Below are 56,816 nucleotides of genomic sequence, written 5' to 3'. Positions count from 1 at the left end.
CACAGGTCGGCTACCTGCCATTCGATTACAAAACACATGGCTGGGCTGGCAAATGGGACTGGAAATGGCAAGCTCTGCCGATCCGCCCAGCGCAGCTGCCCGCGCTGGTGCCGCCTGGCACCCGCATCGGCCACATCACCCAACAGGCTGCCGACGCGACCGGCATCCCTGCCGGCCTGCCACTGCTCGCCGCCGCTGCGGACAAGGCTTGCGAAGTGATCGGCGCAGGCTGCCTGACACCCGATGTCGGCTGCCTGTCATATGGCACCACCGCCACCATCAATATCACCAGCCACCGCTATTTCGAAGCCACACCGTTCATCCCCCCCTACCCTGCTGCCGTGCCACACCACTACAGCAGCGAGGTACAGATCTTCCGGGGTTTCTGGATGGTCAACTGGTTCAAGGAACAATTCGGCCACCTGGAAAAAATGGCCGCTGCGGAACAAGGCATCGCCCCCGAGCAACTGTTCGACGAGCTGGTAGCCACCGTGCCGCCCGGCTCGATGGGGCTGATGCTGCAACCCTACTGGAGCCCCGGCATCAAAGTGCCCGGCCCCGAGGCCAAAGGCGCCATCATCGGCTTTGGCGATGTCCACACTCGCGCCCATGTCTATCGCGCCATCCTGGAAGGCCTGGCCTATGCGCTGAAGGAAGGCAAGCAGCGCATCGAAAAAGCCTCGCGGGTGCCGATCACCCAGCTGCGCGTGTCTGGCGGCGGCTCGCAATCCGACGCCGCGCTGCAGCTGACCGCAGACATCTTCAACCTGCCCGTCGCCCGCCCGCACCTGTATGAGACATCCGGCCTGGGCGCAGCCATCAACGCCAGCGTGGGGCTGGGCCTGCACCGCGACTTCCACAGCGCCATCCAGCAGATGACCCGCCTGGGCACCACATTCCAGCCCAACCCACCTCATGCCGCCATCTATGGGGAGCTGTACGAAAAGGTCTACCGAAAAATGTATAAACGACTCAAGCCCTTATACGAGGAGATCGGGCGTATCACCGGCTACCCTGGCGGGGTCTGACAGCCCATGCCAAGGGCCGCGTAGCCAGGCGCCAGCACACAGAAAAATATATTTAAATTCAATTACCTAATCAAAACCCATCACAAAACCGCCAGCCTACTGAAATATGACCATCATCTCCTATCTGTTTCTGGCTCATACATAACAAACAGAAGATTTGCCCGTACCTCACGACTCAATGCACCCGGACAGGTGGCCTTGCCCGGCCTCTGGGGCACTGGCAAACACATCAGCCGGGTGATTGCGGACAGGATCGGGTATTACAACCATCAGCGGCCTCATCAGGTCTTGGGGACGCAGACGCCGATGAGGCGGTACCAATTAGCAGCCTGGCCTGCGCACAAAGGGCTGGGTCATGACACTGCCGCATAAGCAATGGAGACCCGTAACGCATGTTGGCTCACGTAGGCCGCGTTCGCACGGGTTGCCGCAGAATAATCTTTCGTTTTATAGGTGAGACGCGACTCCAATCATCAAGATAGATCTCGTGATATGGGCCTGAAGGCTCCAGGCCTTCTTGTGGCAGATATTCGCTGTAGAGCCTCTCAAGAATGACGGGCAAGTCATCTGTTTGACCAACATGAAGACTCTGGACGCACTTTCCTTCTGCCAACGCTTCCCAGCGCAGTGTTGGAGCAAGTCTTAGCTCCTGCCGCATCTCAGCAGCAGATTCCTCAAGGCGCTTTGCATTAACCCAAACTGGCAAAGTTATCTGTGCACGCCAACGCCAATTTTCACGATGACCGGTTGAAAATTCGCGCATGTCGTCTGCCCAGTAGAGCAATTCCACCGGGGGCTCGACAAAAGACTTACCCATACGCTCGCGGGCTTCACGCCGTATCGGGTAGATGGCTGTATAAAGGTTCCTGATCGCAGTGCTGATAGACGACTGCTCCGGGGGGCCTTCGCCATCCCAAACTGCAAATGGGAGCCGAGGCACATCAACTATGCTAAAAGCCCCGGCTGGCGGGGCATAGAGCGTATGGAGCATAGCTCTGTCACGTATCAAATCAATCATTCCTTCGTCGGCCATGGCTTGCTCCTCATGTAATCCAGGGTGGCGGTTATCCAAGTACGCTCTGCAGCTAGTTGGCTAGCTGAAAAGTCAAAAAGGACCTCAACGTGATCAGGCATCGGCTGCCGCTGCCGGCGTAGCGTTTCGAGTCTTTCTATTTCCGCTGTGATCGAAGATAAGCGACCATCTAGCGCAGCCAGCGCTGAGTCACGTGATAGCGCGGGCCAATGGATCATTCCTAACAAAAGAGACGAGTACGTGGGGCGATAGGTTTGAAGGGAAGAGATTGTTTGCTCAAGCAGAACCCGATTTCCTTCGGAAGTAATGGAAAATGTCTTGCGCGCCTTGGTGCCCGCAGGAACCTCCGCTAAAACCAATCCCGCTTTTTCCAATTTACCTAGCACGAAGTAAATGGACGAAAAGCCGATTTGCGTCCATTCACGCATACCCCGCGTTTCCAGTACGTGTTCAATTTCGTAGCCGTGTCGCGGCATCTCCGCGACGAGGCCCAATAGCAAAAGTTCGGAGTCTGTGAGGTTCATTGATTTTATATTCTAGTGCTAGAATATGAAAAAGGCAAGGTACCCCCGAACCCATCTAAGGTGGAAACTATCATGTCATTACAAAAAACAAAGGCGCAGTTGATCCAGTTGCTGGACGATCCAGATTACAAGGTGATTGCCCTGTCCGGCCTATGGGGCACTGGCAAAACCCATCTGTGGGAAGAGATCAAACAGCAATCAGCCAACGCCAGCGTAAGCAATGCGCTCTATGTATCGTTGTTCGGCGTATCCAGCATGGATCAGGTGCTGAACAAACTGATCCAATCTGCCGCACGTGACGGAAAAATAGATTCCCTCGTTTCGAAAACGGCGAAATCGACCTTCAAGGGACTGGAGAGCTTCCATAAAGGTTTCGCTACGATCAATGAACTGTGCCAGTTACTGGCAGTATCAATGCTGCTTCGCAAAAAAATCGTCGTCATTGACGACATTGAACGTATGCATGAGAAGCTAAGTATCGATGAAATATTGGGCTTCATCGATGATTACTCAAAAAATCGTGAAGTCCGATTTGTCCTGATACTCAATAGCAATAAGCTGACCAAGCGTGACCAATGGAGCACCTTGCACGAAAAGGTCATCGATCTTGAGCTGCAGTTGGTGACCACGCCAGCAGAAGCCTTCTCCATCGCCATACAGTCACTGCCATCCGCTTATGCAAGCTCGCTTAAGCGTGCGTGTGTCATCTGCAAGCTGACCAATATTCGTATCATCAAAAAAGTGATCAAGACCACAAATCGCATTTTTGGACAGAGTTATCGGGAAGATGAACTACCCCGTAAAATGATACCGTCGGTGGTCTTGTTAACCGCGATCCACCACCGAGGGCTCGAAAATGGCCCCACAAAAGAGCTGACACTGAGCTGGAAACCACAACACAGCGATTTTCTTAAACTATTCCCTGATACCAATCACTGGAAAGATCTCGTCAATCAACTTGGCATTTACATTACCGATGACTTCGAGCACCACGTTATAGCATTCCTGCAAACCGGCCATTTCGATCCAAATCTATTCGAATCAATCATCACCAAAAATGTTGCTGAGCATGCACGCCACTCTGCAATAGAGAGAGTGGAAGAGGTAAGGGAAGCGCTATACTGGGATCATCGCCTGGATAGCAATCAGGCTCGGACAAGGGTTGATGAGGTGCTTGCCAGCGATCAGTCAATACCGCCGGATATCTACAATGGGTTGGTAAAAATAGTACGTGATACGCCGTGTATTGAAAACATGGCACAACTGCTCATCGATAGATGGATTGACCTCTACAAGCAAAATCCCCAGCCATACTCATCTGGCAGTGGCTTGGAGCCTGCGATTATTGAAGCGATTGAGCATTTCAATGCTCAACGGCGGGAAAACACCGCAGCATCGTTTGCCGAGCAGCTCATTCAATTCGCCCAGGCGCCAGACCACCAACGATATAACTCTGTCGTCTACCTAAACTTATGCAATACGGGCGTTGAATACTATGAGTCAGCTATCCGAGATATGCCGATCAAGGGCCTGCAAGGCGTTCTACCATATATGCTTGACGCATACAACCAGAGTCAACGTGACAACAGCACGATCGAAGCAGTAGCACAACGTTTGATCGCAGCCTGCCGGAACCTCTACCGTACCCATGCCTCCGAAGGCCTGGGTCGTTTGCTCAAGCGTCAGTTTGCTTATGTAGGGTTGGACATTGAACACATGCCCCAACCCTCGGTCACGACCAACGCAACCGCTGGTGAACCTGAGCACTGAATGGTTCAAATGAGGCAAGCCAGGGCGCCCCGCTGGCCGTTCGCCCCTGCAACACCAAGCCCCTGTTGCTATACCGCAGCCACGTCAGCGGGTTGATCGGCTACCGATGCAGCGACGCGGTCTTCCTGCAAGCCAGGGTTTGTCCAGTGGTAATCGGACACGGACCAGGTTCGCATCAGCTTCTGGTAGGCCACCACCGAGCCGGGCCAGAGTGTGGTGTTGCGTCCGTGCTGATCCAGATACCAGCTCTGGCAGCCGCTGGCCCACACCGTGCCCGCAAGCTGTTGCTGAACCTGTTCGTTGAATGCCTGCTGGGCAGTCGGCTGCACTTCGCACAGCGCCGCGTGCTGGGTCTGCATGTGCTGGATGCATTGCAGGATATGTTCGATCTGGGCTTCGATCATGAGCACCAAGGAGTTATGGCCCAAGCCGGAGTTCGGCCCGACCAGGAAGAACAGATTGGGCATGCCGGTCGTGGCCACGCCTCGATAGGCTTGCATGCCTTGTTGCAGCCACTGTGCGCCCAAGTCCACACCGCCAGGCCCGACGATCCACCCAGGCGGCAGGCTTTCCGCCACCTCAAAGCCTGTGCCGAACACCACGACATCCACCTCGTGACGGCTGCCATCACCAGCCAGCAGCGTGCGCCCCTCGACTGCATTCAGCCCGGCGGGGACGATCTTGACATGGGCTTGGTTCATCGCTGGGTAATAGTCATTCGATAGCAGCACGCGTTTACAGCCCAGTGCATAGTTCGGGGTCAACAGGCGGCGCTTTTCCGGATCGGGCACCTGGCTGCGCAGGTGCTTCCCCGCCAGGTATTCGACCAAGCGGTGTGGCCAGCCTTTTGCATCGGCCATGCCCAGGTAGCGCAACTCATGCACCCAGAACAGCCATTGCCGATAGGCGCGCTGCAGACCGGGCCAGCGCCGGTAAAGGGCTTGCTCTCTGCGACCGATCACTCGGTCTGGGCGGGGCACCACCCAGGCAGGCGTGCGTTGGAAGACTGTCAGCTGGCTGGCCAGCCCCGCCAGGTGTGGGATGAATTGGATCGCGCTGGCACCGGTGCCGATCACGGCAATTCGCTTGCCTTGCAGATCATGTTGATGCTGCCAGCGGCTGGAGTGGAACACCGGCCCAGGGAATCGATCCAGCCCGGTGATCGCGGGCCATTTTGGAATGCTCAGCGGCCCGCGCCCCAGCACCACGACCCGTGCCTGGATAGTGCGGCCATCGGTCAAGTGGACCAGCCACTGTTGTTGTGCGTCATCGAACTGCAGGCGGGCGACCTGGTGGGACAGGCGCACATGGGGGGTCAGCTGGAAATGCTCAACACAGCTTTGCAGATATTGATGGATCTCGTCCTGGCCTGCGTATTTGCGTGACCAGTCTGTTTTTGAGAAAAACGAGAAGCCGTACAGGTGCCCCGGAATATCGCACGCACAACCTGGGTAGGTGTTGTCACGCCAACACCCGCCAACCACGGCGGCCTGCTCCAGCACCAGGAAATCCTGATACGCCGACTGCTTTAAGCGAATCGCCATGCCCAGGCCGGCGAAGCCCGCCCCGATGATGACGACACCCACCTGCTGCGCTGCCTGATCCATGATTTGGCCTTTCTGCGGAACAATATCTGATGAGCTATGCATATTCGATAATACGCGCCAATATTTCCTGGTCGCAAGCAAAAACCGATCACCGGTATAATTTAACACAGTGTTATTTTATGACGTCATGCCATGCCACTGCAGGTGAAAAAACCGAGATGGGCCGGTATGTCTGACTCAATTGGCCTGAGGACGGGTGGCCTTGGTGTGGCGCTAGTGATTCCTTGTACCTTGCTGCATCGGCGGCGGCTGCCAGCCACCGTGACCATGCGCGGATACGGCCTGTGATGCCGCGCACGCCATCCAGTCTTGCCCCCAACGGACACGATATCAACAGCAGCAGGCGTAAATCTCCTACAATGTTCGCTCACATGCATATCCCAGCCCGGCGGAGAGCCCTGGCCAGTGGATTGATGTTGATTCTCCCCGCTATATAACAAACAGCCAGACACCGATGGCCGCCGCCCGTTGCGTAATCGACCATTCATCCACGGTAGTGCTGGCACCAAGAGAGATTGAGCAACCTATGAGACTTGCTTTGAAGGCGCTGGCGATCAGCCTGGCCAGCATCAGCGTGGCCTATGCCACCCCCGCCTATATCCGCTTTCCAACCTTGCAAGGCCAACGCGCCGTGATCACGGCGGAGGGGGATCTGTGGTCGGTGCCGACCGAGGGCGGCCTGGCCACCCGCCTGACCAGCCATCCGTCACAGGAAACCCATGCCACGCTGTCGCGCGATGGCCAGTGGTTGGCGTTCACTGCATCCTATGAGGGCAAACAAGAGGCGTATGTGATGCCGGCAGCCGGCGGCACCCCCAAGCGCTTGACCTACAACGGTGAACGCACCTTGGTACTGGGTTTCACCGCACAAGGGCAGGTGCTGTTCACCACGCGAGACAGCAAGGGGCTTTATGGGCAGCGCGTTGTGGGCATGGTTGACCCACGGAGCGGCAAGCAGACCATCTTCCCGCTCAGCGGTGCGAACGATGCTGCATTGTCCGATGACGGCAAGACGCTGTTCTTTGTGCGGGGCGGGTTGGCGGCCACGCTGGGTGACAATGCCCGCTTCTATCAGGGTGGCAATATCGCTGAGCTGTGGCGATATCAGGTTGGCACCGAACAAGAAGCAAGCCGCATCGATCCACAGTCTTCATTCTCCGATCGTCGCCCGATGCTGTGGCAAGGCCGCCTGTATTTCATCAGCAACCGCAGTGGCCGGGACAATATCTGGTCGATGACGCAGGCAGGCCAGGATCTGCGCCAGCACACCCAGCATCAGGACTTCGACATCCGCTATGCCAGCCTCAGCGATGGCAAGATCGCCTATCAGCTGGGGGCGGATCTGCATATCCTGAACGTTGCCACTGGCGGTGATAGCACTGTGCCGGTCACGCTGCAGTCCGATTTCGACCAGCGGCGCGAGCGCCTGATCAAAACACCACTCACTTTCAACGCCAACGTCAACTTCTCACCCAAGGGCGACAAGGTCGTGCTGAATGCACGCGGGCGGGTGGTGGTCGCCAACAACAGCGATCTACGACGGGTCAATATCGCCACGCCCCCCGGCAGCCGCACCAGCGCCCCCGTACTCAGCCCAGATGGCAAGTGGCTGTATGCGGTCAACGACGCAACTGGTGAATCCGAAATCTGGCGCTTCCCCACCGACGGCAGCAGCGGCGGCACAGCCCTGACCCATGACAGCAAGGTGATGCGCCTGCGTCTGCAGCTCTCCGCTGATGGCAAATGGCTCGTCCATATCGACAAAGCCGGGCAGCTGTGGCTATTGAACACCGAGACCGGAAAAAATGCGCTGATCGACAAGAGCGAAAGCAGTGAATATGGGCAGATCGCCTTTTCGCCCGATCACCAATACCTGGTGGTGACTCGCCCACAAACTGATATCAATCGCTACCAGCTGGTGTTGATCCGGCTGGCTGACCGCCACAAGCAAATCTTGACTTCAGACCGCTATGAAAATCATGCCCCGGTCTTCTCGCCTGATGGCAAGTGGCTCTATTTCCTGTCGGATCGACACTTCCAGTCCACCGTGCTCTCTCCCTGGGGGGATCGCAACACAGGGCCTTTCTTCGACCAGCGCACCCAGATCTATGCCTTGGCCTTGCAGCCGGGGCTACGCTTCCCATTCGCCATTCCGACCGAGCTGGACAAGGCCGCACCGGACGCACCGAAATCGGACAAAGCATCAGATCAGGACAAGAAAGACAAACCGGCGCTGCCTGCCATCCAGCTTGCGGGGCTTGCGGATCGGTTGTTCGAAGTACCGATCGGGCCTGGTAATTATGGCAACCTGAGTTCCGATGGTAAGCGCCTGTATTTCACAGAGACAGAGGCTGGCAAAGACGGCAAGATTACGTTGAAATCACTGGCCATCAACGATCAGAAGCCCGAGCCAGAAGTATTCCTGGCAGATATCCGCCACTACATGCTGTCAGATGATGGCAAGAAAATACTGATCCACCGTGGCCCCAAGGAAAAGATCACCGATCTCTACATCGTCGAGGCCGGACCGAAGGCGCCAACCGACCTGAACAAATCACAGGTCAAGATTGCCGACTGGTCGATTCATGTCAAACCGACTGAGGAATGGCAACAGCAGTTTGTGGATGCCTGGCGCATGGAGCGCGACTTTCTGTATGACGGCAAACTCCGTGGTGTGGATTGGCCTGCCATGCGCCGGAAATATGAGCCACTGGTAGCCCGCATCAATGATCGCGTTGAATTGAACGATCTGCTGGCGCAGATGATGTCCGAGTTGGGTTCGTTGCATTCACAAGTCGGTGGCGGTGACGTGCGCCAAGTCGCCACCAACAATGAAGACGCCTATTTGGGTGCGGTGCTGACGCGAGAGGCACAGGGCTTCCGTATCCAGCATATCTACCAGACCGACCCAGAGCTGCCCAGCGAGCGTTCGCCACTGGCACAGCCCGGCGTCGATGCCAAGGCAGGGGATCTGATCGTGGCGGTCAATGGGCAACCGATCCCCGCTGAAGGTGGCATCAACGAGCTGCTGCGAAACCAGACAGACCAACAGGTTCTGCTTACCTTATTGCGTGACAAGACCGAGCACCGGGTGGTGGTGAAACCGGTGCCCTATGCGACGCATGCCGAGCTGCGTTATGAGGATTGGCGGGAAACCCGCCGGGCCATGGTAGATGCCAGCAGCCAAGGCAAAATCGGCTATCTGCACCTGCAGGCCATGAGCAATAACGATATCGCTGATTTCGTGCGACAGTTCTATGCCCAGATCGACCGTGACGGGTTGATCATCGATGCCCGTGGCAATCAGGGCGGCAGCATCGACAGCTGGGTGATCGAAAAACTGCTGCGTCGGGTCTGGGGATTCTGGCAGTCCCGCCATGGCCAGTTGCGGAGCAGCAATATGCAGCAGACCTTTCGTGGCCACTTGGTGGTGCTGATCAACGAGCTGACCTACTCCGATGGCGAAACCTTTGCCGCTGCGGTCAAAGCACTGAAGCTGGGGCCGCTCATCGGCAGGCGGACCAGTGGCGCAGGGGTCTGGCTGTCTGATGGCAATGTCTTGTCGGACGCGGGCATTGCGCGGGCATCGGAATCTGCCCAGTTCTTGGCAAGCAGCGGTGAGTGGCTGATCGAGGGGCGGGGCGTGCAGCCTGATATCGAGCTCGACAACCTGCCGCTGGCGACCTACCGAGGGCAGGACAAGCAGTTGGAGAAGGCAATCGAATGGCTGCAAAGCAAAGTGAAAGCCGAGCCGATCAAACCGTTGCAACCCCAAGCCATCCCACCACTGCCCACTCCCGCCAAGTAAGCGATGTGGGCCACACTGTCGTGTGATACCTGCCCACACTGAAACAGCCATGGCACCCAGGGGTGCCATGGCTGCTTGACCCGCCCCCTATCACTCGCCGTCCTGCAGCCAGGCTGGCAGCCCATCCTTGACGCAGAACGCCAGTGCATCCACGACATCAGGGTCAAACTGTTTGCCGCTGCGTTCACTGATGTACTGCATGACTTCCACCAATGGCCAAGGCTCCTTGTATGGTCGCCGGTGCAGCAATGCATCAAAGACATCCACCACGGCCACGATCCGCGCAGCAAGCGGAATTTCATCCCTTTTGAGCCCCCTGGGGTAGCCGCTGCCATCGACATGTTCATGGTGATAGCCTGCGATCTGGGCACCGAATGTCAGATAGCTGGTGCCATCCACCATTTCAGAGGCGCGAGCCAATACCACCTCACCGATCTCAGCATGCTCCTCCATGATCGCCCGCTCCTCCGGTGTATGCCGGGCCGGTTTGAGCAAAACACGATCTGGCGTCCCAACCTTGCCCACGTCGTGGAGAATACTGGCGATACCGACCATTTCCAGAAACTCGGGCGTCAGGTCGTTACTGAATTTACCTTGCTGATACAGTATCCGCGTAATGGCATCGGTCAATAGGCGCACCCGCTGCACATGCCCCCCCGTGTCCTTGTCGCGGAATTCAGCCAGATCAGCCAATGCGGAAACCGTGGCTTCCTGCGCTTTGCGCAATTGGTCGTAGAGATATAGGTTATCGAATGCGGCGGCGATCCGGTTGCAGAACACCTCCAGCAAGTCGCGCTGGATGTCCGCCAGCGGCCACGGTGGCGTGACCAGAATGGCGAACTCATGCCCTTGCATGGTCTTGGTGTACAGCACATCCAGCGGATGGTCGAATACACTACGCCCTTCCGCCAGCGCCCGCGCCACCGCTTTGGCTGCAGGCTGCTCATCCATGATCTGGTGGTCGTCCGACATGGCGGTGTAATTGCCGGTCGCGGCGATGACTTGCGGCATCATGCCCGCGCCCTGCCGGTTCTGAACCACACACAGCATGCCATCTGCCCCGACATCCAGAATGGCACTGATCTGATTGAGCACGCCGGAAGCCAACTCACGCAAGGAATGCACTTGATAGAGGTTGGTGGCCCCCTCCAGGATCTTGGACAGCCCAGCCCGACTGCGCTCGATCGTCACCAATCCCTCATAGGCCCGTAACGAGGCGATCACCGTGGTGAACAGCTTTTGCGTGGTCAGCTCGGTCTTGGCTTTGTAATCATTGATGTCGTAGTCAACGATCACCCGTTGCTCAGGCGCCTGACCTGGCTGGCCGGTACGCAACACAATGCGCACCAGCTGGTTGTTGATGTCACCACGGATCAGCTCGACCAGCTTCAGGCCCGCATCATCAGACTCCATCACCACATCCAACAGCACCAGCGCTATCTCACGATCGGCCCGCAAAACGGCGGCGGCTTCCCGTCCGGTGTAGGCAGACAACAGCTCCAGTGGCCTTCCCTTGAATGTCACATTCCGCAATGCCAGTTTGGTCACCGAGTGGACATCGGCTTCATCATCAACGATCAATACCCGCCACGGCTTGTTTTCAAGCGGGTTGGAGGGCTCAGCACCCGCATCGTCATCAATGATCCAGCTGTCATCTGCATTATCCCCACCACTCATGCGGGTGCTCCTCACATCTGGTTAAGAAGGCGCTGCCGACAGGGTTGCAATGAGCCTGCCATACGGCGGACCATGGCCCGTGACAGATTCAGCGTGTCATCGACATGCGTATTACCACAAACCAGCTGCCCATCAACTTAGGTTGACATGTAGGCAGGCCAAGGCGTCCAGCCCCGTCACACTCTGGGCAGGCCAATACTGTTGCTGTTGCCCTCTGGTGCTGTGAGCGGAAAGCGCAAAATGAATGCGGTACCTTTACCCACCTCGCTCCGGGCATGGATCGTGCCACCAAATTGTTTGGTGATGATGTTGTAGACGATGTTCAACCCTAGGCCCGTTCCGCCCTGGCCGCGCCGGGTGGTGAAGAACGGATCGAAAATCCTGGCCTGGAATTCCTGTGGAATCCCCACGCCATCATCTTCGAATCGCACCTCCACCCAATCTGTCATCAAGTCTGCATGGATATTGATGCGCCCCTCCCGCTCATCGGGAAAGGCATGGGTCAACGCATTGATGATCAGGTTGGTGATGACCTGCGCAAAGGCACCCGGATAGCCATCGATCTCGATCCGTTGCTCACAGAGGACATGCACCGTCACATGTGTGTGCTTGATCTTGGGATGAAGACTGGTGATGACTTCTTCAATGTACTGTTTCAGATCGAACTGGCGCCGGATCTCACTGGTCTGGTCTGCCGCAATCTGCTTGAAGCTCTGGATCAGATGTGCCGCCCGATCCGCATTGGTCATGATCAATCTGGCGCTTTCATCCGCCGTATCGATGTAGGCATTGATCTCCGACTTTTTGATCTGGCCGGAAGCCATCACCGCGCGAATCTGCTCCGACGCCTGCTTCAACACAGAGGCACTGGTCAAGGTCACCCCGACCGGCGTGTTGATCTCATGCGCCACGCCAGCCACCAAGCCACCCAACGATGCCAGCTTCTCGGATTGCAGCAGCGACTCCTGCGCCTCTTTCAGCTCCTCCAGCGCCGATTCTGCCTTGCGGGTGGCCTGACGGGCCTCCTCCTCTGCAGAACGAGCCTCTTCCTCGGCCTGCCGCCGCCGCTCGATGACGCTTTTCACCTTGCGCTGAATGCTGTTGAAGCCACGGATGACATCACCGAACTCGTCACGGCGTTCCTCCTGCAACTCCTCCACCTCATCACTATCATGCCGCGCCAGATCGAAAAGCGCATCCCGCAAGCGGGCCAAAGGATCGAACACCAGGCGCAGGCTGAGGATCAGGGCAAACAGCAGCACGCAGTCCACCACCACCACTTCGATCAGCTTGCGGATCAGCTCGGCGGTCAAGGTGGCATCGATCTTTTCACGCGAGAAATACACCACAGCCTTGCCCACCAAGGCACGCTGCGTTGCATCATCATTACCCCGCTCGACATTGCTGCGGAAGTAGAGATTGCTTTCGTAAGGCAAACCGTCGATCTTCAGCTGCGGCTTGACCGTGACAATCTTGCCTTGCTCATCACGCATCTTGCCGGCAAACAGGCTGACCGCACTGTCGAAAACCCGGATGCCCCGTACCTCGACGGGCAACATCTCCGCTTCGATGATGCTGTTGACCTTCGCCTCATCCAAGTCCCACAACGCCGAAGGCAAACTGATCTGCAGCCGGGTCACCACCCCGTGGCGCAGCTGATCAAACCGCTGCTCCAGCTCTTTGGAGAGCTGGTATTGCGAGTAAGCGCCGGAAATGGCCAAGATGAGCGTCACCACGACGATGTACAGGACGCTTAAACGAAACCGGATTGAGTGCATGCATCCCCCTTGCAAACACTATAGCTGCTGGGCCTGTCGTTGGTGAAATTTTTGGCTGTAAAGCGCGCCAGCGCTGGCTTCCTAAAAATGCAAACCATCGTGGCATACCATACAGGCCACCCCTTCAAACATCCACACATTCAAATATTGATGCCCTGTGGATCAGGGCCACACCCCAATGCACCGATCAAGACATGTCAGCCCAAGGGCGGATGGAGAGTGACCGGGCACGATCTTGGCCGCACCCGCTCAGCGATGCGCCAAGCCCAGATACTCCGCTGTCTGCATCTCCTGCAGACGGCTGGCTGTGCGGAAGAACTCACTGGCCTGCACCCCTTGTGTATACAGGTCGTCAGGCGCCACCTCAGCGGACAGGATCAACTTGACGCGGCTGTCGTAAAACACGTCCACCAGCCAGGTGAACCTGCGGGCAGCAGACGCATCCTTCTCGCACAGGCGCGGCACATCCGACACGATGACGGTCGAGTATTCACGTGCGATTTCCAGGTAATCGGTCTGGGAGCGCGGCCCGCCACATATTTCCATGAAATCGAACCAGATCACCCCTGGCGCGTGACGCACACATTTGATCTTACGTCCTTCCAACACGATTTCCGGCTTCAGATCCGCAGCGGTTGCCACCTCATTGAAGGCATGGTCGAGTTGGCCATGGGTGCTTGGCCCAACAGGGCTCAGATAGGTTTCGATCCGTTGCAGACTGCGCAGGCGGTAATCATTGCCCCCATCAACATTCACCACCTTCAAGTGTGCTTTCAGCAGATCGATGGTCGGCAGGAAATTGATACGCTGCAAGCCATTCGGGTAAAGGCCATCCGGCTCGTAATTGGACGTCATGACCAGCACCACCCCCAGCTCGAATAAGGCCGTCAGCAACCGCCCCAGAATCATGGCATCGGCAATATCCGATACATGGAATTCATCAAAACACAGCAGGCGATATTTTTTGGCAATCCGTTCAGCGACCGTCTGCAGCGGATCTGGCTCATTCTTCAGCGTGCGCATCTCGGCATGCACATCGTGCATGAAGTGGTGGAAATGCAACCGGCCCTTCCGTTTATATGGTACGCAGCTGAAAAACGAATCCATCAGAAAACTTTTACCCCGCCCCACGCCCCCCCAGAAATACAGCCCTTGCGGCAGATCCGGCGTGGGCAACCATTTGCCGAATGGTCGGTGGCGCTTGCGCTTGAATTCAAGCAACGCCTCATACAACGTCTGCAAGTGTTGAATCGCGCTGGCTTGGGCGGCGTCCGCAATGAACCCTTCACGGGTGGCTGCAGCGGCATACCATTGTGCGGGCGACAATTGCCCGTCGGTGTCTGGGGAAAATACGTGTTGCGACATAAAAATAAGCCACGCCAGACAGCGCCAGCATGGCATTGAGGTAGGCAGATAATGATGAAGTATAACCGGCCTTGCGCGAGAATCCGCTCAATATCTTCTCTCGCTCGCCCTGATCCGTCCCCGCCGAACCGGCAGGCTGCAATCAGCCTGAGGGGTTAACCACCCTCCGGCACGGCGCTTATCTGCCAGACCTGCACACCCCTGCTCCTGGCCGTTTCCGGGGCAGGCTGCGGGCGGTGTAACGAACTGCTATTCCACCAACTGTACCGAGCCAGACACCGTGACGGTGATGGCGCCTGTGCCCCCCTCCGCGACTGGCGCGGGGGCTGCTTCCATGGCCATCGCCATGGCACGCTTTGCATAGACCGGTGGCGGCGGCTCACCCCCGCCGCCATTCACGTTCAGGTTCACCACCTTGACGCTCTTGGCCTTCAGGCTTGCTCGCACGATCTCGGCCCGTTGATTGAATGCCTGTAGCGCATCACCGATCAACTCGTTCTCGACATCACGCCGACGTTCAGGCGAAATCGAGAACGTCCACTGCCCGATCTGCAACACCGATTGCATCTTGCCGATCAATTCCGCGCACTGTTTGAAATCACGGCACTCCAGCCTGGCCTCGGCACGGCCACGCCAACCGGTTGCACGGTTCTTGTTGTCGTACACTGGGTAGGTCTGGTTCTCGCCTGAGTAGAACTTGATCTTGGGATAGGCGTCCGCCATTACCTTCGCGGCGGTCAAGGCTTTGTTCAAATTGGCGGACAACCGACTGGCATCGCCGTCGTTCTGCTCGGTGAACATGGTCACCGCCATGAGGTCGTTTGGCACCTCTCGTCGAGCCTCGGCCTGTAGATTGACCACGTTGTAATTGAGTGGCTCGGCCTGAGCCAGGCCCGCCAACACCAAGCCACACAAAGCTGCAATCGTCAAATGGCGCATTGAAACTCCCAAGATGTTCATCCCGCATAAACCGTGCGGTACGGGCCAGGCTCGGCGTCAGATGGGGCTCCGCATTGTCCATGCAAGCACGCGGCGGAAGCCGTGAATATCACCCGCTACAGGCAACTTCCACCGAGTATCCCTCCCAGCGTGCTCATTGTAGGTGGCCTGGCTGCACGGCAGCTGAACAGCTGTCAGCAGCGCACGAGCCAATCAATGCACATCGTGTGGTGTCGGGGGAACATCTTCATCCAACGTATCGACAACCATGGTATGGATCTCGACATCAAACCATTCCCAGAACACCTTCAGATTGCGCTCCCGTGGCCACATGGCCTGATCCGTGCACCAGGAGCCGAGTTCCGCCTCGAAAATCTGCTCATACATATCATCAATATATGAGACCGCCTCCTCCGGCTCCTCGAACTCCGGAATCAGCAACACCGTGCAATCAGCGCGCAGATTGTCCAAAGCCAATTGCACATCGTTCTCGGGCAGCTTGTTGAGCCATTCCAGAAACAGCTGTTTCGGCTTGATCACCGCAACATTACGATCGATTACATACATATTCTCAATACTCCCTGCATCACCCGACAGATATCGATTGCAACATTGCAATCATCTGTAACGGGTAAGGGCTGAGCAATGGGTCGCAAGCACCCATCACATGGCCTGCAAATTGTCATGGATACCAACAACAGGATCGAGTACCGACAAGCAGCCGAGCAGGTCGCGCCAAAAAACCTCACCATCCAGCTCTGCCGCTGCCAACCATCGAATGACTGCCATGTACAGAATACCACGCCACCCCATAAAACACACCGCACAACAAGGCCTGAGGGCCATTTCAACGCACATCGCTGGTATCTTCCACCACCTGATTTGACATACAATCAACAAATGATCCGTTTCGCGCTCATTCTAACCAGCTTGCTGGGTCTGGGAATCACCTGTCAGGCTGCCGATAAGCAAGACCTCAGCTTGCTGACACGCACAGCTGAACAATTTGCACGACGCCAGCTCGCTGACAGCGACGCCAAGATCACCGCACGCAAATTAGACCCCAATCTATCCTTACCAGCCTGTGACAGCCTAGAGGCCTATTTACCACCGAATGGCCGACTGTCCGGGCGCAGCACCGTTGGCGTGCGCTGCGCCAGAGATGGCTGGAGCATCAATGTCACGCTGGATATCCAGCTGTTCAGCCAAGCCGTTGTCGCCAGCCGCGCCATCCGTGCCGGCGAGGTGATCCAAGCCACCGATGTCCAACTACAGCGGGTCGAGATCGGCCAACTGCCCTCCCCCCCCCTTGGCAGCATCGATCAGGCACTTGGCAAAACACCTGTCGTCGGCATTGGCCAAGGCATCCCGCTCCGGGCCGATATGCTCAGGGCACCAGCCGTCATTCAACCAGGCCAAAGCGTCAGGATCTTGGTCAATGGGGACGGTTTTCAGGTCTCGGGCGAGGGAAAAGCACTCGGACAAGCTGCGCTTGGGCAGTCAGTCTCCATCCGCACCAACAACGGCCAGGTGGTTACTGGCGTAGTGACAGGTGTCGGCCAGGTGACTGTGACACCCTGAGCGAGTTGCTAAATTCGTCCGCTTTGTGCAACACTCAAGATATCCGATGGGTCGATTCCAACCAGCTGTCACTCAAGTTTTCCCATATCGTGCCGATATGGTTTCCAGTAACAGCATATTGGTATCAGCCTGCTTGGCTGATACATTTAGTGGAGCACGATCTTGAAAGTCGATAACTCAGGCAAGCCGATCACACCTTCAGGGGTCAAGCCCGGCACTACCCGCTTGCCCGCCAAAGCCGACGCGACCGAGACCAGTGGCAAGCCCCGCACAGACAACGTCGAATTGACATCCACTTCATTACGGATGCAAGCGCTGGAAGGTGCCCTGAACAAACAGCCCACAGTCGACTCCGCACGCGTGGCGGAAATCCGCCAGGCCATTTCGGAGGGCCGTTTCAAAATCAACGCCGATGTGATTGCCGATAAATTGGTCGCAAGCGTGAAAGAATTACTGGCCAAGCGGGAAGATTGATCTCGTCATCATGGATGCTCAAGCAATGTTGGCGGCCCTTCGGGCCGAGCTGGCCGGGGTGGAGGCACTACTGGTCATCCTTGAGCGCGAGCAACAGATGTTGATGACAGGCAGCATTGCCACACTACCGGAATTGACCACCCAGAAAAGCACCCTTGTCGCAGACATCGACAAACAGTCACAAGCACGTTTGGTGTGGTTCCCCGTGGATGCAGCCGCACGACAAACGCTTTTTCTGCAACAGCCCACAATCGCCACCGCATGGGCCGCCTTATCTGAGCGAGCCAATCGAGCAGCCGCACTGAATCAATCCAATGGCCTATTGATCAATCAGCGACTACAACACAATCGCGAGGCGCTACACATCCTGCGCGGCCAGGAGACCGGCCAGCCCACCTACGGGCCAGATGGCCAGCAGCAAAGCCTCGGCTCTGGCCGAACACTAGGCTCCGCCTGATCCCATATTACCGAATCCACAGCCAAACCAAGGTGGATTCCAGCGGCACCATTTCCGCCAAGCCGCCTTGCAGCTACAATTCGACCCACCCCAGTGCTGACATGCAAAGCATAGCTGTACTTTCCAAAGCATCCATCCGGACGACACCATGCTGATTAATTGCGCCGCCTATCAAAATGGCAGCAAGTTGACTGAATTATCCATCGAAGACATCAGCGAACACATCAAGGAACCTGACCGTTTTGTCTGGGTTGCCCTGAAAAACCCGACCGACCAAGAGATCGACACCATGGGGGAGGAGTTCGGCTTGCACGAACTCGCCATCGAAGACGCCAAGCACGGCCATCAACGCCCAAAGATAGAAGAATATCGGGACACGCTGTTCTGTTGCATGCACATGCTGGAGGTTGACGAAGATGACCTACTTCGTGTCGGTGAAATCAGCATTTTCGTCGGCAAAAACTTCATCCTCTCGATGCGTAGCCGTAGTACCGCTGGGTTTCTGAATGTACGTCAACGCTGTGAAAGCGAGCCACATTTACTGAAACACGGTGCTGGCTTTGTCCTGTATGCCTTGATGGACGCAGTGGTCGATCGCTACTTCCCGATCATTGACTGGCTGAACCGGCAGCTTGAATCGATTGAAAACCGCATTTTCGAGCGATCATCCTCTGCCAGGACCAACATCGAAGAACTCTATGATCTCAAACGCAACCTGATGGTTGTTCAGCATGCAACACTCCCCCTCCTGGAGGCCGTCAGCAAACTCTATGGCGGTCGCGTGCCCAGCATCTGTGTCGGCATGGGTGAATACTATCGGGATATCTATGACCATCTCGATCGCATCGTCAAAAGCATCGAGAGCATTCGTGACATGTTGAATACCGCCATTCAGGTCAATTTATCGATGATCTCGCTGGATGACTCCGCCATCACCAAAAAGCTGGCCGCCTGGGGTGCATTGTTTGCAGTGCCGACTATGATCGCCGGTGTCTACGGTATGAATTTCGAAGGGATGCCAGAGCTGAAATGGGCGCTGGGTTACCCGATGTCGCTCGGGCTGATGGCCATTCTGGATATCATTTTATGGCGGCGCTTCAAGAAGGCTGGCTGGTTGTAGCCCCGCTCAATTTGCTGGGCCACAAGTGTGGGTATGCAATCAACAAGCACCGCAGCGATGATGCGGGAACTCATCACCAGCAAGACTTGGCCGAGCGCCTTGGAATACAGAATGCAGAAAACAAAAAAGCCGCGGGGAAAACCTCGCGGCTCGCGACACGGCTCTCAGCCGATTCGTTCAGCGTCTGAACAAATACAGGATCCAGCCCATGATTCGCTCCTTTCAATTTCGGCGTCACACCTTTCGGTGTTTAGCTGTACGCGGGCGGTTGCAACCCTTGCCATATTTCATTGGTCAACCACCGGCCACGAGCGACAACAGTCTGTACGCAAGCCCGTTCCGGCCCACCATGCCACCATGGCATAGCGCTTTTGTCACTTGAAACAACTAAGTAACTTTTTCATTATAAAGAGATATTGATCACGACGCAACAGAATTGGCATTTCCACCCCCGCCATTGAACGGCGCACGGCACCCAAGATCTGATGCCAGCCCTTGCTGCGCGAGGGCTGGCATCAGGTTGGTGCCGTTCAAATCGCTTGCTCGTTTGTCTCGCCGGTGCGGATTCTGACCACTTGCTCAACCGATGTGACAAAAATTTTGCCATCACCGATCTTACCCGTCCGCGCGGCCTTGATGATGGCATCGATTGCCGGCTCAACCTGCGCATCGGTCAAAATGACTTCGATTTTGACCTTGGGCAGGAAATCGACAACATACTCTGCGCCACGATAGAGTTCGGTATGCCCTTTCTGACGGCCAAAACCTTTGACTTCCGTCACGGTCAGCCCGGTGATGCCTATTTCGTGCAATGCCTCTCGTACTTCATCCAATTTGAATGGCTTGATGACGGCTTCGATCTTCTTCATCCAGTTTCTCCCATTTTTTATGTTTGCCGGGACAGGTCGTGATGACAGTTCATATACCCAGCCACTGCGGCCAGAACTTGTTCCGGTCATTTTTTACAAAGCAATACGGGCACCGGGCGTGGTCATGTTGCGGGGTCAGGGTGAGTGTAAAGTACTCGCCGCAGAATTCACAGTAACCACACCAGGTGCCATAGTAGCGCCAACTGTCGGGGCTGGCGGGCACCGGGCACTCCACACCTGTTTGCAGCTGTTCTGGCACAGGTTGGTCTGGCTCGGTGTCCTGCATGGCTACATTCCTGAAGAGTAACGGTTGGTGATCGGGTACCGCCAGTCTTTGCCGTAGCCGCGCGCCGTGATGCGCACGCCGACCGGGGCTTGGCGCCGTTTGTATTCGTTGACTTTGATCAATCTGATCACTCGTTTGACGTCAGCCTCGGTATACCCTTCCGCAATGATCTCCTGCGGGCTCTGATTGCGCTCCACATAAGCCTGCATGATGCCATCCAGTACATCATAGGGTGGCAGCGAGTCCTGGTCGGTCTGGTTTTCACGCAACTCCGCACTTGGCGGTCGGGTAATGATGCGCTCGGGAATCACTGTTGACAGGGTATTGCGGTAGTTGGACAGCCGATAGACCAGGGTCTTGGCAACGTCTTTCAACACAGCGAATCCACCAGCCATATCGCCATACAAAGTAGCATAGCCCACAGCCATCTCGGATTTGTTGCCCGTCGTCAACACCAAGCGCCCGGTCTTGTTGGACAGCGCCATCAGCAATGTGCCACGGACCCGAGCCTGGATGTTTTCCTCTGTGGTGTCTTCAGCCAGCCCTGCAAATTCGCCGGACAATGCCGACAAGAAGCTGTCAAACACCGGTTTGATAGGGATTTCGCTGTATTTCACTCCCAACAGACCTACCATTTCGCGTGAGTCATCCACGCTCATGCCTGCGGTGTATTGTGAGGGCATCATTACGGCATGGACACGTTCCGGGCCCAAGGCATCGACCGCGACCGCCAGCGTCAATGCGGAATCGATACCGCCGGACAGGCCCAGCAGCGCGCCGGGGAAGCCATTTTTCCCGATATAGTCACGCACGCCGATCGTCAGGGCCTTGTACACCTGTGCTTCGATGGAGGGCGCGGGCGGCACCTCTGCCGGCACCCAATCGCCATGTTCATAGGTAAACAGGCCGATGGCGTCATCGAACATCGGGAGCTGCGCGACGACTTCTCCCTTACGATTCATCAAGAATGACTGGCCATCGAACACCAACTCATCCTGCCCGCCAGTGAGATTGGCATAGGCAATCGGCAGGCCGGTCTGTGCCACTCTTGACTTGACCACATCAAAACGGACTTTTTGTTTATCGATATGGAATGGCGATGCATTGGGCACCACGATGACCTCGGCCCCTGCGGATTTGGCCAGCGCAGCGGCCTGGGCCTGCCAGATGTCTTCACAGATATTGATGCCGACTTTGACACCAGCGATTTCGACCACGCAGGGTGCGCCGCCCGCATCAAAATATCGCTTCTCATCAAATACTTCGTCATTAGGCAGGGAGATCTTACGGTAGGTGGCAATGATTTTACCGTTACGGATCACCGATGCAGCGTTATAACGCCTGCCTTTTTCCTGCAGCGGGTAGCTCACCACCAGCGCAATGTCTTGCACGGCCATCGCCACACGCGCCAATTGCGTGGCGCAGTCGGTATAGAAGGCGGGGCGGAGCAGCAGGTCTTCCGGGGGGTACCCACACAGCGCAAATTCCGGGGTCAATAGCAGATCAGCGCCCAGCTCGCGGGCCTGGTGGACATACTCGATGATCTTGCCTGCATTACCAACAAGATCACCAACGGTAGGATTGAATTGTGCGATGGCAAGTTTCATATAATTGTCGAAGACTCAATATATCGCGATTATATCGCCGTACAGCAAGTAGGCGAGCGGTTTTACATGCGACTGGCCACAAATTGGCGGCTGCCTGATCACCTGATGAAGACCATTGGCCAAGTGATGTTTTGGGTATGGCCCGCTCATCCGGCAGCCCATCAGCCATGGCTTGCAGCATGAACCATGCCAATTCGTCTTTGCGTACACCAACCGGTGAAAACTCCTCCTTTTCAGGATACTGTAGATGTTGTCTGACCCACCTGCCGCGACATGCCCCCCAACCACGCTTGAGATCCTGTCTTCGCTGGAGTCGATATCCAACGACGCTTGGCAGGCGCTGTCGCAAGGCCACCCAGCACTCGACCTGTCTTTTCTGAATCTGATGCACCAAACCGGTGCAGCCAATCTCCATTCCGGCTGGCAGCCGGTCTACCCCAGTCTGTGGCAAGGTGGGGCGCTGGTTGCCGCCATGCCGCTCTATATCAAGACGCACAGTTATGGGGAATATGTATTCGACTGGGCGTGGGCGGATGCATATCACCGACACGGGCTTCGCTATTACCCCAAACTGATCTCTGCGCTGCCGTTCACCCCCATCAGTGCGCCACGCCTGCTTGCCAGCCAACCAGCTGATCGCTCCCACCTCCTCGCCGCTGCGTTGGCGCTCTTGAAGGACGACACTACATTGTCGTCACTGCATATCCTGTTTCCCGTCGCAGAGGAACACCCCGTGCTGGCTGCGGCGGGTGGCTTGCGGCGTGATGGTGTGCAGTTTCATTGGCACAACCAGGGCTATGGCAATTTCGAAGACTTTCTAGGCCGGATGTCACACGACAAGCGTAAAAAGATCCATCAGGATCGCAAAAAGGTGCAAGTCCATATCGACGAGATCCGATGCCTGACCGGGCCTGAAATCACAGTGGATGATTGGACATTTTTCCACCGCTGCTATGCCCACACCTATCGGCTTCACCATGCCACGCCTTATCTGAGCCGGGACTTCTTCATTCAGCTCGGTGAACAGTCACCGGATCTGTCAGTCATGTTTGTGGCGTATCGACAAGGCCAACCCATCGCCACGTCCTGGTGCCTAAAGGGGCACGATGCCTTGTATGGCCGCTATTGGGGTGCGTTGGAGCACATTCCATGCCTGCACTTCGAGCTGTGTTATTACCAGCCGATCTGCTTTTGCATTGCACGATCACTGGCCCGATTTGAAGGCGGGGCGCAGGGCGAGCACAAATTGGCCCGTGGGCTGGCCCCCGCCGCAACGCACTCCTATCATTGGTTGAAACATGCACAATTCAACGAGGCGGTGAGTCAGTATCTTGCTCAGGAACGTAATGGCATGGCCGCCTACACAAGCGAGCTCAACGAACGTCAGCCATTCCACCGGTCACCCGCCAAATAAATTGGTTGAGCCACTTGCGACGACTGATTGGGTTGGCTATGATTCGATTCAATCAAACACTTGTTTGAATTATCCTGGGCACCCATGCTGCCCACATCACCGCACTTCGAAGGAGAGTCGTAATGTCATTGCCATCCAATATCCAGGAATTGTTCCAAGGCTTGCCCGCACGCTTGAAAGTGGCCGACGCAGCTGGAAAATCCAGTGTTTTCCACTTCGACCTGACTGGTGATGGCGGCGGCAAATATACAGTTTCATTGGCGGATGGCGTATGCAAGGTCGATGACGGCCTGGTGGGTGAGGCCAAGTGTGTCGTATCTGCAGCAGCCAGTGACTATCTGGATATCGAGCTGGGCAAGCTGCGCCCCGAAATGGCTTTCATGATGGGGAAAATCAAGATTTCGAATCTGCCTGAAATGATGGCATTCATGCAGCTGTTCACTCGTCTGGCTTGATCGCGCATTGGCCTGGTTACGCGGCTCGCGCTGGCGGAACCCGGCCTGGAGAGATACGCCAGCCCAAATGACAGAGCCCGCCAATCGGCGGGCTCTGTCGCTTCATGCTGTGCGGGCTGTCAGCACATATGCTGCCCACCATTCATCGCGATATTGGCACCCGTGATGAATGCCGCATCGTCGGAAGCCAAGAAGCTCACGACAGCTGCAACCTCTTCCGGCTTGCCCAGGCGCCCGACCGGGATGCCTGAGATGATCTGGTTGCGGATTTCTTCTTTCACCGCCATGACCATTTCAGTGGCGATGTAACCTGGGGAGATGGTATTGACGGTCACCCCTTTCTTTGCCACTTCCTGCGCCAAGGCCATGGTGAACCCATGCATGCCAGCCTTGGCTGCCGAATAATTGGACTGCCCGAACTGCCCTTTCTGCCCATTGATCGATGAGATGTTGATGATGCGGCCAAAACCCTGCTCGCACATGTCGTCCACCACCTGACGGGTCACATTGAACAAGCTATCCAGGTTGGTCGCCATGACGGTATCCCATGCAGATTTGTCCATTTTCTGGAAGCGGCCATCCTTGGTGATGCCGGCATTGTTCACCAATGCACTGATGGGGCCAAGCGCCTCCCGGACCTTGGCTACGGCAGCCTGGCAGGATTCGAAACTGGTGACATCACACTGAACAGCAAATACATCGAAACCTTCGTCCTTCATGCTTTGCAACCAACCCTCGTGCTTGCCCGGGGTGGAATAAGTGGTTGCCACTTGATAGCCTGCCTTTGCCAGTCGTTTGCAAATCGCCGTTCCGATACCACCCATGCCGCCGGTGACGAGTGCAATTTTCTGTGCCATGTTTTATCTCTCCTGAATGTCGTTTGGTGTCATTGAGAAAGCTACGGCTACCGCTTCTTTTACTGCCGGCTGGCCTTGATTGATTATCCAAGCCCGCCAGATCATGTTGAAATCCGGTCAAACCCTATCCGGTCTAACCCTCAATTTGAAGTTGATTTCATTCGAAAAATGCTAAGTACCAACACTGGCTGGCGAGCCGGGCTCTGCCAATAGGGTCTGTATTCGCAGCCCATGAAGTGCTATCTACGGCAGCACCCAAGCCCGGCACGTTGCCATGTGCGGATGACAACAATGTGTCAAACGACCATAGTCTGTGCCACTTTAGTTGTAGACAACAGAAATGGACAATGCAAATCGAGGCATCAGCCAGCAGGGCGATTTGCTCCAACGCCCCGCCAGCAAAGGCTTCCAGAACATTATTGCTGGCGCCGTGGCCTAGAAGCAGCTTACTATGTGCAATAGGCAGGATACGGCCAATCCCAATGCAGGCGGTTGAAGCGTGCCATGGGTTGGCGGGTGTGCCTGGGCGGTTGATCCGGTATGGTGAGCAGGCGGTGGCCGGGTGCAGCCATCCAGTGGTGTCGGATGCCCGCGCGTCCGCCATGCCCCATTCAACCATGAATTGTCGTCTTCGCTGTCTATAATGTGCTAAGAGCTGGCAGCAAGTACCATCCGGTGATCAGGCATCCATCTGATCACCTGTCAATCAGGACGGATTGAGAAAACCCATTGATCGGGCTTCCGGGGAGTGAGACTAAACATGAGTATGACGGTGCGGCGTGCCATTGTGTTGGCTGTCATCGTGGGGCTTCTGATTCCGTCTGCAATCATCAGCTTCATTACTTTACAAGGCCAGCGCACGGCGTTGATCGAGCAATTGAAGAAAGATCATGCGCGACTGACCGAGATTCTCGTGCTGGGCATGCAAGAGCCATTGTGGAATCTGAGTGCGGATGCGGGCATGCCGCTACTGAATTCCATCATGGACGACGAGCGCGTCGTCCGGGTATTGGTGACCGACCCGGCACTGGGCACCTTTCTGCAAGCAGAGCGGCCTGAGCGCCGACGCGGCCAGATCCTGATCCCTCCCCTTCGGAAGACGGTGGTCTACCAGGGCAGCGAGATCGGTGTCGTGACCATCGAGGTGGACAGCGGCCAGCTGGAAGCGGCGTTGCGCGATGATCGCAACAAATTCCTACTGACAGTTGCGGGGCAATTGCTGGTCAGCCTGGCGCTGATCTTGATCCTGATGCAATTGCGGGTGCTGGAGCCATTGCGCCGCCTGATGACCGACTCGCGCAAACTGGCGCAACGCGAGCTGGAACAGCCATTCCTGTGGGAACGGAAGGATGAATTCGGAGCGCTAGGCCGCAGCCTGGAGACGACCCGACAGTCGCTGCAGACTTTATTCACCGAGCTGGAAAGCAAAAATCAGGCACTGGAAGCAGATATCATGGTGCGCAAGCAGGTGGAAAACCAACTGCGGATCAGCGAGGAGCGCTACCGTCGCTTGGTGGAATCCACCAAGGTGATCCCGTGGGAGGCGCAGTCCGGCTCCTGGCGTTTCAGCTACGTCGGCCCCCAGGCCGAGTCGCTGCTGGGTTACCCATTGTCGATGTGGTATCAGGAAGGCTTCCTGACCAGCTACTTGCACCCTGACGACCGCCACTTTGCATACCAGATTTTCGGTGAGACATCACCCGAGCAGAGCGACCGCGAATTCGAATGCCGACTGCTGGCGGCAGATGGCCACAACGTGTGGGTGTCGCTCGTTGCTTCGGTCCTGACGGACAAGAGCGGTGAAAAATATCTACAGGGCTATCTGATCGATATCGGCGCACGTAAGAAGGTCGAGGAACAGCTGGTTCACTACCGCGAGCATCTGGAAGAGCTGGTCGAGGCCCGCACGGCTGCGCTGGCCTCCGCCAACAACGAGCTACAGGCATTCAGCTATTCGGTATCGCACGATTTACGCGCTCCCCTGCGCACGGTGGATGGCTTTGGTCAGGCGCTGCTGGAGGATTATGGCGACAAGTTGGATGACCAGGGACGTGACTATGTACAGCGGATGCGGCGTGCCACCCAGCGCATGGGCGAGCTGATCGATACCTTGCTCAACCTGGCCCGTCTGGCACGAAGTGAAATGCATCTGGAAATGTTGAGCTTGAGCCTGTTGGTGCAATCGATTCTGGAAGAGCTGCAGGCCAATGAGCCAAATCGCAAAGTCGAGCTGCGCATCGCACCGGAGGTGTATGTCCACGCAGATGGCAAGTTATTGCGTTCCGCCTTGTATAACCTGCTGTCCAATGCCTGGAAATTCACCAGCAAAGCCACCAACCCGGAAATCGAATTCGGTGTCAAAGACACTGATGGCCGTCGCATCTATTTCGTCCGTGACAATGGGGTCGGCTTCGATATGTCGCTGGCCGGCAAACTGTTTGGCGCATTTCAACGCCTGCACACCGTTCAGGAGTTCGAAGGGATCGGCGTGGGCTTGGCCACTGCGCAGCGCATCATCCACCGCCATCGCGGCGAGATCTGGGCCGAGGCGGAGCCAAGCAAAGGCGCCACCTTCTTCTTCACCTTGCAAGCCAACCCCAAGGCAAGCAGCGAGGATGCGATAGCCGCTCCTGTCGAAAGTGCCTGAGCATTGATCTGCTGACCGCCATCCACCTTGTACTACCGAAACCGGACGATCCGACCTGGTTCGACCGGTGAAGCTGTCTGTGCAAAGGCTGGTGGCTGGCCGGTGTATGCAGCACGGGGCCTGATCAGCCCACCGTCTTGCCGCTGCTCCAATGCGTGTGCCAGCCAGCCGATGGTGCGCCCGGCGGCAAACAAGATGAACGCCGCGCCCGCAGGCAACCCAAGGTATCGACAAAGCGCAACCAGGGCAAAATCCACGCTGGGGTATTCATCGAATTGCTGATACAGGCCACGCGCCAGGCAATTGGCCTCGTGCTCCCAGGGCAAGGCAGAGAGCAGCATTTGGGCGCGCGGATCACCATTGGGATAGAGCGGGTGCCCCAACCCGGCCAGCCTGCCTGCTGGGGACATCGCCTGAGCACAGGTCGCCAGCACATGTTCCCAAGGTTGATGCGGGTGCCACCAGGATTCCACCTGATGCGTGGCCGCGCCGTGCCTGACGCCACTCAAGGCAGCCAGGCCACCGATCAAGGCCGCATCCAAGCTGGCGCCTGTCGAAGCGACACAACGCGCCGCAAAACTGGATGCATTCAACTCATGATCTGCGCATAGAATCAAGGCTTGGCGGATCAACCCTTGCCCTGCCGGGTCGTCGATCCGCCAGGCTGTCGATGCCATCTGGTGTAGCGGCATGGGCTGAGGTGCCACACCCAACAGGCTGGCCAGCATCCAACGCACATGGGCGTACAGGCCAACGAACCCGCCCCCATCCAGATCAGCTGCGCGGCAGCTTGCCATGGCAAGCGGGAACAAAACCAGCGCCCGCCGCGCAGGTGACATCTTTTCCAATGCCATGGCGGTTTGCAGCCATTCGCTTGTCGCGGGCAAGTCCGGACATGTCTGAGGGGCGATGGGCACATCCCAAAGCAGCGACGCAACCGATTCCACCGACTGATCAGCCAACAGCGCCGTGACCGCCTGCCCTCGGTAATAGAGCATGCCACCATCGATGAGCGTCAGTGACGAGGGCAACACTGGCAGCCCCCAATCCAGAGCAGTTTGTGCCGCCAGTTTTGGCCGCTTGCCTAGGCGTCGGCTCAGTTGCAGGCGCTCTATATCCTGCAGGCGAAACCGGCCTGCGCCTTTTTGCGCGCCCGGCGCTGGCTGGAGCAGACCTCTGCTGATGTAGGCATACAAGGTCTGCCGGGTCACCCCCAGGAGCTTGGCGGCGGCCTCGGTGGTCAATAACACACTCATGGGCAAGCCCTCACTTCGAACATCGGCATGGTTGATTTTCCCAATCAAGATTGACCCAACATCACGCTGGCGCTTAAATGCCAAGCAGATCTGATCGTGATGGTGGCAAGCTCGCCACCATCACCACCGACCGGCGCCGGTTTCCTTTGTGATCTTTCAGGAGACGACTCATGACTGCTTCGCCCAGCACGCCCCCGATGGTAGGGGTGGATTTCGGACGCACCGCCGGTGACTATCTGCAGCATCGATCAGGCTTTCCACCTGCCTTTGTGGATCATTTGCAATCTCTGCAATTGATTCGCCCCACCCAATCTGTGCTGGATTTGGGCACTGGCACCGGCACGCTGGCGATTCAACTGGCCAAGGCGGGGTGCAGGGTGACCGCGCTGGACATCTCTGCAGGCATGCTGGAGAAAGCCGCAGAAGCATGCGCCCGTGAATCCGTCACCATCGCATTGACGCAAGGCCAAGCCGAATCGACCCGCCTGCCCTCTGCCGCATTTGACGCAGTGATTGCAGGGCAATGTTGGCACTGGTTTGATCGCCAGGCGGCGGCAGATGAGGCGCGGCGGCTACTCAAGCCTGGTGGCTGGTTGATCATTGCGCATTTTGATTGGCTGCCACAAGAGCACCCAATCATCGCCCAAACGGAAGCGCTGATCCGCCAGCACAACCCAGCATGGACCATGGGGGGCGGTGATGGCCTTTACGGTGCGTGGTTCAAAGAGCTTGCCCTGGCGGGCTTCCACAACAAGGCATCGTTCTCATTCGATGTACCAGTCGCTTACACCGCCGAGCGTTGGCGTGGTCGGATTCGCGCCAGCGCCGGGGTTGCCGCCAGCCTCTCGCCAGAGGCAGTGACGCGCTTTGATGAGGCGCATGCCGAGCTGCTCGCCAAATACCCACCAGACACTGCCGATGGGCAGTATCTGCTTCCGCACCGAGCGTTTGCTTTGTATGGCCGGTCGATTACATAAGGCGTTGCAATCAGCCGCGATCAAGCGGTGGGCGCAGGTCGATCATTGTATTGGGGTAGCTGGCTGCGAAACGGTTGTGTGATTGTGATCCAGGGCCTGGTGCCCCCAACGCATCACACAGCCGTACCAATCTCTACGCACCAACTGGCGATGAAACCCGGTGAACAATGCCTAGCGGGTACGCAGCTGCTGCTCGGTGCGCTCAAGATCCGCCATATTGTTGAGGTTGCTGAATGCCGAGGCATCTTCAAATGGGCAGGTCACCGTATTCAATGTGGCCTGCCAACCGCGCACACTGCGCCCGCCTTGGGCCAGATAGGCTGCCAGCGCAGCCTTGACCTGGGCGCGGCATAGAAAAATCGCGGGATGGATGCGCTCCGGATCTGCCGCAACCACCAAATCAGTCTGCGGTGTCAGTAAGGGGCGCATTCTGAACACCAAGTCTCGTGGCAGCAATGGCACATCACAAGGCACCACCAGCAGCTCATCGGTTGTCATGCCACCCAGGCCCGCCATCACCCCTGCCAATGGCCCCGGAAAGCCTGGCATGGCATCCTGGAGTACCGGATAGCCCAATGTGGCATATTGATCCACCGATCGATTGGCACTGATCAGAACATCCCCAACCTGCTGGCGAAGCGCTTCAATCACCCACTCAATCAATGGCTTACCAACCAAGCGAACCAAGCCCTTATCGATACCCCCCATGCGGGAGCCCTGCCCTCCCGCCAGGATCAATGCACTGGTGTCACAGCGGATCATAAGCGGATGCTGGCTGGTTCAAATTGCTGATACAGACGTAGCCGCTCACGCCCATCACCTGGCCTGGCACCTTCCCATAGCTTGCGCCAATGTCCCTTTGGCGGCACCTCATCCCGTGTACCCATCACCAGCATCAGATCACATGATTCGTTGGCCCCCCACCGCACTGCCAGCCCACCGTGGTAATTGAACAATGCAGCCATATCGGCGGACATGCGGTCAGTCGAGATGCATTGATATTGAGCGGGCAAAGATTGCTTCATGCTGGCCACGGTCTGCTGATAACCCTTGACCCAATCAATGCCGGGCAGCCACAGCAACATCAGCAGGCTCCAGCAGAGCGCCACCCCACTCGCCCAGCTGCTCAACGCCTGACGGCCCATCTGGCGACGCCTGGACACTGCCCAGATCCACGTTGCAGTCAGGGCCAGGCCAATCAGCAAGTCCCAGATCGAAAACGCATGGATAAACCCTGGAATGACTTTATCCGCACGTCTTGCCAGCTGGGGTGGGATGCCGGTCATGTAGGCAGTCCATCCCAGCCAGATGTATAGCCCTAACATGCCAAACGTCATGACCCCGAACCAATTGAGCGCAGCCGCCGCACCACGCTTCAAGCGATCGACCACCGAGGCCGCCAGCACACAGATTGGGATCAACAGCGGCAACAGATAGTCATCTTGTGCGATCGGTGACAACACCAAACCCAATGCAATCACCAATAAAGCCAATACCGAGAACTGCAGCACGGGCCGATCGTATCCTGTCAAGCGGCCATCCCATAGCGCCCAAGCCGCGATGGGCAATGCAGGCCAGCTGAACCAGGGCAAGGTGCGCAGATAGAAATCCAGCTCCCCCCAATGCAGTGCCGCACCGTTGCCATACAAACGACCCAATACACTACCTTTCCACCACGCCCCCAGCAGCGCCGGTGAATGCTGGTAGAGCATCATCGGCCAGATCAGCATGGCAGGAGCCGCCAAGACCACCGCCCAGATCAGCACCCTTGCATAAGCACGGTCACGCCAATGACCAAAACACACAGGCAAGAGCCCTGCGATCACCCAGATGACCACCGCATCGTGCAAAGATCCGGTATTCGCAGCCAGTGCCGCTCCCAGGCCAAGTGCCAGCGCGGCCCCAATCCACCGCCGCTTGAACAGGCTCATCCCGTAGAAAGCAGCAGCATAACCTGCCATCGTGGCGGTGCTCGATATCGCAGTATGGCCAAGTACGATCAGCCCTAAACACCCAATCATCAAAATGACGACTACCCGGCCAAAACGGCGACCGATCAGCTCGCGGCCAATACCACCACAAAAAGTCAACACCAACGCCACAAAAACAGCAGATAGCGCTCTGGCCACATCATGCAGCGCCAACCACCCACCCAGCCAGCCAGCCAGTACAGCAGTCAACTGGAAATAAAGGGGGCCATCCAACCAGGTCTGCTGCCCAGCCAGCTGCGGTATCAACCAATGCCCCTGTTGCATGGCATGGATGATGCCAATGGTGTGTGGCTCATCAGGCTTCCACGGCGCATGGCCGATCACGCCTGGCAACAGCCAGATCAAACATAACAGGAACAGTGCCCAGGGGCGTTCATGTGTCTTGGGGGAAAGGACTTCTGCTTGTGGGGTATAAGTCAGCATGCGATGAAAAGTGTAGGTTTGGCGCGATTATAGCAGCCCAACGCCTGCCAGCCTGGTGACAGAAATGCAAAAAGGCAGCCTGAGCTGCCTTTTTGTTGTATGCAAGAAACGCTTACTTGCGGCCCAGCATGCTGTATTTTTGCTTGAATTTGTCAATACGACCTGCGGTATCAACAATCTTCTGCTTACCAGTGTAGAAAGGATGGCAGGCGGAGCAAACTTCCACATGCAGGTTTTTCTTCATGGTAGAAGCAGTTTGGAAGGAATTACCGCAGGAGCAGGTAACGGTAATTTCTGCGTATTCGGGGTGAATGCCCTGTTTCATGATTCAAGTCCTTAAAATCGGGCCCAGGGGTTTTGCCTGAGCTGCATCAAAACGCGGAATTATCCGCGACACCTTCGGATTTGGCAAGTATTTAGCGTAAGCGGTTGGAATACCCGACCGCTACGCCATTTCAGCACCCTCAACGACGCATGGAATCAAAAAAGTCGCTGTTGTTCTTGGTGCCCTTGATCTTGTCCAACAGGAACTCCATTGCCTCCAGATCATCCATCGGATAAAGAAGCTTGCGCAAGATCCAGATCTTCTGCAACTGATCTTGAGGAATCAGCAACTCTTCGCGACGCGTACCCGAGCGGTTGACATTGATGGCGGGGTAGATCCGCTTTTCAGCCATCCGACGATCCAAGTGGATCTCCATATTGCCTGTGCCCTTGAATTCCTCATAGATCACGTCATCCATGCGTGAGCCGGTATCGATCAGGGCGGTTGCAATGATCGTCAACGATCCACCTTCTTCGATATTCCGTGCCGCACCGAAGAAACGCTTGGGCCGTTGTAACGCATTGGCATCGACACCACCCGTCAACACTTTGCCCGAGGCCGGCACAACCGTGTTGTAAGCGCGTGCGAGACGCGTGATCGAATCGAGCAGGATGACCACATCTTTCTTGTGCTCAACCAGGCGCTTTGCCTTTTCAATCACCATTTCAGCCACTTGCACATGGCGAGCCGCTGGCTCGTCGAATGTCGAGCTGACCACCTCACCCTTTACCGAGCGCTGCATCTCCGTCACTTCTTCCGGGCGCTCATCGATCAACAACACAATCAGAGACACCTCAGGATGATTGTGCGAAATCGAATGAGCGATATGCTGCAGCATGACAGTCTTGCCTGACTTCGGCGGTGCCACCAGCAAGGCGCGCTGCCCCTTCCCGATTGGCGCGATCATGTCGATCACGCGGCCGGTATTGTTCTCCTCACCCAAAATGGGGCGTTCGAGCTTCAGCGGCTCGGTCGGGAACAATGGCGTCAGGTTCTCGAAGAGAATCTTGTGCTTGGAATTCTCCGGCGGCTCTCCATTGACCTTATCGACCTTGACCAGGGCAAAATAGCGCTCGCCTTCTTTGGGGGTGCGGATCTCACCCTCAATCGAATCGCCTGTATGCAGGTTGAAGCGACGTATCTGGGACGGACTGACGTAAATGTCATCCGGGCCAGCCAGATACGAGGTATCCGGTGAACGCAGGAAGCCGAAGCCATCTGGCAACACCTCCAGCGTGCCTTCTCCAAAAATACTTTCGCCCTTCTTGGCTTGATTTTTAAGCAGAGCGAAAATCAGATCCTGCTTACGCAGGCGGTTGGCACCATCGATCTCGTTGGAAATTGCCATTTCTACGAGCTGCGAGACGTGCAAATGCTTCAGGTCAGATAAATGCATGGTTTCGCCGTGAATACGGAAAAAGGGAGGGTTAGCGGGATGTATCGGTAACTGGTTACGGGATGCGGGGGAAAGCTGGTATCCGGGAGGGCCTGGCTTTGTGAGCCAGCAGTCCCGGATGCGGAACTGCTCAATTAACGATTTATTTTGAGCTGAAGATAGCCTGTTTAAATATTGCTGTCAATAAATGCCGTCAATTGTGACTTGGACAATGCCCCGACTTTGGTCGCTTCGACACTGCCATTCTTGAAAATCATCAATGTCGGGATGCCACGGATACCGTACTTGGGTGGCGTACCCTGATTGTCGTCGATATTCAGCTTGGCCACTTTCAGGCGCCCGGCATACTCTACGGCGATCTCATCGAGAATCGGTGCGATCATTTTGCAGGGACCACACCATTCTGCCCAGTAGTCAACCAGAACCGGCGCACCGGATTGCAACACTTCGGCTTCAAACGTGGCATCGGTTACATGATAGATGTGTTCACTACTCATTGTGTCCTCACTGAAAAATTGTGTGCCGGGAAATCGGCGATAGGTAAAAAATGGTGCCAGCCAGGATTTCTTCAAGGATCGAAGATCATATCGACTGCGATTCCCCAATATGTAACGAATGCTAGCCGAAATACGAGCCCCTGAAAAGGCGGACCATGGTCTGGAAGCGGTCAGCTCCCTTCAAAACGAGTCAGCTGCCGGCGATCCCGCTTGGTGGGGCGTCCCTTGCCCTGATACCCGTCACCTGCCAGGTATCTGGCCTGCTCTTTACGCGCCTCTCGCAAAAGGATGCTTTCAGCTGTCTCAGCGTACAGCTGCTGCGCAATGGGAGCTGGGCCTCGGGTGTCGCTGATGCCCAGCACGGTGACTGTCATCATCTCTTCGCCACGCCGCACCAGGATGGTGTCGCCCAGCCTGACAGTCCGCGCAGGTTTGACGCGATCCGTATTGATCAACACTCGTCCCAGCTCGACAGCCTCGGTGGCCAGGCTGCGTGTCTTGAAGAAGCGGGCGGCCCATAGCCATTTGTCGATTCTGACACGATCATGCTGCTGATCATCCATATGTTCGGCTCATTTCGTTGAATACCCTTGCGGGGTTGCCCCTGACGGATGCTATGATGACTCGACAGATACGCAACTGGCAATTCATCCTTATCTATCGAATCAATAAAAAAACACAATGCGCCACTTGTCTGCCATCTTGTTGGTTCTCATCGGCACTTGGTCAGCGGCTGTTCTCGCCGAGGTGCCACCCCTATCACGCTTGGTGATCGATACGCGTGGCATCGACGCTCGTTTCGGCAAGATCGAGCTGAGCGATTTCTCCCGACCTGTCACCCATCTCACCGCTGACTCGCTGGAAGCCCTGTCCCGATTCCGTTTTTCCTTCCCCGGAGCTCAGCAAGGGGCGGTCAGGCTGGAAGCGCAGCTGGAAACCAGCTTGACCGTGACCCACCCTACCGACAGCCTGACGCTCGCTGACTGGAAGCACCACCAGACCCCGTGGCAGGTGCTGGAAGCCGTTGATGCGCAACATTTCGGCGGCCCTCGATTTACGGACGATGACGAAAGCCAGTTTCCCAAGGTCAACAACAAGGACATCATGCAGGCACTGGCCAAGCTATCCGGCGTGACTGACAGCCTTCGCAGGCAGGCGGAGAACTGTACCACTGCACTTACCTTTCCTTGCGCTGTCAGCGCCAACCTGGTCAGAGTCAGGGTGTCCATCAAGCAGGGCGAGCACTGGCAACCGCTCCACGAAATACGGTTCAACCTTCCGCCGCCTTGATACCCACACCCAACCCCCACACTATAATTCGAACTACCCCTTTCAAGCGGGTAGCGACGGAGTGGCTGATATGTCTGAACAACGTCAACATCCCAGAACGCAGGTGCATCTGAGAGCCGCGCTGTTTCAGGCTGGCTCCCGGGAACCGATCAAAGGTCAGACGGTCGAGATCTCTGTCAGTGGCGCAGGCATCCTGACTGATATCGCATTACGCTCCGGGCAGCAGTACCGGATGATCCTGGAAATATTCAATGTCAGTGCTGGCGAAAAGCAATACATTGAAACCATGATAGACGTCATCCACTGCTCGCTGGTTGGCAATATCAGCCAGTTCCGTTGTGGCGTGAAATACGTTCAACCGTCAGCGGATTTCAAGGCAAAAATTGGTAAACTGATCCGCAGCTGAGTGGGCTGCGTCGTCAATGCAAAAACAAAGGCGATTTCCACGCCGATCAACGACAAACAGCAGAATGACTGACGCAGATCATGGCCCATCCACGCACGCTGCCCGACCACATCGCCGACTACCTGATCGCCAAGATATTCATCGGCGAGTTGCGCCCAGGGGATCGCCTGCCGCCCGAGCGCCTGTTTGCAGATCAGCTGGGTGTGGATCGGACCTCATTGCGGATGGCACTCAGACAGCTTGCTCGCATGAACCTGATCCGCTCCGTGCAAGGCTCGGGCATCACCATCACCGATTACTGCGAACACAGCGGAATCGACTTTCTTGCATGCGTCGTCAGCATCGAGCAATTGGATCTCGGCGGACGTTTTTTGTTGGATGCGCTTGAGCAGTGGGTCTTTTTCATGCCACAGACAATCATGCTGGCGGCCAATCGACCAGAGACACGGGCACAAAGCCCCTTGATCGCAGCTTTGCTCGATCGGCAGCGGGCCGCGCTGGAGCCCACCCCCAATATTGCAGACATCGTGCACATCGAAATCGAGCTGCAGAACACATTGAATCGACAATTGGGCAGCGTAATGATGCGACTGATCAGCAATTCGACGCTTCTGCTGCGCCAGCGGATCGTTCAGTTATTTTTTGAACATAATGATCCGGCCAAACACATTGGTTTTCACCAATGGATACTAGAACAAGCCTTGTCGGGCGAAATCCGTGGCTACCGGCTGATGGACCACTACCGCCATTATCTGAAGGACGCCACCCAACCATTGCGGGAATACCTATGCAGCCTGCCACCCGAGCCACGACTATTACGCTCCCCCTTGTAGGCATGACGGATACCGATATCCCCTGCCCCGGTGGCACAGCCAGGGGCACCAATCAGAACACACACGCCAAGTGCATCCGCCCCTGCCTTACAACGGAGCCGATCAAAGGCAGGGATCATTCTCCGTCTATACTCCAAACAGCATGACCAGACAGGTACCAAGCCATGCCCCATTCAGCCCAGATTCTGCAACAACTCAACTTGTTATCGACCACTCAGCAATGCGACACCAGCCTGGATGACCAATTGAATGCACTGGCCGAGCAGGCAGCCCGCATGCTGGCTGCTGACTATTGCTCACTGATGCTATTAAGCCATGCGGACATCGGTGACGTTCAATTGAAGCTGGTCGGGAACTATGGCCCACTCCATCCCGAGGCCGTCGAAACCGCAATCCGAAAAGGCGACGGCATTACCGGACACGTACTTGAAACTGGCCAGTCGCTGCTGATTCAGGACATTGAAGACTCGCCCTTCGCCAAGTACGCCAGGCGACCGGACGACCCGCGCAAATCCATGATCGCCTCACCCATCATGCTGAATGGTGAAATCATCGGCGTGATCAATGTCAGCGGCAATCGCCACCAACGCCCTTTCAACATCGACGACCAAAACCTGCTGGACATCGCAGCCTTGTTCATCGGGAAATCCATCCAGGTCATTCAATTGCAGAACACCCTGAACTCACGCTTTGCACAGCTGGCTCTGCTACAACAGCAGCGTACCGAAGGCATGTCCCCCTTTGCATTCAACACCTCCCAAAACCCTGATCAACTGGCCCGCATTCTGGCCAAGACGTTCTATCGAGAGCTGACACGGACGGGTTTCAACCCCAATCAGATCATCGGCACCGCCAGTGAGATCATCCACCAACTCAACGACAATCTGGCCAAGCACAAGAAACGGCTCGATCGGAACTAGGCCGATTTGTCAGCCGATTCAAAGCCTAGTAAAATGATCGGCTATTCGCTTTGAACCCACCGCACCGCCACACACCGCATCCATCGGTATTTCCCCCATCTGGCAAATAGTTGACCAAATTAATCGGGAATTATATAATTCCAGCCAGTTATCTATATATTTCGCGCGACAAGGATCGTCCATGCGCCTCACCACCAAAGGCCGTTTTGCCGTTACAGCCATGCTTGATCTGGCATTGCGCCAGGGTAACGGCCCTGTGACGCTGGCGGGCATTGCCGACCGGCAGCGGATCTCTTTGTCCTATCTTGAACAACTGTTCGGGAAACTACGCCGTCGGCAATTGGTGGAAAGCGTTCGCGGGCCGGGCGGCGGCTATTGCCTGGCCAAAGCCGCGCACGACATCTCGGTTGCCGAAATCATCCAGGCTGTCGATGAGCCCATTGACGCCACCCAGTGCGGCGGCAAGGAAAACTGCCTGGAAGAACATCGATGCATGACCCATGATTTATGGGCCAGCCTGAATGTCACCATTTTTGAGTACTTGGCGTCGGTATCACTCGGCCAGCTGGTCGATAATCAACGTGCAAAAGAGCACGCTTGTGATGTCGCCGTCTTGCAAGACAAACGCGCAAATGGCAGCAAGCCTACCGCGGGTGCGCCAGTCTGATCCGCACCCCTTACCGACCATGGAGAGCCATCGCATGACCAAACTCCCGATCTACCTGGATTACTCGGCCACCACGCCTGTCGATCCTCGGGTCGCGCAAAAAATGATTCCCTATCTGACCGAGCTGTTCGGCAACCCAGCGTCACGCTCCCATAGCTTTGGCTGGGAGGCGGAAAAAGCAGTGGAAGAAGCGCGCGAGCAGGTTGCTGCGCTGGTCAACTGCGACCCCAAGGAGATCGTTTGGACCTCTGGCGCAACAGAATCCGACAATCTGGCGCTGAAAGGCGCCGCCCACTTCTATCAGACCAAAGGCAAGCACATCATCACCCTCAAGACCGAGCACAAAGCGGTACTCGACCCTTGTCGAGAGCTGGAACGCGAGGGCTTCGATGTCACTTACATGGTGCCAGCAGAGAGCGGTCTGATCGATCTGGATGCACTCAAGGCCTGTATCCGCCCCGACACGATCCTGATCTCGGTCATGTTGGTGAATAACGAGATCGGCGTGATTCAACCCATTGAAGCCATTGGCGAGCTGTGCCGCGAGAAGGGCATCATCTTCCATGTGGATGCTGCGCAAGCCACAGGCAAGGTTGAAATCGACCTGTCCAAGCTCAAAGTCGATCTGATGAGCTTTTCAGCGCATAAGACCTATGGCCCGAAAGGGATTGGCGCACTGTATGTGCGTCGTAAGCCACGTGTCCGGCTGGAAGCCCAGATGCACGGCGGCGGCCATGAGCGCGGCATGCGCTCCGGCACGCTCGCAACCCACCAGATCGTGGGCATGGGCGAAGCATTCCGGATCGCCCGCGAGGAGATGGCCACCGAGAACGAGCGTATCCGCATGCTGCGCGATCGGCTGTGGAGCGGCCTGCAGAACATCGAAGAAGTGTATCTGAATGGTGACCTGGTACAGCGCGTTCCACACAATCTGAACGTCAGCTTCAATTTCGTCGAGGGCGAGTCCCTGATCATGGCGATCAAGGATCTGGCTGTGTCCAGTGGCTCGGCCTGTACCTCCGCCAGCCTGGAGCCCTCCTACGTCCTGCGGGCACTAGGCCGCAACGATGAATTAGCGCACAGCTCCATCCGTTTCTCGATTGGCCGTTTCACCACGGAAGAAGACATTGACTACACCATCAACCTGCTTAAACAGAAAATCGGCAAGTTGCGGGAGATGTCCCCCCTTTGGGAAATGTACAAAGACGGTATTGACTTGAATACCGTGCAGTGGGCAGCACATTGATATTGACGCCGGGCCTGGCCCGGCGAGTATTCGGGCAATCTGCCTGGACGCATTGATCAGGAGTACGACATGTCTTATAGCGACAAGGTGATTGATCACTACGAAAACCCACGCAATGTCGGGTCATTCGAAAAAGGCGACGATTCCGTCGGCACGGGGATGGTTGGCGCACCAGCCTGTGGCGACGTGATGAAGCTGCAGATCAAGGTCAACGAACAGGGCGTGATTGAAGACGCCAAATTCAAGACCTATGGCTGTGGCTCGGCCATCGCGTCTTCCTCACTGATCACGGAATGGGTCAAAGGCAAGACACTCGACCAAGCCTTGGACATCAAGAATACCCAGATCGCGGAAGAGCTGGCGCTGCCGCCCGTCAAGATCCACTGCTCGATTCTGGCGGAAGATGCCATCAAAGCAGCCGTGGCCGATTATAAAGCCAAGCACACGGCTTGATCCGGGAGCATCGTTCATGGCCATTACCCTCTCAGAACGCGCTGCCAGACATGTGTCCAATTTCCTGACCAAACGTGGCAAAGGCATCGGCATTCGCCTCGGCGTGCGCACATCAGGCTGTTCAGGCATGGCCTATAAGCTTGAATTCGTTGATGAGATTGCAGAAGGCGACTTGTCGTTCGAGAGCCACGGCGTCATGGTCATCACCGACCCGAAGAGCCTGCCCTATCTCGATGGTACCGAACTTGATTTTGTCCGGGAAGGATTGAACGAGGGCTTCAAGTTCAACAACCCGAACGTCAAGAACGAATGCGGTTGTGGAGAAAGCTTCAACGTGTGATCCGCCGGCTGATGATGGTGAGTGGAGACAGCTCGTGTCAGCCCAGCCGTCAGTGAGTCTGACTGCTCGATGCACTACACCCCACCCAGTCATTCCGTACAGGCATATTGCACTATACCGAGCCGCAGGCAGCTGCTTGCGGCTTTGTTCATGACAAGGTTAATGATCGCAACATCATGAGCATCGATTTCAAACAGAATCACTTCCAGCTCTTTGGCCTGCCAGCCTGCTTTGAGCTGGACCTGATCGCGCTGGAACAGGCTTACCGCAAGGTGCAGTCAGAGGTGCACCCTGATCGTTTCGCCCACCTGGGCGATAGCGAGAAACGCCTGTCACTGCAGTGGGCGACCCAGGCCAACGAGGCGTATCAAACCCTGCGCAACCCGCTCGCTCGTGCTCGTTATCTGTTGCACCTGGCTGGGGTGGATACCCAGGAAGAAACCAATACCGCCATGCCGGTGGACTTCCTGATGGCACAGATGGAATGGCGTGAAGCCATCATGGAGGCCAAAGCCAGCCAGGATGCCGACTCGCTGGAAGACCTGTCACGACGCTTGCGTCACGAGGTCAAAGCCCTGCACCAGCAACTACACACCATGCTGGATGAAGCCCACGCATTTGCAGATGCCAGCACCATCGTCCGCAAGCTTCGTTTCATGGAAAAGCTGGATGAAGAAATCGGTGATGCAATTGATGCCACCTTGTCATAAGGTCAGACCAGAATAACCTTGATTCGTCCGGGGCCAGAGGCCCTGTTGACGACTTTTAGAAAAGCGCCGCCCGCTATGGCTCTCTTACAGATTTCCGAACCCGGTCTTTCCACCGCCCCACACCAGCACCGCTTGGCTATTGGCATTGATCTGGGCACCACCAACTCGCTGGTTGCAACAGTACGATCCGGCGTCGCCACTGTGCTGAATGACGAACAGGGCCGCCCGCTGCTGCCTTCCGTGGTGCACTATCACCCAGACCACCGTGTGGATGTCGGTTTTGCAGCCCAGGCACGGCAGAACGAAGACCCGCACAACACCATCGTATCCGTCAAACGCTTCATGGGGCGCGGCCTGCGCGATATCGAAGGCCATGAAAACCTGCCTTACAAATTTGCCGATGCACCGGGCATGGTGCAACTGCGCACGGTGGCCGGCACCAAAAGCCCGGTGGAGATCTCCGCTGAAATCCTGAAACGATTGAAAGAGCGCGCAGAAAAAAGCCTGGGCGGCGAGCTGACAGGTGCGGTGATCACCGTCCCCGCCTATTTCGACGATGCCCAGCGACAAGCCACCAAGGATGCCGCCAAGCTGGCGGGCCTGGAGGTATTGCGCCTGCTCAATGAGCCCACCGCAGCGGCAGTCGCCTATGGGCTCGACAACAACAGCGAAGGCACCTATGTGGTGTATGACCTGGGCGGCGGCACATTTGATGTGTCGATCCTGAGACTGACCCAAGGGGTATTCGAAGTGCTGGCCACCAGCGGCGACTCGGCGCTGGGCGGCGATGATTTCGATCATCGTGTCTATTGCTGGGCATTGGAACAAGCTGGTGTGACCCTGCCTTCGGCGCGGGATACCCGTCTTTTGCTGACCAAGTCCCGCGCGGCCAAAGAGGCGCTGACCGATCACGGCGTGGCAGATATCACGGCCATTCTGGCCGACGGCAGCGTGGTCAATCAAACCATCACCAGCGAGATCTTCGGTGACATTACCCGTAATCTGGTCAACAAGACCTTGCTGCCCGTGCGCAAAGCCTTGCGGGATGCCCAACTGAGCATCGACGAAATCGATGGTGTGGTCATGGTGGGCGGCGCCACCCGCATGCCGCAGATCCGCCGGGCGGTGGCCGAATTCTTTGGCAAGGAACCTTTGACCAACCTCGACCCGGACAAAGTCGTTGCGCTGGGCGCCGCCATCCAGGCCAATGTGCTGGCTGGGAACAAGGCGCAGGATGACTGGCTGCTGCTGGATGTGATTCCGCTGTCGCTGGGGCTGGAAACCATGGGCGGGCTGGTGGAGAAGATCATTCCTCGCAACGCCACCATACCGATCGCCCGCGCGCAGGAATTCACCACCTACAAAGACGGCCAGACAGCCATGGCCATCCACGTATTGCAAGGCGAGCGCGAGCTGGTCAGTGATTGCCGCTCCTTGGCCCGCTTCGAGCTACGCGGCATCCCACCGATGGTGGCGGGCGCTGCCCGCATCCGTGTGACCTTCCAGGTCGATGCCGATGGCCTGCTTTCCGTGTCGGCCCGCGAGCAGAGCACCGGTATCGAGTCCAGCATTGCAGTCAAACCATCCTATGGGCTGGGCGACGATGAAATCACCCGGATGCTGCAAGACTCCTTGCACCACGCCAATGAGGACATGGCCGCCCGCAGCCTGCGAGAAGCACAGGTCGAAGGCCAGGCACTGATCGATGCCACCGTCAGCGCCTTGGCGCAAGACAGCCACCTGCTCGATGCCACGGAGCAGCAAGTCATACAAGCCTGCGTCGAAAGCCTGCTGCTGTCCATGCAGGGCCAGGATGTCAGCGCAGTCCGACAACGGACGGATGCCCTGAATCAAGCCACTGCCGACTTTGCCGCCCGCCGCATGGATGCCAGGATTCGCCAGGCCCTGGCCGGGCAAAACATTACCAGTTTGGAGTAAACCATGACCCAGATCGTTGTCCTGCCGCATCAAGAAGTCTGCCCAGAAGGGGCAGTGATCGAGGCAGAGCCGGGGACCAGCATTTGCGATGCGCTGCTGGCGCACGATATCGATATCGACCACGCCTGCGGCCAAGTCTGCGCCTGTACGACCTGTCATGTCGTCATCCGGGAAGGGTTTGCCTCACTGAACGAAATCGACGAGGACGAAGAAGACATGCTGGACCGCGCCTGGGGCCTGGAGCCGACCTCACGCCTGTCCTGCCAAGCCAAGATCGGCAGCATCCCGCTGGTGGTCGAGATCCCTAAATACTCCTTGAACCACGCCAAGGAAAACCACTGATGGCTGACAGCCCAAGCCAGCAACGCGTTCGTCAGGCCCTGGCCGCCAAGGGCCTTAGTGCGGATATCGTGGAATTCGATGCACACACCCGCACCTCGCAGCAGGCTGCCGATGCAATTGGCTGCCAAGTCGCGCAGATCGCCAAATCACTGGTATTCAAGGCCCTAGACAGCCAGACAGCCTTGCTGGTGATCGCCAGTGGCGCCAATCGCGTCTGTGAGCGGAAGCTGGCGGCACTGATCGGGGAGCCCATCGGCAAAGCAGATGCCGAGTTTGTCCGGCAGCAGACCGGCTTTGCCATTGGTGGCGTGTCACCGGTCGGGCATGTCACCCCCTTGCAGATCGTGATCGACCAGGACATTTTGCAATTTGATACATTGTGGGCCGCCGCCGGCACACCGAACAGCGTGTTCAAACTCACCCCACAAGCCTTGATTGAAGCCAGTGGCGGCAAGCTGGCCGATATCCGCCTCGATTGACCTGGAGCCCACCATGAAATGGACCGATTCCCGCATCATCGCCATCGAGCTGTGCGAAGCACACCCCGACATCGACCCCAAAGCCATCCGCTTTACCGATCTGTTCAACTGGGTGGTTGCACTGCCGGATTTCAACGACGACCCGAAGCACTGTGGTGAGAAGATCCTCGAAGCCATCCAGATGGCCTGGATCGACGAAGCTGAATAAGCCCGCCACGCCATCCCGCCGTAGCGTTCCGCGCCCGACCTGTCCATGGCGACCAGCCATCTGCCTGTATGACCACACCCATTCAAGCTGCTACCTTGCAATTGACCGATACCGGCATACCCTTTTCTTCCGCTTTCGATGATGTGTATCACTCCGACGAGGGTGGCATCGGTCAGGCTCACCACGTATTCATGGCGGGCAACGATCTGCCTGCCCGCTGGCAAGGCAAGCAGCAATGGGTGATCCTGGAAACCGGGTTTGGTCTGGGATTGAATTTCCTGGCCACTTGGCAAACTTGGCGGGCCGATCCGCAACGGTGCGGCACGTTGCATTTCATCTCGCTGGAAAAATATCCGTTTTCCAAAGCCGATCTGCAGACCTTACACGCGCAATGGCCCGAGCTGGCCCCGCTCGCAACCGAGCTACAGGCCCAATGGCCACTGTTGGTGCCGGGCCAGCACCGCTTGCACCTCGATGCAGGCCGGGTGTGTCTGACCTTGGTATTCGGGGATGCGCTGGAAGCAGTGCCCAAGCTGGTTGCAGAGGTGGATACCTTCTATCTGGATGGCTTTGCGCCATCGAAAAACCCGGAGCTGTGGTCCCCCACCCTGTTCAAGCAAATTGCCAGACTGGCCGCCCCTGGCGCCACTGCAGCCACCTACACTGTCGCTGCCATTGTGCGCGAAGGTATCCAGTCTGCAGGGTTCCGGTGGGAAAAACGCCCTGGCTACGGCAAAAAACGGGACATGCTGGTGGCCCACTACCAAAACCCACGCCCCAGTTACCTGAAACGGCACCCACATCAGCGGGCCATTGTGCTGGGCGCTGGGTTGGCGGGCACCAGCGTTGCCCAACGCCTGGCGAGCCGGGGGTGGGCGATCACCGTGTTGGATCGGCGCGACCGCCCCGCTCAGGAATGCTCAGGCAACCCTGTGGGCGCCTTGCTGCCGTTGATGTCGAAAGACGACAACCGCCAATCCCGCCTGAGCCGGGCCAGCCTGCTCTATGCCTGGCGGCACCTGCAGCAGATCGCCCCGCAGGCAGATTGGTGGCGATGCAATGGTGTGCTGCATCAGGCCAGCGATGACAAAGATCTCGATCACCAAGCCCAAGTGGTGGCCGCCTTGGGCTTGCCCACCGACTTTGTCTGCATGCTGGATGCCATTGCAGCCTCCACCCGTATCGGTCACCTGGTGTCACGAGGTGGCTGGTGGTTTGGCCAAGGCGGCTGGGCCAACCCTGGCTCGATCTGCCAAGCCAATCTGCTGGCCTCTCCCCAGGTGCAGACTGTTTTCAATTGTGAAGTGGCACGTATTCATTGGCATACAGACCAGGCGCAATGGCAGTGCCTGTCCGCGACAGGCGAGCTGATTGCCGAGGCACCGGTGCTGGTCCTGGCCAATGCAGGTGATGGACATCTGTTCGAGGCCAGCCAGCACTTGCCTCTGAGCAAAGCCTGGCGTCAGCTGACCTATGTGGCGGCTGGCCAGACCACCGATCTGCAGCATGTGGTGTGTGGTGAAGGCTATATCACCCCCGCCTGGCGAGGCATCCGCGCCATTGGTGCCAGCGAGACCAAGCAACAGGCACCCGATACCCCAGGCCATCACAACAATCTGCGGTTAGCAGAGGGCCTGCTGCCAGGCTTTACCAGCCATCTTGACGCAAGCGGCCAAGCTGGGCGCGTCAGCTACAGGCCGGCCACACCCGATCGCCTACCCATCGTCGGGCCGCTGGCTGATTTAGTGGCTTTCAACCCTCGCAAGCACCACCGGCCAGCCCTGATGCCACGCCTGCCAGGGCTGTATGCCTTGCTGGGGCTGGGCGCCCGGGGCCTGACCTGGAGCGCATTGATGGCCGAGCTGCTCGCCAGCCAGATCCATGCCGAGCCCTTACCGCTAGAGCGGGATCTGGTCGATGCGGTTGACCCTGCTCGGTTCCTGATACGGGCCCAGGCGGGGGCCGACACACTGCAAAGCAATGGTGAATACCTAGACTAGGCAACATCACGCCGGAAATGCAAACGCCCGATGTGATCCATCGGGCGTGGCTTGCAAGCTGACGGATCAGCAGGCGATTACAGCACCAGCGTCATGTCCGACAACAAAGCGCCCGGCAGGCGCATGCTACTGCTTTGTCGGCTGCTGTAGGTCTGGGTCTCCACCAGCAGATCCCGCTCCTGCGTCAAGGCGGACAGATTGTTGCCCAGCATGCGGAACAGGCTGTCATCGAAACGCATGACATTCAATGGCGCCACGATTTCGCCGTTCTCGACCCAAAACGTGGCAAAGCGTGTCATACCCGTCACACGGGCATTCACCCGGTCGGAGAAGTTCAGGTACCACAGGTTGCTGATATAAAGCCCTGTGCCCAATTCAGCCAGTACACGGTCTTGCGCCAAATCGCCCGCTGCCATCTGCAATGACTGGAAGTATTCGCCGTCACCCGCGCCATTCGCCGCAATGCCATATTCGCGTGCGGTACGTGGTGAAATCATGCTACCAGCAAAACGCCCCGCCTTGACCAGATCGACATGCGCGGGTTTGATGAAGCCCTCGCCCTGGAAACCAGGCGCCAAGCCCTCTGCGGTGTGCTCCAGCAGGCTGACCATCGGATTCAGTGCCAGCTCGCCATCCGCCAATTTGATCAGCGAGCTGCGCTTGGTCCGTAAGGATTTCTCTGAAAAACCACCCCAGTTCATCATGCCGACCAGCTCACCGACCGCACTGGGCGTCAGATAGGCGCGATACTGCCCTGGCTTAATGGTTTGCGCTGTTTTTTGCAACAGCAGCAATTGTGCTGCGGCATGATCGAATTTATGACAGAACTGATCACGCTGCCATTCGGTGGCGGCGTAGCCAGCCTTGACTGCTTTGTCGCCACCGGCGTACAGGCTCCAATCCAGGCTGAAGCTGGCTGTCTCATGCCAGTTGCGCTGCCCCCAGCTGTTGGCAAAGCCGGAGAACATCGGGCCACTGGCAAGGAAGCCGACAAAATCATAGCCATTGGCGGCTGCGACCACATCCTCGACAATCGCCTCGCTGCTGGGCAGGCGGGAAGCCTCCTGCCGCTCGGTTGATCGAGGTTCGGTATTCAAGAGCAGATGCGGGTCTTCCGCCACATCGGGCAACAGATCACGGAGCTGCGACAACGCGCCTGTCACACGCGCCTGATCGGACGCCCGACCACCGTTGAGTGACAGCGAGATGGCAGTGTGCTTCTGACCACGAATCAACCGTAGATTCAGGTACAACTGGCTGACCAGTCCCGCCTGGCGGACTTTGCCGTGGTTGAAGCGTACAAAATCAGACTGCTCGCCCGACAGCCATGCGGTGAAATCCTCGCCGCCCTGCAGGCGGGTTTGGATGAAATCCGCCAGCTCGAAGAAATAACTTTTCATCATGCCTCCCCGCCAAACACTTCCACCGCGCCAAACAAACAGGCTGGTGATGCATGCCCTACCCGGATGACCTGGCTGGGCTCCCCTTTGCCGCAGAAAGGTGTACCCATGATGTCCACAGTGTTCTTATCACCCACCGCTTTCAGCGAGCGCCAGAAGGTGGCTGAAATGCCGCGATAGTTCGGGTTCTTGACGACATGCTGGATCTGGCCGTCTTTGATCAGCCAGCCTTTCTCACACCCGAACTGGAACTTGTTACGCGAATCGTCAATCGACCAGCTGACGTTGGTGTCCATCATCACGCCATATTCGATCGAGCTGATCATTGCGTCCAAGGTCTGGTCACCCGGCTCGACATTCAGGTTGGCCATGCGATCGATCGGAGCGCGATTCCACGAGCAGGCTCGTGAGTTGGCAACACCGGGTATGCCCGCGCGTGCCTGGCTGATGGTGCCGCCGAGCGGACGCTTCAACAGCCCGTTTTCGATCAACAACACCTTGTCCCCAGGCGTACCCTCATCATCCCAGCCATAGGCGGCAAATTCATTTTGCAGGGTCGGGTCATAGCTGACATTCAACAGAGAGGAGCCATATTGGTACTGGCCGAACATGTCCTGGGTCACAAAACTGGTGCCCGCATAGTTACGTTCATCACCCAGGATGCGATCCAGCTCCAGCGGATGGCCGATCGACTCATGGATCTGCAGCATCATCTGTTCAGGCTTGAGCAGCAGATCCATGGTGCCTGTCGGGCAATTGGGGGCGGTCAGCAGCTCCAGTGCCTCTTCTGCAACGCGGCGGCCCGATCCGATCAGGCCGGACTGCTGGATCACCTCCATCCCCCCTTGGCGGCAATAGCCATTGTATTGGCCACCCAGGCTGCGAGATTGGCTGTCGCCATCACCAAACGCGGTGACCACTAGGCCCGGTATCACGAAATCGAAGCTCTGCAGGACCTCCGCACCATCATGCGTCAGATAGAGCTGGTGGGTCTGTTTCAGCTCAAGATACGCATGCCAATCGACGATCTTGTCGTTGATACGGCATGCGCGTGATTCGGCCATCAGCAGATCAAGCAGTTCACGGCGTGACCAGCGCGCCAGCGCCGAAGGTGGGCTTTGATATTGGCCAACGGGCCGGGGCAGCTCGATAGTGCTGTAATCAAACACCGAATGCTGTCGGCTGGCCTCAGCCCAGGCTTTGGCCTGCTCTAATGCTTTGGCCAACCCTGCCTGTGAGATATCCGAAGTGGCGGCATAGCCATAGCCCCCTCGATGGATGACGGTGATCATGACACCGCTGTCCAGGGTCAGCATCGTTGGTTGTTCTATATCCTGCCTGACAGCGAAGGATTCGCTGCGTTCCTCCACCCAGCGTAACGAGCAGAACTCGACACCCGGACTCAGCTGGCGGAAGCGTTGCTTGACTTCCTCGATCATGCTGCACTCTCCTGTATGGCCACTGGGCATACTGCGGCCCTGCGTGAGCCTTATTTAAGTTCAAACGCACTTGGATAGGTGCGCTGGTAATAATCCTTCACCTCGTCATGCGACAGGCTCAGGAAGTGCTTGAAACCCGGCAAGACCATGTAGCCTGAGATCATCACGCCCATGATGGTGCCATACACCACAAACAACTGATCAACCGGCAAGGCCAGCAATGCCACCCCTGCCAATGTCGCGCCAATCGCGCTGCCAGATTCATATATCGCCAAATTGACCGCCATCAGGCGTCCCCGGAAATTTTCTGGCACAGCCAACATACGGTGAGTCTGGCCATTCAACACAAAACAGGACAAGGAAATACCCACCAGCGCAAAACAGATGGATAGCAGGATCGGCTGTTTCAGCAAACCCGCCAAGATGACCCCCACCGCCTCGCCTGCAATCGCCAGCAGGTTGACATGGAATCGGCCAAAGCGTGCATTCAAGCGCCGCGCCACCACCAACGGGCCTAGCATCATACCAATCGACAGGCCCATTTCGACCACCCCCAGCCACCCACCCGATAAACCATGGTGTTTGACCAGCAGCGGCACCAGCATGCCCGTTGTCGGGGCGAAAAAGATGATGTAGAGAAAAGAGAGCGATGTCCAATACCGCTCCATCGGGATACGCCAACGAACCAGAATGCCCTGTTTGAATTCATGCCACCATTGCTGCAGGCTGGGTTTGCCAGCCGCTTTCCGGGGCATGGGGGGAATACGGAAAACCACCAATGAAGCGATCAAAGCGCCTGCCAGCGCAAACAACAATGCCGCGCCTTCACCGGCCACCGCCAGCGACACACCGCCCAGTGCGGGCCCGATGGTACGGCCAAAAGCCTGCGCCGATTTCTGCATGGCGAAGGCTTGCTGCAAATGCCCTGGCGGCACTACATCTGCCACCACCGATAGCGAGGCAGGCACAATCAGCGCCATGCACACAGCGCCAATCAATTCGATGCCGATGATCAGATAGATATGGTAGAAATGCAGCAAAGCGGCCAGCGCCAGCATACCCACAGCCATGGCTTTGATCAGCATCGCAAGGGCAAGCACTTTGCGCTTGTCCAACCTGTCGGCAAAAGGCGACAACAGCGGCGTCAATACCAGAATGACGATCGAGAAGCTGGCGCCATAGAGCGCCAGATCCTTTGCTCCACCGTGGCTGGCAATCCACCAGGACAGACCCACCTTGCCTGCCATCAGGCTGATCAACATCAGCAAATCGAACAATATGAACAGTGCAAAATGGCGGCCCGTGTCGCGCAACGATTGCCGGATGGATTCAAGCATGGGATGTGTATCAGTCGAATGTAAAAAATACGGCGAGCATGACACCTCCCATTCCCAAACCAAAATCACCGGTGTTCTGATGACTGGGGTTTGGAAACGGTAAGCATCGGCCCGCCGCCAACATTTTAAGGGGACAACTGATACTAGCGTAGCTATGACCACCCTAGATAGATACAGTTCCCGTACATTGCGAACAACACATGCCATCTCGCCTGAATGCCAGGCCAAGACTGGATTTCGTGCAGCCAGCGTATCAAATGGCAACGCTTTCCAAGCGACTCAAAGCGAAAACGCCGTGCCTCTTGTTCAAGGTACGGCGTTTTGGGGTTCAGGTACCGCTGGTGCTTAACTCAGCATCATCCGGTAACAATCAACTCAGCACGGCATGTCCGCCCCTTTTCGGGAGTAGAACCACCAAGTCACCACTAGGCAGCTCAGATAGAACAGGATAAAGCTGTACAGGGCGGCATCGACAGAGCCGGTCAAGTCAATGGATGTCCCAAAGCTCTTGGGGATGAAAAAGCCACCATATGCGCCGATGGCACCCGAGAACCCGAGAACCGCTGCAGATTCCTTGCCAGCGTCCAAGCTGGCTTGGCGCTGTGCCGCTTCATCCTTGCCTTGTGCTTCACGTTGACGCTCGGTCAGGAAGATGATCGGGATCATACGGAATGTCGAGCCATTGCCAATGCCTGTCAGTGCGAACAACAGGATGAACATAGTCAGGAATCCTTGGAAATTGCCAGGGCTACCTGCATGTGGCATGAAATGAAGCACCCCGAAGACCGCCACGGTCATACCGACAAAGACCCAGAATGTGACCCTGGCCCCGCCGATCTTGTCGGATATCCAGCCACCGATCGGTCTGACCAACGCCCCCACCAACGGCCCCAGGAAGGCGTACTGGGTAGGGTTTACATCAGGGAACTGCGATTTGGTCAGCATGGCCAAGCCAGCCGAGAACCCGATGAATGAGCCAAAGGTGCCGATGTACAGCCAGCACATCAACCAATTGTGCTTGCGCTTGAAGATCACAGCCTGATCAGCAAAGGAGGCTTTGGCATCAGCGATGTCGTTCATACCAAACCACGCAGCGACAGCCGCCACCACAATGAATGGCACCCAGATGAAGCCCGCGTTTTGCAACCAGATATGCTTTTCGACACCGTCTTTGACAAAGGTGGCCGGGTCGCCTGACAACGCACCAAATACCGCACCGGAAATCACCACGGGGGTCAAAAACTGTACCAGGGACACGCCCAGGTTGCCGATCCCTGCATTCAGCCCTGTCGCCAGTCCTTTTTTATGCTTTGGAAAGAAGAAGCTGATATTGGCCATGGATGAGCTGAAGTTGCCGCCGCCCAAGCCGCACAGCAGCGCCAATATCAATAAGGTCGGGTAGGAGGTAGTCGGGTCCTTCAGCGCCATTCCCATGCCAACGGCTGGGATCAACAGGCTGGCGGTTGAAATGGCTGTCCACCTGCGGCCACCAAATATGGGCACCAGAAACGAGTAGAAAATCCGTAGCGTCGCGCCCGATAGCGCGGGCAAAGCGGTCAACCAGAACAGCTGGTTCTTGGTGAAAGAAAACCCAGCCTTGTCCAGATTCACCACCACCACACTCCACAGCATCCAGACGCTGAAGGCCAACATCAGTGCCGGAATGGAGATCCAGAGATTACGGTTCGCGATACGCTCACCTTGGTTTTGCCAAAAGCCACTGTCTTCTGGCTCCCAGCGTTTCAACACATGTGCTGTCATGATGCTACTCCATCTAGCGATTTGTCCTTCGACGGGTGGTGTGAACCACCACCCCTATACACTCAAGCTTTGGCGGTTCCAGTCATTGTCTGATTGACCACCGTTGCACAGCTCTCAGGTTTGAAGCTGTAATGCATCCAGACCAAGCTGACACACACTGTGCCGTACAACAGCATGAAGCAGCTGGAGCGCACACCAGTCAGGTCCACCAGCACACCGAACATGATGGGCAGAATGAATCCCCCCAACCCACCAGCCAAACCCACAATGCCTGACACCGCACCGATGTTGTTGCCAAAATCATCCGAAATGAATTTGAATACCGAAGCCTTGCCAATCGCGGTTGCAATCCCCACCACGAACAACAGGGCGGTGAACATCCAAGGATTCAGACCCACATGCATGGCAACTGGGCCATTGATAGTGGTGATCACCATCTGTGTCTGCGGATAGCTCAGGATGAAGAAGGCTACCCAGCACACCCACATCACCCACCAGGTAGTCTTGTAAGCACCATAGCGGTCGGAAATCCATCCCCCCAGCGCACGCAACACCCCACCCGGCAGGGAGAAGCAGGCGGCCAACAACGCGGCCAATTTCATGTCGAAGCCATATTCACCGACGTAATACTTGGTCATCCACAAGGCCAAGGCGACATAGCCACCAAATACCACGGAGTAATACTGGCAATAACGCCACACCCTTGGGTCTTTCAACATTTTCAACTGATCAGCCAAACCCACGGTGGAAGGCACGTTGTGTGCAGGGTTCGTAGAAGAGAACACCCAGAACAGAATGGCCATCACCAACATGACAACCGAATAGACCTGCGGCACGATCATCCAGGTCCCGCCGGCCATGGCAATCAGCGCCGGCGCCAGGAATTTGGTGACAGCCGAACCAGAGTTACCCGCACCAAACACCCCCATCGCCAAACCCTGACGATGCTTGGGAAACCATCGCGCAACATATGGCGTACCCACTGAGAATGAGCCACCCGCCAAACCCACAAACAGGCCAAGCACCAGGAAATGCCAATATTCGGTGGCATATTGCATCATCCAGATCGGCACGACAGTGGATAGCATCAAGACAAACAACACGATCCGCCCGCCAAACCGGTCGGTCCAGATCCCCAGCGGTACCCGGACCAAAGACCCTGTCAATACAGGCGTTGCAGTCAACAAACCAAATTCGGTTTCATTCAGTCCCAATTGCTTTTTGATCGGAATGCCAATGATGGCGAACATCATCCACACCATGAAACACACCGTAAAAGCCATGGTGCTCGATACCAATACCGACAACTGCTTGCGACTCTCTTGAGCCATGATTGTTACCCCCACAACGGTCAATCGCGAAGCCTTCCATGACGAGGCATCTGCCAAGGGCCTTGTGGATCAGCTTCATATCAGCGAACTGCCGGAAACCATTTCACCAGGGCTTTGTCACATTCGGGCTTGCATACATGGCATGCTATGCCCACATGATGGTTAAGAGTATTCACCGTAAGTGGTGCTGGCATTTGGCGGAAGACTTAGGCAAGGTAGGTCATATGTCGAGGCAGGCTAGTTCGAAAGCACTATTTGCCACGGGGGCGGAAGCCATGGCGCTGCAGGTGCGAGCACCAGAAGAACATCCTTACATTCGTAATTATAGATTTAAAGTAAGTAATTGATATAAAAAGAGGTGTAAATATTTACTGTAAATGATCGCTTTTTTTCGAATTATGATAAGCACGCCTTTTGCAGCATCATGAGTATTCCACGCACATATCGCCTTATTCAGTAATTCAAGTATGATCATCATTCATTTGGTTTAATTTTTTGTGTCGAGTAAATACAATTGCCAACCCCATCAATACTGCTGTCATGTCATATGGCCAGGCAAACCAGATGAAATGGCTCTGTTTGTTTAGCATTTTATGCTGTGCATCGATCACCTCGATACATGCGGGAGAACTGACCATTGCGTATCGAGACCATAAAGAAATTTATGATGACCGCCAGCTGGAATCCATGCCTCAAACCGGCATCCAGACTTACACCCAGTGGAACCCAGATGATGTCCACTACGAAGGCCCAAAACTCTCTCATTTTTTGAAACTACGTCACGCCAATTCAGTGACCGTGATTGCCGCCAACGGCTATGTTTCATCCCTGCCATTGGCTGACATTGAACGCTACCAACCCATTCTGGCACTATCTGGAAATGGGCGGAAATTGACGATTAAAGAAAAAGGTCCTTATTTGATCATGTTTCCTTATCGGCAACACTCAGAATTGCGGCGCGTCTCTCGCGAAAATCTATTTGTATGGTACGTAAAGAAAATAATCGTTCATTGACAAACCCAATTTTCCAGTGGCGGCTACACCTCTCAGGAAAAGGCATTGTCATCATTGGGCTCATCGCAATATTGACCGCAGGATTCATTGCCACCAAACTGGTCGACTTACATCAAGCGCTAGATACCCGACGGAAAATTAACGATCTCTATTGGCTTCCCTCCCAGATGGATCGCGAGCTGGGTCTGCTCTCAGAAGAGGCGGCCATGACCCTTGCCAAGCAGCCCTCGAAAGACACCCCGCTGTCCATGCGCATCGACTTCATCAACAATCGGCTGGATGACATCCTCAACGCCAATTTCGGCAGCCAAAAATACCTAAAAGCAGTGGATGGCTTTGATGCTTACATCAATCGACTACAAGCGCTGACCGCCTATTTACAGGACGTCAAGGGGCGGATGACACCCACACTACTGGAAGAGGTGATCCACAAGGTTGCAGCCGAACGCGAGCGGAACGAGGCATTTGCAATCCAGACACGCCTGGTAGAGCAACAATATGACGAGGATCACGAAGCACGCATCCAGCATGCCACCCAGACCATTTTCCAGCTACTGGTGATCATTGCCGGGCTGCTGTTGATGATCTGCATCATCTTGTACATCGAAACACGTCGCATTCGCGCCCAATTCATTCAGCGACAACAGGATAGCCTGGCTCAAAGCGCCGTATTGGCCGGCATCAGCCACGAATTCCGCACACCATTGCAAAGCATCGCTGCCAACATCCAAATCGTCTCCAAATCGCTGCCCCCAGGCAACAGCGCGAGCAAACCGGTGCAGCGTCTGAATGCATCCATCATGCATCTGGAATCAATCATCGATGGCCTGATCGATCAAGCCGCGATCTGCAGCAATCAACTTACCCTGACCTATGACCGGACAGACGTCCTGCAAGTCATTCACCAAGTCATGGAAGCCTTGAATTATCGGGCGGAACAACGTGGGTTGACCTTGTTGGCGGACTTGCAACCATTGAAACCCGTCATCACCGATGAGAAACGTCTTCGTCAGATTCTCTGGAACCTGCTGTCAAATGCGATGAAATATACCGACATCGGTGGTGTCACCGTCAGTGCCAATATCCAAACCGATCACAGCCCCGTACTCATCATTGTCGTAAAAGACACCGGGGTGGGCATTCCTGATGCCTTTTTGAAGCAAGTCTCCCCCCCTTTCAGCCAGAGCCCAAACAAACGCGGCGGAACAGGATTAGGGTTATGGCTGGTAAAAAGCCTGGTCGAGGCCATGGGCGGGCATTTCAGCATCCATAGCGTAATGGATGCCGGCACCACCCTCACTGCGTTCATCCCGGTGCAATTGACGGAAGATCCAAGCGACACTACTTCAGCGCCACGTTCATTGCATGTAGAAGTCCAGGCATGATCCGATCCCCTGGTACCTACAAGCCGGCGCGATCAGGGCATGCCAACAGGCAACCAAACAGCCTTGCCCAACTGGTTAAGTGATTGGACTGAAGCAACGGTCAAATCAATGATGCCACTGCAGATGCATCCCCCTACCCCACCAATCAAAGGGCTAGAGCCAATTTTCAGGTAGCCTCATCCGTTGAGTGCCAACATCTGACGCAGCCGAGACATCGCTCGTTGATAAGGTGGCCTACCGCTACCACTGATATGGATGGTTTGCTCAAACCAGCGGCAACTCGTTCGTCGGATGGCCATCGTGGTAATGACGTAAATGGTCAGCCGCCATTGCAAACGCCTTCAGGTGGTTCGGAAAATGGATGTAAGCCGACAACTCAGCCTCTGGAATAAACCGATATCCCCCGCAGGCTGGCATTGAGCGTGATGATGTCATCGACAATGCAAGCTATTCAAGGCTTGCATTTTCTGCCTGTGCTCAGAGAAGCCCAAAGGATGACAAAATACCGCCCAAGCAACATCAACCACAAACAATTTGACGTTAGCAAACCGTTTCTGAAAAGCATCCGCATGAGAGCAAGTCCTTGACGAAGACATTTGTCCAAAGTAATTTGCGCGGCGCTATATCCACTGATAAGTAGTTGCCAAACTGCGAATGACGACTCAATACCAATCTGTAATTCGCCCAACTGGCTTTTTGGGCGCGATTTTCAAAAGACGTTGAACGGATTCTGCCATGCTGGTCTATGCCAATAATTTCAGCTTCGAGCCTAAAAACGGGACTGAACAGATCATTCAGTTGGTTGCGAAGTGGGTTGGACAACGTGCGAAACAGCATGTGAATGCTAAGCGGCTCGCAGAGGGGATTCGTGAGCTGCGCCTAGATGATGGGAGCACTCTGACCTCACGTGCCACGGTGTCAGTGGAAAAGAAGGCGACCTTGACCTTTCCCCGTTAGGTATCCCAGTCTTTAATTAGCAACCTGGGTCCTCTGTTGGTGGTACTTCTGCCGGAATTCTTCCGGCGTTAAATATCCCAGCGCACTATGTGGCCGGGAGCGGTTGTAATCGAGACGCCATGCCTCGATCTTCTGCTGCGCATCATGAAGGTTCCGGAATACATGCTGATTCAAGCACTCCTCGCGAAACCTCCCGTTA

General features: G+C 56.4%; 56 protein-coding genes (1 of these 56 running past the window's edge). 30 read left to right on the top strand and 26 right to left on the bottom strand.

Annotated features, from left to right (window positions below; genetic code table 11):
- Both HNQ59_RS04040 and HNQ59_RS19985 read left to right on the top strand, forming a co-directional pair.
- Positions 1-1,028: the 3' portion of an FGGY-family carbohydrate kinase gene (locus tag HNQ59_RS04040; protein ID WP_184035569.1), read on the top strand. It extends 535 nt beyond the left edge of the window; 1,028 of the gene's 1,563 nt are visible here — the last part of the coding sequence; the start codon falls outside the window, past its left edge; the stop codon is at positions 1,026-1,028.
- Between the two features lie 192 nt (positions 1,029-1,220).
- Positions 1,221-1,400 carry an integrase core domain-containing protein gene (locus tag HNQ59_RS19985; protein WP_425491328.1) on the top strand — a complete coding sequence of 60 codons (180 nt, stop codon included), beginning with the start codon at positions 1,221-1,223 and terminating at the stop codon, positions 1,398-1,400.
- A 28-nt stretch (positions 1,401-1,428) separates the two neighbouring features.
- Here HNQ59_RS19985 and HNQ59_RS04035 read toward each other — a convergent pair whose 3' ends face one another.
- Positions 1,429-2,061 carry a GyrI-like domain-containing protein gene (locus HNQ59_RS04035; protein ID WP_184035567.1) on the bottom strand — a complete coding sequence of 211 codons (633 nt, stop codon included), beginning with the start codon at positions 2,059-2,061 and terminating at the stop codon, positions 1,429-1,431.
- On the bottom strand, positions 2,043-2,585 hold the full coding sequence (locus HNQ59_RS04030) for a PadR family transcriptional regulator (RefSeq protein WP_184035565.1): 543 nt from the start codon (positions 2,583-2,585) through the stop codon (positions 2,043-2,045). The genes HNQ59_RS04035 and HNQ59_RS04030 overlap by 19 nt, the downstream gene beginning before the upstream one ends.
- 72 nt (positions 2,586-2,657) lie before the next feature.
- Between HNQ59_RS04030 and HNQ59_RS04025 the strand changes: the two genes are divergently transcribed.
- The gene (locus tag HNQ59_RS04025; RefSeq protein ID WP_184035563.1) at positions 2,658-4,355 is read left to right on the top strand and encodes an AAA family ATPase; all 1,698 of its coding nucleotides are present in this window, start codon (positions 2,658-2,660) and stop codon (positions 4,353-4,355) included.
- Between the two features lie 68 nt (positions 4,356-4,423).
- Here the strand turns inward: HNQ59_RS04025 and HNQ59_RS04020 are convergent, their stop codons facing one another.
- Positions 4,424-5,962 carry a flavin-containing monooxygenase gene (locus HNQ59_RS04020; protein WP_184035561.1) on the bottom strand — a complete coding sequence of 513 codons (1,539 nt, stop codon included), beginning with the start codon at positions 5,960-5,962 and terminating at the stop codon, positions 4,424-4,426.
- Between the two features lie 526 nt (positions 5,963-6,488).
- Between HNQ59_RS04020 and HNQ59_RS04015 the strand changes: the two genes are divergently transcribed.
- Complete coding sequence (locus tag HNQ59_RS04015) at positions 6,489-9,770, top strand: S41 family peptidase (protein ID WP_184035559.1); 3,282 nt, start codon at positions 6,489-6,491, stop codon at positions 9,768-9,770.
- A gap of 90 nt (positions 9,771-9,860) precedes the next feature.
- On the opposite strand, the gene HNQ59_RS04010 is transcribed toward HNQ59_RS04015, so the two are convergent.
- The 6 genes from HNQ59_RS04010 to HNQ59_RS19795 all read right to left on the bottom strand — a co-directional run bounded on the left by HNQ59_RS04010 (position 9,861) and on the right by HNQ59_RS19795 (position 16,318).
- Positions 9,861-11,447: a DUF3369 domain-containing protein gene (locus tag HNQ59_RS04010; RefSeq protein WP_184035556.1), complete on the bottom strand. Its 1,587-nt coding sequence runs from the start codon at positions 11,445-11,447 to the stop codon at positions 9,861-9,863.
- 176 nt (positions 11,448-11,623) lie between these two features.
- Positions 11,624-13,225 carry a sensor histidine kinase gene (locus tag HNQ59_RS04005; RefSeq protein ID WP_184035553.1) on the bottom strand — a complete coding sequence of 534 codons (1,602 nt, stop codon included), beginning with the start codon at positions 13,223-13,225 and terminating at the stop codon, positions 11,624-11,626.
- 249 nt (positions 13,226-13,474) lie between these two features.
- Positions 13,475-14,590: a cell division protein ZapE gene (gene zapE / locus HNQ59_RS04000; RefSeq protein WP_184035550.1), complete on the bottom strand. Its 1,116-nt coding sequence runs from the start codon at positions 14,588-14,590 to the stop codon at positions 13,475-13,477.
- A 249-nt stretch (positions 14,591-14,839) separates the two neighbouring features.
- Positions 14,840-15,529, bottom strand: coding sequence for an SIMPL domain-containing protein (locus tag HNQ59_RS03995; protein WP_184035547.1), 690 nt, complete (start codon positions 15,527-15,529; stop codon positions 14,840-14,842).
- A gap of 213 nt (positions 15,530-15,742) precedes the next feature.
- A complete protein-coding gene (locus HNQ59_RS03990) occupies positions 15,743-16,096 on the bottom strand; it encodes a hypothetical protein (protein WP_184035544.1) in 354 nt (117 codons plus the stop codon).
- 96 nt (positions 16,097-16,192) lie between these two features.
- The gene (locus HNQ59_RS19795) at positions 16,193-16,318 is read right to left on the bottom strand and encodes a hypothetical protein (protein ID WP_281397172.1); all 126 of its coding nucleotides are present in this window, start codon (positions 16,316-16,318) and stop codon (positions 16,193-16,195) included.
- A 111-nt stretch (positions 16,319-16,429) separates the two neighbouring features.
- Between HNQ59_RS19795 and flgA the strand changes: the two genes are divergently transcribed.
- The 5 genes from flgA (at position 16,430) to HNQ59_RS03965 (ending at position 19,349) form a co-directional block, all read left to right on the top strand.
- Positions 16,430-17,110, top strand: a complete 681-nt coding sequence (gene flgA / locus HNQ59_RS03985; RefSeq protein ID WP_184035541.1) for a flagellar basal body P-ring formation chaperone FlgA — start codon at positions 16,430-16,432, stop codon at positions 17,108-17,110.
- A gap of 162 nt (positions 17,111-17,272) precedes the next feature.
- The gene (flgM, locus tag HNQ59_RS03980) at positions 17,273-17,584 is read left to right on the top strand and encodes a flagellar biosynthesis anti-sigma factor FlgM (RefSeq protein ID WP_184035538.1); all 312 of its coding nucleotides are present in this window, start codon (positions 17,273-17,275) and stop codon (positions 17,582-17,584) included.
- A gap of 10 nt (positions 17,585-17,594) precedes the next feature.
- Complete coding sequence (locus HNQ59_RS03975) at positions 17,595-18,041, top strand: flagella synthesis protein FlgN (protein WP_184035535.1); 447 nt, start codon at positions 17,595-17,597, stop codon at positions 18,039-18,041.
- A 148-nt stretch (positions 18,042-18,189) separates the two neighbouring features.
- Complete coding sequence (gene corA, locus HNQ59_RS03970) at positions 18,190-19,161, top strand: magnesium/cobalt transporter CorA (RefSeq protein ID WP_184035533.1); 972 nt, start codon at positions 18,190-18,192, stop codon at positions 19,159-19,161.
- Complete coding sequence (locus tag HNQ59_RS03965) at positions 19,128-19,349, top strand: hypothetical protein (RefSeq protein ID WP_184035530.1); 222 nt, start codon at positions 19,128-19,130, stop codon at positions 19,347-19,349. Before corA ends, HNQ59_RS03965 begins: the two co-directional genes overlap by 34 nt.
- A 342-nt stretch (positions 19,350-19,691) precedes the next feature.
- On the opposite strand, the gene HNQ59_RS03960 is transcribed toward HNQ59_RS03965, so the two are convergent.
- Genes HNQ59_RS03960 through HNQ59_RS03950 form a run of 3 tightly spaced genes read right to left on the bottom strand, consistent with a single transcriptional unit; the run spans position 19,692 to position 21,923 of the window.
- Entirely contained in the window at positions 19,692-20,030 is a 339-nt protein-coding gene (locus HNQ59_RS03960; protein ID WP_184035527.1) for a P-II family nitrogen regulator, read from the bottom strand.
- A gap of 49 nt (positions 20,031-20,079) precedes the next feature.
- Positions 20,080-20,316, bottom strand: coding sequence for a hypothetical protein (locus HNQ59_RS03955; RefSeq protein ID WP_184035524.1), 237 nt, complete (start codon positions 20,314-20,316; stop codon positions 20,080-20,082).
- A gap of 2 nt (positions 20,317-20,318) precedes the next feature.
- Entirely contained in the window at positions 20,319-21,923 is a 1,605-nt protein-coding gene (locus tag HNQ59_RS03950; protein WP_184035521.1) for an NAD+ synthase, read from the bottom strand.
- 247 nt (positions 21,924-22,170) lie between these two features.
- On the opposite strand from HNQ59_RS03950, the gene HNQ59_RS03945 reads away from it, so the two are divergent.
- On the top strand, positions 22,171-23,337 hold the full coding sequence (locus HNQ59_RS03945; protein ID WP_184035518.1) for a GNAT family N-acetyltransferase: 1,167 nt from the start codon (positions 22,171-22,173) through the stop codon (positions 23,335-23,337).
- Between the two features lie 122 nt (positions 23,338-23,459).
- On the top strand, positions 23,460-23,792 hold the full coding sequence (locus tag HNQ59_RS03940) for an SCP2 sterol-binding domain-containing protein (RefSeq protein ID WP_184035517.1): 333 nt from the start codon (positions 23,460-23,462) through the stop codon (positions 23,790-23,792).
- 119 nt (positions 23,793-23,911) lie between these two features.
- Here the strand turns inward: HNQ59_RS03940 and phbB are convergent, their stop codons facing one another.
- Positions 23,912-24,649 (bottom strand): acetoacetyl-CoA reductase, encoded by a 738-nt coding sequence (phbB, locus tag HNQ59_RS03935; protein WP_184035514.1) that lies wholly within the window; start codon positions 24,647-24,649, stop codon positions 23,912-23,914.
- Between the two features lie 760 nt (positions 24,650-25,409).
- On the opposite strand from phbB, the gene HNQ59_RS03930 reads away from it, so the two are divergent.
- Positions 25,410-27,296, top strand: a complete 1,887-nt coding sequence (locus HNQ59_RS03930) for an ATP-binding protein (protein WP_184035511.1) — start codon at positions 25,410-25,412, stop codon at positions 27,294-27,296.
- A 32-nt stretch (positions 27,297-27,328) separates the two neighbouring features.
- Here the strand turns inward: HNQ59_RS03930 and HNQ59_RS03925 are convergent, their stop codons facing one another.
- Positions 27,329-28,552: a citrate synthase family protein gene (locus HNQ59_RS03925; protein WP_184035508.1), complete on the bottom strand. Its 1,224-nt coding sequence runs from the start codon at positions 28,550-28,552 to the stop codon at positions 27,329-27,331.
- Between the two features lie 170 nt (positions 28,553-28,722).
- Between HNQ59_RS03925 and HNQ59_RS03920 the strand changes: the two genes are divergently transcribed.
- On the top strand, positions 28,723-29,529 hold the full coding sequence (locus HNQ59_RS03920; protein WP_246490838.1) for a class I SAM-dependent methyltransferase: 807 nt from the start codon (positions 28,723-28,725) through the stop codon (positions 29,527-29,529).
- Between the two features lie 171 nt (positions 29,530-29,700).
- Here the strand turns inward: HNQ59_RS03920 and mobA are convergent, their stop codons facing one another.
- From mobA to HNQ59_RS03890, 6 genes are all read right to left on the bottom strand, one after another.
- Complete coding sequence (mobA, locus tag HNQ59_RS03915) at positions 29,701-30,291, bottom strand: molybdenum cofactor guanylyltransferase MobA (RefSeq protein WP_184035505.1); 591 nt, start codon at positions 30,289-30,291, stop codon at positions 29,701-29,703.
- Positions 30,288-31,943, bottom strand: coding sequence for an ArnT family glycosyltransferase (locus HNQ59_RS03910; RefSeq protein ID WP_184035502.1), 1,656 nt, complete (start codon positions 31,941-31,943; stop codon positions 30,288-30,290). The genes mobA and HNQ59_RS03910 overlap by 4 nt, the downstream gene beginning before the upstream one ends.
- 112 nt (positions 31,944-32,055) lie before the next feature.
- Positions 32,056-32,268, bottom strand: a complete 213-nt coding sequence (gene rpmE / locus HNQ59_RS03905) for a 50S ribosomal protein L31 (RefSeq protein ID WP_184035499.1) — start codon at positions 32,266-32,268, stop codon at positions 32,056-32,058.
- 139 nt (positions 32,269-32,407) lie between these two features.
- Positions 32,408-33,664 carry a transcription termination factor Rho gene (rho, locus tag HNQ59_RS03900; protein WP_184035496.1) on the bottom strand — a complete coding sequence of 419 codons (1,257 nt, stop codon included), beginning with the start codon at positions 33,662-33,664 and terminating at the stop codon, positions 32,408-32,410.
- Between the two features lie 167 nt (positions 33,665-33,831).
- The gene (gene trxA, locus HNQ59_RS03895; protein ID WP_184035493.1) at positions 33,832-34,161 is read right to left on the bottom strand and encodes a thioredoxin TrxA; all 330 of its coding nucleotides are present in this window, start codon (positions 34,159-34,161) and stop codon (positions 33,832-33,834) included.
- A 170-nt stretch (positions 34,162-34,331) separates the two neighbouring features.
- Positions 34,332-34,724, bottom strand: a complete 393-nt coding sequence (locus tag HNQ59_RS03890; protein ID WP_184035491.1) for an RNA-binding S4 domain-containing protein — start codon at positions 34,722-34,724, stop codon at positions 34,332-34,334.
- Between the two features lie 118 nt (positions 34,725-34,842).
- On the opposite strand from HNQ59_RS03890, the gene HNQ59_RS03885 reads away from it, so the two are divergent.
- The 14 genes from HNQ59_RS03885 to mnmC all read left to right on the top strand — a co-directional run bounded on the left by HNQ59_RS03885 (position 34,843) and on the right by mnmC (position 45,993).
- On the top strand, positions 34,843-35,451 hold the full coding sequence (locus tag HNQ59_RS03885; protein ID WP_184035488.1) for a hypothetical protein: 609 nt from the start codon (positions 34,843-34,845) through the stop codon (positions 35,449-35,451).
- 70 nt (positions 35,452-35,521) lie between these two features.
- Positions 35,522-35,857: a PilZ domain-containing protein gene (locus HNQ59_RS03880; protein WP_184035485.1), complete on the top strand. Its 336-nt coding sequence runs from the start codon at positions 35,522-35,524 to the stop codon at positions 35,855-35,857.
- An 80-nt stretch (positions 35,858-35,937) separates the two neighbouring features.
- A complete protein-coding gene (locus tag HNQ59_RS03875) occupies positions 35,938-36,690 on the top strand; it encodes a FadR/GntR family transcriptional regulator (protein WP_184035482.1) in 753 nt (250 codons plus the stop codon).
- A 164-nt stretch (positions 36,691-36,854) separates the two neighbouring features.
- Positions 36,855-37,610 carry a GAF domain-containing protein gene (locus HNQ59_RS03870; RefSeq protein ID WP_184035479.1) on the top strand — a complete coding sequence of 252 codons (756 nt, stop codon included), beginning with the start codon at positions 36,855-36,857 and terminating at the stop codon, positions 37,608-37,610.
- Positions 37,611-37,791: 181 nt separating this feature from the next.
- Complete coding sequence (gene iscR / locus HNQ59_RS03865) at positions 37,792-38,277, top strand: Fe-S cluster assembly transcriptional regulator IscR (protein ID WP_184035476.1); 486 nt, start codon at positions 37,792-37,794, stop codon at positions 38,275-38,277.
- Positions 38,278-38,311: 34 nt separating this feature from the next.
- Entirely contained in the window at positions 38,312-39,523 is a 1,212-nt protein-coding gene (locus HNQ59_RS03860; RefSeq protein ID WP_184035472.1) for an IscS subfamily cysteine desulfurase, read from the top strand.
- Positions 39,524-39,592: 69 nt separating this feature from the next.
- The gene (gene iscU / locus HNQ59_RS03855) at positions 39,593-39,976 is read left to right on the top strand and encodes a Fe-S cluster assembly scaffold IscU (RefSeq protein WP_184035469.1); all 384 of its coding nucleotides are present in this window, start codon (positions 39,593-39,595) and stop codon (positions 39,974-39,976) included.
- Between the two features lie 16 nt (positions 39,977-39,992).
- Positions 39,993-40,316 carry an iron-sulfur cluster assembly protein IscA gene (gene iscA, locus HNQ59_RS03850; RefSeq protein WP_184035466.1) on the top strand — a complete coding sequence of 108 codons (324 nt, stop codon included), beginning with the start codon at positions 39,993-39,995 and terminating at the stop codon, positions 40,314-40,316.
- Positions 40,317-40,492: 176 nt separating this feature from the next.
- The gene (hscB, locus tag HNQ59_RS03845) at positions 40,493-41,026 is read left to right on the top strand and encodes a Fe-S protein assembly co-chaperone HscB (RefSeq protein WP_184035464.1); all 534 of its coding nucleotides are present in this window, start codon (positions 40,493-40,495) and stop codon (positions 41,024-41,026) included.
- A 75-nt stretch (positions 41,027-41,101) separates the two neighbouring features.
- Complete coding sequence (gene hscA, locus HNQ59_RS03840) at positions 41,102-42,964, top strand: Fe-S protein assembly chaperone HscA (RefSeq protein ID WP_184035461.1); 1,863 nt, start codon at positions 41,102-41,104, stop codon at positions 42,962-42,964.
- Positions 42,965-42,967: 3 nt separating this feature from the next.
- A complete protein-coding gene (gene fdx / locus HNQ59_RS03835; protein WP_184035458.1) occupies positions 42,968-43,306 on the top strand; it encodes an ISC system 2Fe-2S type ferredoxin in 339 nt (112 codons plus the stop codon).
- On the top strand, positions 43,306-43,785 hold the full coding sequence (locus HNQ59_RS03830; protein WP_184035456.1) for a YbaK/EbsC family protein: 480 nt from the start codon (positions 43,306-43,308) through the stop codon (positions 43,783-43,785). Before fdx ends, HNQ59_RS03830 begins: the two co-directional genes overlap by 1 nt.
- Positions 43,786-43,798: 13 nt before the next feature.
- A complete protein-coding gene (iscX, locus tag HNQ59_RS03825) occupies positions 43,799-43,993 on the top strand; it encodes a Fe-S cluster assembly protein IscX (protein ID WP_184035453.1) in 195 nt (64 codons plus the stop codon).
- 68 nt (positions 43,994-44,061) lie between these two features.
- Complete coding sequence (mnmC, locus tag HNQ59_RS03820) at positions 44,062-45,993, top strand: bifunctional tRNA (5-methylaminomethyl-2-thiouridine)(34)-methyltransferase MnmC2/FAD-dependent 5-carboxymethylaminomethyl-2-thiouridine(34) oxidoreductase MnmC1 (protein ID WP_184035450.1); 1,932 nt, start codon at positions 44,062-44,064, stop codon at positions 45,991-45,993.
- A 77-nt stretch (positions 45,994-46,070) separates the two neighbouring features.
- Here the strand turns inward: mnmC and HNQ59_RS03815 are convergent, their stop codons facing one another.
- The 5 genes from HNQ59_RS03815 to HNQ59_RS03795 all read right to left on the bottom strand — a co-directional run bounded on the left by HNQ59_RS03815 (position 46,071) and on the right by HNQ59_RS03795 (position 53,261).
- Positions 46,071-47,396 (bottom strand): TldD/PmbA family protein, encoded by a 1,326-nt coding sequence (locus HNQ59_RS03815; RefSeq protein ID WP_246490837.1) that lies wholly within the window; start codon positions 47,394-47,396, stop codon positions 46,071-46,073.
- On the bottom strand, positions 47,393-48,832 hold the full coding sequence (locus tag HNQ59_RS03810) for a TldD/PmbA family protein (RefSeq protein WP_184035445.1): 1,440 nt from the start codon (positions 48,830-48,832) through the stop codon (positions 47,393-47,395). The genes HNQ59_RS03815 and HNQ59_RS03810 overlap by 4 nt, the downstream gene beginning before the upstream one ends.
- 50 nt (positions 48,833-48,882) lie before the next feature.
- Positions 48,883-50,169: an MFS transporter gene (locus tag HNQ59_RS03805; protein ID WP_184035442.1), complete on the bottom strand. Its 1,287-nt coding sequence runs from the start codon at positions 50,167-50,169 to the stop codon at positions 48,883-48,885.
- A 375-nt stretch (positions 50,170-50,544) separates the two neighbouring features.
- Positions 50,545-51,930: a NarK family nitrate/nitrite MFS transporter gene (locus HNQ59_RS03800; RefSeq protein ID WP_184035439.1), complete on the bottom strand. Its 1,386-nt coding sequence runs from the start codon at positions 51,928-51,930 to the stop codon at positions 50,545-50,547.
- A gap of 62 nt (positions 51,931-51,992) precedes the next feature.
- A complete protein-coding gene (locus HNQ59_RS03795; protein WP_184035436.1) occupies positions 51,993-53,261 on the bottom strand; it encodes an MFS transporter in 1,269 nt (422 codons plus the stop codon).
- Positions 53,262-53,825: 564 nt separating this feature from the next.
- Here HNQ59_RS03795 and HNQ59_RS03790 point away from each other — a divergent pair.
- The 3 genes from HNQ59_RS03790 to HNQ59_RS03780 all read left to right on the top strand — a co-directional run bounded on the left by HNQ59_RS03790 (position 53,826) and on the right by HNQ59_RS03780 (position 56,617).
- Entirely contained in the window at positions 53,826-54,275 is a 450-nt protein-coding gene (locus tag HNQ59_RS03790) for a putative pterin-binding protein (RefSeq protein WP_184035433.1), read from the top strand.
- A gap of 167 nt (positions 54,276-54,442) precedes the next feature.
- Complete coding sequence (locus HNQ59_RS03785; RefSeq protein WP_184035430.1) at positions 54,443-55,660, top strand: sensor histidine kinase; 1,218 nt, start codon at positions 54,443-54,445, stop codon at positions 55,658-55,660.
- Between the two features lie 735 nt (positions 55,661-56,395).
- Entirely contained in the window at positions 56,396-56,617 is a 222-nt protein-coding gene (locus tag HNQ59_RS03780) for a hypothetical protein (protein ID WP_184035427.1), read from the top strand.
- Between the two features lie 12 nt (positions 56,618-56,629).
- On the opposite strand, the gene HNQ59_RS03775 is transcribed toward HNQ59_RS03780, so the two are convergent.
- Positions 56,630-56,816: integrase core domain-containing protein (locus HNQ59_RS03775; RefSeq protein ID WP_184035425.1), on the bottom strand; the 187-nt coding region annotated here is incomplete at its 5' end.

Source organism: Chitinivorax tropicus (assembly GCF_014202905.1).
GTDB classification, from domain to species: Bacteria; Pseudomonadota; Gammaproteobacteria; order Burkholderiales; family SCOH01; genus Chitinivorax; species Chitinivorax tropicus.
This window is presented reverse-complemented; position numbering and strand designations above follow the sequence as displayed.

What these genes read in the sequence shown, in the direction of transcription:
- HNQ59_RS03860 (WP_184035472.1), top strand. Translation starts at nt 38,312, where the DNA reads ATGACCAAACTCCCGATCTACCTGGATTACTCGGCCACCACGCCTGTC.
- HNQ59_RS03950 (WP_184035521.1), bottom strand. Translation starts at nt 21,923, where the DNA reads ATGAAACTTGCCATCGCACAATTCAATCCTACCGTTGGTGATCTTGTT.
- HNQ59_RS04030 (WP_184035565.1), bottom strand. Translation starts at nt 2,585, where the DNA reads ATGAACCTCACAGACTCCGAACTTTTGCTATTGGGCCTCGTCGCGGAG.
- HNQ59_RS03990 (WP_184035544.1), bottom strand. Translation starts at nt 16,096, where the DNA reads ATGTATGTAATCGATCGTAATGTTGCGGTGATCAAGCCGAAACAGCTG.
- HNQ59_RS03790 (WP_184035433.1), top strand. Translation starts at nt 53,826, where the DNA reads ATGAAATGGCTCTGTTTGTTTAGCATTTTATGCTGTGCATCGATCACC.
- HNQ59_RS03975 (WP_184035535.1), top strand. Translation starts at nt 17,595, where the DNA reads ATGGATGCTCAAGCAATGTTGGCGGCCCTTCGGGCCGAGCTGGCCGGG.
- HNQ59_RS03785 (WP_184035430.1), top strand. Translation starts at nt 54,443, where the DNA reads ATGGATCGCGAGCTGGGTCTGCTCTCAGAAGAGGCGGCCATGACCCTT.
- hscA (WP_184035461.1), top strand. Translation starts at nt 41,102, where the DNA reads ATGGCTCTCTTACAGATTTCCGAACCCGGTCTTTCCACCGCCCCACAC.
- HNQ59_RS03800 (WP_184035439.1), bottom strand. Translation starts at nt 51,930, where the DNA reads ATGACAGCACATGTGTTGAAACGCTGGGAGCCAGAAGACAGTGGCTTT.
- HNQ59_RS03920 (WP_246490838.1), top strand. Translation starts at nt 28,723, where the DNA reads ATGACTGCTTCGCCCAGCACGCCCCCGATGGTAGGGGTGGATTTCGGA.
- HNQ59_RS04010 (WP_184035556.1), bottom strand. Translation starts at nt 11,447, where the DNA reads ATGAGTGGTGGGGATAATGCAGATGACAGCTGGATCATTGATGACGAT.
- HNQ59_RS03870 (WP_184035479.1), top strand. Translation starts at nt 36,855, where the DNA reads ATGCCCCATTCAGCCCAGATTCTGCAACAACTCAACTTGTTATCGACC.
- HNQ59_RS03960 (WP_184035527.1), bottom strand. Translation starts at nt 20,030, where the DNA reads ATGAAGAAGATCGAAGCCGTCATCAAGCCATTCAAATTGGATGAAGTA.
- HNQ59_RS03930 (WP_184035511.1), top strand. Translation starts at nt 25,410, where the DNA reads ATGAGTATGACGGTGCGGCGTGCCATTGTGTTGGCTGTCATCGTGGGG.
- fdx (WP_184035458.1), top strand. Translation starts at nt 42,968, where the DNA reads ATGACCCAGATCGTTGTCCTGCCGCATCAAGAAGTCTGCCCAGAAGGG.
- rho (WP_184035496.1), bottom strand. Translation starts at nt 33,664, where the DNA reads ATGCATTTATCTGACCTGAAGCATTTGCACGTCTCGCAGCTCGTAGAA.
- iscU (WP_184035469.1), top strand. Translation starts at nt 39,593, where the DNA reads ATGTCTTATAGCGACAAGGTGATTGATCACTACGAAAACCCACGCAAT.
- flgA (WP_184035541.1), top strand. Translation starts at nt 16,430, where the DNA reads ATGATCCGTTTCGCGCTCATTCTAACCAGCTTGCTGGGTCTGGGAATC.
- HNQ59_RS03995 (WP_184035547.1), bottom strand. Translation starts at nt 15,529, where the DNA reads ATGCGCCATTTGACGATTGCAGCTTTGTGTGGCTTGGTGTTGGCGGGC.
- hscB (WP_184035464.1), top strand. Translation starts at nt 40,493, where the DNA reads ATGAGCATCGATTTCAAACAGAATCACTTCCAGCTCTTTGGCCTGCCA.
- HNQ59_RS03815 (WP_246490837.1), bottom strand. Translation starts at nt 47,396, where the DNA reads ATGATGAAAAGTTATTTCTTCGAGCTGGCGGATTTCATCCAAACCCGC.
- HNQ59_RS04035 (WP_184035567.1), bottom strand. Translation starts at nt 2,061, where the DNA reads ATGGCCGACGAAGGAATGATTGATTTGATACGTGACAGAGCTATGCTC.
- zapE (WP_184035550.1), bottom strand. Translation starts at nt 14,590, where the DNA reads ATGTCGCAACACGTATTTTCCCCAGACACCGACGGGCAATTGTCGCCC.
- HNQ59_RS03955 (WP_184035524.1), bottom strand. Translation starts at nt 20,316, where the DNA reads ATGCAGGACACCGAGCCAGACCAACCTGTGCCAGAACAGCTGCAAACA.
- HNQ59_RS03940 (WP_184035517.1), top strand. Translation starts at nt 23,460, where the DNA reads ATGTCATTGCCATCCAATATCCAGGAATTGTTCCAAGGCTTGCCCGCA.
- HNQ59_RS03945 (WP_184035518.1), top strand. Translation starts at nt 22,171, where the DNA reads ATGTTGTCTGACCCACCTGCCGCGACATGCCCCCCAACCACGCTTGAG.
- HNQ59_RS03875 (WP_184035482.1), top strand. Translation starts at nt 35,938, where the DNA reads ATGGCCCATCCACGCACGCTGCCCGACCACATCGCCGACTACCTGATC.
- HNQ59_RS03795 (WP_184035436.1), bottom strand. Translation starts at nt 53,261, where the DNA reads ATGGCTCAAGAGAGTCGCAAGCAGTTGTCGGTATTGGTATCGAGCACC.
- phbB (WP_184035514.1), bottom strand. Translation starts at nt 24,649, where the DNA reads ATGGCACAGAAAATTGCACTCGTCACCGGCGGCATGGGTGGTATCGGA.
- iscA (WP_184035466.1), top strand. Translation starts at nt 39,993, where the DNA reads ATGGCCATTACCCTCTCAGAACGCGCTGCCAGACATGTGTCCAATTTC.
- HNQ59_RS03810 (WP_184035445.1), bottom strand. Translation starts at nt 48,832, where the DNA reads ATGATCGAGGAAGTCAAGCAACGCTTCCGCCAGCTGAGTCCGGGTGTC.
- mobA (WP_184035505.1), bottom strand. Translation starts at nt 30,291, where the DNA reads ATGATCCGCTGTGACACCAGTGCATTGATCCTGGCGGGAGGGCAGGGC.
- HNQ59_RS03830 (WP_184035456.1), top strand. Translation starts at nt 43,306, where the DNA reads ATGGCTGACAGCCCAAGCCAGCAACGCGTTCGTCAGGCCCTGGCCGCC.
- trxA (WP_184035493.1), bottom strand. Translation starts at nt 34,161, where the DNA reads ATGAGTAGTGAACACATCTATCATGTAACCGATGCCACGTTTGAAGCC.
- rpmE (WP_184035499.1), bottom strand. Translation starts at nt 32,268, where the DNA reads ATGAAACAGGGCATTCACCCCGAATACGCAGAAATTACCGTTACCTGC.
- HNQ59_RS03780 (WP_184035427.1), top strand. Translation starts at nt 56,396, where the DNA reads ATGCTGGTCTATGCCAATAATTTCAGCTTCGAGCCTAAAAACGGGACT.
- corA (WP_184035533.1), top strand. Translation starts at nt 18,190, where the DNA reads ATGCTGATTAATTGCGCCGCCTATCAAAATGGCAGCAAGTTGACTGAA.
- iscX (WP_184035453.1), top strand. Translation starts at nt 43,799, where the DNA reads ATGAAATGGACCGATTCCCGCATCATCGCCATCGAGCTGTGCGAAGCA.
- HNQ59_RS04025 (WP_184035563.1), top strand. Translation starts at nt 2,658, where the DNA reads ATGTCATTACAAAAAACAAAGGCGCAGTTGATCCAGTTGCTGGACGAT.
- mnmC (WP_184035450.1), top strand. Translation starts at nt 44,062, where the DNA reads ATGACCACACCCATTCAAGCTGCTACCTTGCAATTGACCGATACCGGC.
- HNQ59_RS19795 (WP_281397172.1), bottom strand. Translation starts at nt 16,318, where the DNA reads ATGGCAGTCATTCGATGGTTGGCAGCGGCAGAGCTGGATGGTGAGGTT.
- HNQ59_RS03880 (WP_184035485.1), top strand. Translation starts at nt 35,522, where the DNA reads ATGTCTGAACAACGTCAACATCCCAGAACGCAGGTGCATCTGAGAGCC.
- HNQ59_RS04005 (WP_184035553.1), bottom strand. Translation starts at nt 13,225, where the DNA reads ATGCACTCAATCCGGTTTCGTTTAAGCGTCCTGTACATCGTCGTGGTG.
- HNQ59_RS03890 (WP_184035491.1), bottom strand. Translation starts at nt 34,724, where the DNA reads ATGGATGATCAGCAGCATGATCGTGTCAGAATCGACAAATGGCTATGG.
- iscR (WP_184035476.1), top strand. Translation starts at nt 37,792, where the DNA reads ATGCGCCTCACCACCAAAGGCCGTTTTGCCGTTACAGCCATGCTTGAT.
- HNQ59_RS03910 (WP_184035502.1), bottom strand. Translation starts at nt 31,943, where the DNA reads ATGCTGACTTATACCCCACAAGCAGAAGTCCTTTCCCCCAAGACACAT.
- HNQ59_RS04015 (WP_184035559.1), top strand. Translation starts at nt 6,489, where the DNA reads ATGAGACTTGCTTTGAAGGCGCTGGCGATCAGCCTGGCCAGCATCAGC.
- HNQ59_RS03965 (WP_184035530.1), top strand. Translation starts at nt 19,128, where the DNA reads ATGGCGGCGCTTCAAGAAGGCTGGCTGGTTGTAGCCCCGCTCAATTTG.
- HNQ59_RS03805 (WP_184035442.1), bottom strand. Translation starts at nt 50,169, where the DNA reads ATGCTTGAATCCATCCGGCAATCGTTGCGCGACACGGGCCGCCATTTT.
- HNQ59_RS04020 (WP_184035561.1), bottom strand. Translation starts at nt 5,962, where the DNA reads ATGGATCAGGCAGCGCAGCAGGTGGGTGTCGTCATCATCGGGGCGGGC.
- HNQ59_RS03885 (WP_184035488.1), top strand. Translation starts at nt 34,843, where the DNA reads ATGCGCCACTTGTCTGCCATCTTGTTGGTTCTCATCGGCACTTGGTCA.
- HNQ59_RS03925 (WP_184035508.1), bottom strand. Translation starts at nt 28,552, where the DNA reads ATGAGTGTGTTATTGACCACCGAGGCCGCCGCCAAGCTCCTGGGGGTG.